The 43,403-nt window shown below is 60.8% G+C and carries 42 protein-coding genes; 19 read left to right on the top strand and 23 right to left on the bottom strand.

The features are described from left to right. Window positions 1-436: 436 nt before the first annotated feature. The 8 genes from H585_RS0116290 to H585_RS0116245 all read right to left on the bottom strand — a co-directional run bounded on the left by H585_RS0116290 (window position 437) and on the right by H585_RS0116245 (window position 11,770). A complete protein-coding gene (locus H585_RS0116290) occupies window positions 437-1,723 on the bottom strand; it encodes an alpha/beta hydrolase (RefSeq protein WP_027368608.1) in 1,287 nt (428 codons plus the stop codon). Between the two features lie 437 nt (window positions 1,724-2,160). Further along, a complete protein-coding gene (locus tag H585_RS0116280; RefSeq protein ID WP_014259258.1) occupies window positions 2,161-2,574 on the bottom strand; it encodes a Ros/MucR family transcriptional regulator in 414 nt (137 codons plus the stop codon). Between the two features lie 291 nt (window positions 2,575-2,865). Further along, on the bottom strand, window positions 2,866-3,945 hold the full coding sequence (locus tag H585_RS0116270) for a lipocalin-like domain-containing protein (protein WP_244432587.1): 1,080 nt from the start codon (window positions 3,943-3,945) through the stop codon (window positions 2,866-2,868). A gap of 220 nt (window positions 3,946-4,165) precedes the next feature. Then, entirely contained in the window at window positions 4,166-6,961 is a 2,796-nt protein-coding gene (locus H585_RS0116265; protein WP_034628312.1) for an FtsX-like permease family protein, read from the bottom strand. A gap of 77 nt (window positions 6,962-7,038) precedes the next feature. Further along, complete coding sequence (locus H585_RS0116260; protein ID WP_244432589.1) at window positions 7,039-7,758, bottom strand: ABC transporter ATP-binding protein; 720 nt, start codon at window positions 7,756-7,758, stop codon at window positions 7,039-7,041. A gap of 176 nt (window positions 7,759-7,934) precedes the next feature. Further along, a complete protein-coding gene (locus H585_RS0116255; protein WP_027368604.1) occupies window positions 7,935-9,599 on the bottom strand; it encodes a sensor domain-containing diguanylate cyclase in 1,665 nt (554 codons plus the stop codon). Window positions 9,600-9,737: 138 nt separating this feature from the next. Beyond that, a complete protein-coding gene (locus H585_RS0116250) occupies window positions 9,738-11,408 on the bottom strand; it encodes a diguanylate cyclase (RefSeq protein WP_027368603.1) in 1,671 nt (556 codons plus the stop codon). A gap of 149 nt (window positions 11,409-11,557) precedes the next feature. Beyond that, window positions 11,558-11,770, bottom strand: coding sequence for a hypothetical protein (locus H585_RS0116245; protein ID WP_027368602.1), 213 nt, complete (start codon window positions 11,768-11,770; stop codon window positions 11,558-11,560). Window positions 11,771-11,908: 138 nt separating this feature from the next. Here H585_RS0116245 and H585_RS0116240 point away from each other — a divergent pair, with 138 nt between their 5' ends. Continuing rightward, window positions 11,909-13,126 (top strand): bifunctional nucleoside/nucleotide kinase/histidine phosphatase family protein, encoded by a 1,218-nt coding sequence (locus tag H585_RS0116240; RefSeq protein WP_027368601.1) that lies wholly within the window; start codon window positions 11,909-11,911, stop codon window positions 13,124-13,126. A gap of 24 nt (window positions 13,127-13,150) precedes the next feature. On the opposite strand, the gene H585_RS0116235 is transcribed toward H585_RS0116240, so the two are convergent. Both H585_RS0116235 and H585_RS0116230 read right to left on the bottom strand, forming a co-directional pair. Then, on the bottom strand, window positions 13,151-13,384 hold the full coding sequence (locus H585_RS0116235; RefSeq protein WP_027368600.1) for a hypothetical protein: 234 nt from the start codon (window positions 13,382-13,384) through the stop codon (window positions 13,151-13,153). Window positions 13,385-13,516: 132 nt separating this feature from the next. Beyond that, window positions 13,517-14,503: a hypothetical protein gene (locus H585_RS0116230; RefSeq protein ID WP_027368599.1), complete on the bottom strand. Its 987-nt coding sequence runs from the start codon at window positions 14,501-14,503 to the stop codon at window positions 13,517-13,519. A 330-nt stretch (window positions 14,504-14,833) separates the two neighbouring features. Here H585_RS0116230 and H585_RS23140 point away from each other — a divergent pair, with 330 nt between their 5' ends. Further along, window positions 14,834-16,222, top strand: coding sequence for a choice-of-anchor Q domain-containing protein (locus H585_RS23140; protein WP_138708209.1), 1,389 nt, complete (start codon window positions 14,834-14,836; stop codon window positions 16,220-16,222). A 72-nt stretch (window positions 16,223-16,294) separates the two neighbouring features. Here the strand turns inward: H585_RS23140 and H585_RS0116225 are convergent, their stop codons facing one another. After that, a complete protein-coding gene (locus H585_RS0116225; RefSeq protein WP_027368598.1) occupies window positions 16,295-17,554 on the bottom strand; it encodes a M48 family metallopeptidase in 1,260 nt (419 codons plus the stop codon). A gap of 39 nt (window positions 17,555-17,593) precedes the next feature. On the opposite strand from H585_RS0116225, the gene H585_RS0116220 reads away from it, so the two are divergent. Both H585_RS0116220 and H585_RS0116215 read left to right on the top strand, forming a co-directional pair. After that, on the top strand, window positions 17,594-18,364 hold the full coding sequence (locus H585_RS0116220; RefSeq protein ID WP_027368597.1) for a Mut7-C RNAse domain-containing protein: 771 nt from the start codon (window positions 17,594-17,596) through the stop codon (window positions 18,362-18,364). A gap of 108 nt (window positions 18,365-18,472) precedes the next feature. Beyond that, window positions 18,473-18,889 carry a four-helix bundle copper-binding protein gene (locus H585_RS0116215; RefSeq protein WP_027368596.1) on the top strand — a complete coding sequence of 139 codons (417 nt, stop codon included), beginning with the start codon at window positions 18,473-18,475 and terminating at the stop codon, window positions 18,887-18,889. Between the two features lie 94 nt (window positions 18,890-18,983). Here the strand turns inward: H585_RS0116215 and H585_RS0116210 are convergent, their stop codons facing one another. Both H585_RS0116210 and H585_RS23855 read right to left on the bottom strand, forming a co-directional pair. Further along, window positions 18,984-19,706, bottom strand: coding sequence for a cache domain-containing protein (locus H585_RS0116210; protein WP_027368595.1), 723 nt, complete (start codon window positions 19,704-19,706; stop codon window positions 18,984-18,986). Window positions 19,707-19,713: 7 nt separating this feature from the next. Then, window positions 19,714-19,845: a hypothetical protein gene (locus H585_RS23855; RefSeq protein ID WP_274532711.1), complete on the bottom strand. Its 132-nt coding sequence runs from the start codon at window positions 19,843-19,845 to the stop codon at window positions 19,714-19,716. A gap of 500 nt (window positions 19,846-20,345) precedes the next feature. Here H585_RS23855 and H585_RS0116200 point away from each other — a divergent pair, with 500 nt between their 5' ends. Next, complete coding sequence (locus tag H585_RS0116200; protein ID WP_027368594.1) at window positions 20,346-21,320, top strand: TraB/GumN family protein; 975 nt, start codon at window positions 20,346-20,348, stop codon at window positions 21,318-21,320. A gap of 67 nt (window positions 21,321-21,387) precedes the next feature. On the opposite strand, the gene H585_RS23745 is transcribed toward H585_RS0116200, so the two are convergent. The 3 genes from H585_RS23745 to aroC all read right to left on the bottom strand — a co-directional run bounded on the left by H585_RS23745 (window position 21,388) and on the right by aroC (window position 23,498). Further along, on the bottom strand, window positions 21,388-21,927 hold the full coding sequence (locus H585_RS23745; RefSeq protein ID WP_244432586.1) for an IS630 family transposase: 540 nt from the start codon (window positions 21,925-21,927) through the stop codon (window positions 21,388-21,390). Between the two features lie 31 nt (window positions 21,928-21,958). Then, entirely contained in the window at window positions 21,959-22,318 is a 360-nt protein-coding gene (locus H585_RS23740; protein ID WP_244432583.1) for a helix-turn-helix domain-containing protein, read from the bottom strand. A 124-nt stretch (window positions 22,319-22,442) separates the two neighbouring features. Beyond that, on the bottom strand, window positions 22,443-23,498 hold the full coding sequence (gene aroC, locus H585_RS0116190) for a chorismate synthase (RefSeq protein ID WP_027368592.1): 1,056 nt from the start codon (window positions 23,496-23,498) through the stop codon (window positions 22,443-22,445). Between the two features lie 220 nt (window positions 23,499-23,718). Between aroC and H585_RS0116185 the strand changes: the two genes are divergently transcribed. From H585_RS0116185 to H585_RS0116170, 4 genes are all read left to right on the top strand, one after another. After that, the gene (locus H585_RS0116185) at window positions 23,719-24,159 is read left to right on the top strand and encodes a DUF2267 domain-containing protein (protein WP_027368591.1); all 441 of its coding nucleotides are present in this window, start codon (window positions 23,719-23,721) and stop codon (window positions 24,157-24,159) included. A 23-nt stretch (window positions 24,160-24,182) separates the two neighbouring features. Then, window positions 24,183-24,863 (top strand): BON domain-containing protein, encoded by a 681-nt coding sequence (locus H585_RS0116180; protein WP_027368590.1) that lies wholly within the window; start codon window positions 24,183-24,185, stop codon window positions 24,861-24,863. Window positions 24,864-25,168: 305 nt separating this feature from the next. Continuing rightward, window positions 25,169-25,588 (top strand): DUF2267 domain-containing protein, encoded by a 420-nt coding sequence (locus H585_RS0116175; RefSeq protein ID WP_027368589.1) that lies wholly within the window; start codon window positions 25,169-25,171, stop codon window positions 25,586-25,588. 364 nt (window positions 25,589-25,952) lie between these two features. Beyond that, window positions 25,953-28,187: a vitamin B12-dependent ribonucleotide reductase gene (locus tag H585_RS0116170; protein ID WP_027368588.1), complete on the top strand. Its 2,235-nt coding sequence runs from the start codon at window positions 25,953-25,955 to the stop codon at window positions 28,185-28,187. A gap of 276 nt (window positions 28,188-28,463) precedes the next feature. Here the strand turns inward: H585_RS0116170 and H585_RS0116160 are convergent, their stop codons facing one another. The 5 genes from H585_RS0116160 to queA form a co-directional block, all read right to left on the bottom strand. Next, window positions 28,464-29,006 (bottom strand): 2-oxoacid:acceptor oxidoreductase family protein, encoded by a 543-nt coding sequence (locus H585_RS0116160; protein WP_027368586.1) that lies wholly within the window; start codon window positions 29,004-29,006, stop codon window positions 28,464-28,466. Next, on the bottom strand, window positions 29,007-29,774 hold the full coding sequence (locus tag H585_RS0116155) for a thiamine pyrophosphate-dependent enzyme (RefSeq protein ID WP_005984240.1): 768 nt from the start codon (window positions 29,772-29,774) through the stop codon (window positions 29,007-29,009). Then, complete coding sequence (locus H585_RS0116150; RefSeq protein WP_027368585.1) at window positions 29,774-30,850, bottom strand: 3-methyl-2-oxobutanoate dehydrogenase subunit VorB; 1,077 nt, start codon at window positions 30,848-30,850, stop codon at window positions 29,774-29,776. The genes H585_RS0116155 and H585_RS0116150 overlap by 1 nt, the downstream gene beginning before the upstream one ends. Further along, on the bottom strand, window positions 30,847-31,095 hold the full coding sequence (locus H585_RS0116145; protein ID WP_027368584.1) for a 4Fe-4S dicluster domain-containing protein: 249 nt from the start codon (window positions 31,093-31,095) through the stop codon (window positions 30,847-30,849). The genes H585_RS0116150 and H585_RS0116145 overlap by 4 nt, the downstream gene beginning before the upstream one ends. A gap of 250 nt (window positions 31,096-31,345) precedes the next feature. Next, on the bottom strand, window positions 31,346-32,437 hold the full coding sequence (gene queA, locus H585_RS0116140) for a tRNA preQ1(34) S-adenosylmethionine ribosyltransferase-isomerase QueA (protein ID WP_027368583.1): 1,092 nt from the start codon (window positions 32,435-32,437) through the stop codon (window positions 31,346-31,348). 147 nt (window positions 32,438-32,584) lie between these two features. On the opposite strand from queA, the gene H585_RS0116135 reads away from it, so the two are divergent. The 7 genes from H585_RS0116135 (at window position 32,585) to H585_RS0116105 (ending at window position 39,303) form a co-directional block, all read left to right on the top strand. After that, a complete protein-coding gene (locus H585_RS0116135) occupies window positions 32,585-33,049 on the top strand; it encodes a hypothetical protein (protein WP_014259237.1) in 465 nt (154 codons plus the stop codon). Window positions 33,050-33,058: 9 nt separating this feature from the next. Further along, a complete protein-coding gene (coaBC, locus tag H585_RS0116130) occupies window positions 33,059-34,279 on the top strand; it encodes a bifunctional phosphopantothenoylcysteine decarboxylase/phosphopantothenate--cysteine ligase CoaBC (RefSeq protein ID WP_027368582.1) in 1,221 nt (406 codons plus the stop codon). Then, complete coding sequence (locus tag H585_RS0116125) at window positions 34,255-35,100, top strand: hypothetical protein (protein WP_027368581.1); 846 nt, start codon at window positions 34,255-34,257, stop codon at window positions 35,098-35,100. The genes coaBC and H585_RS0116125 overlap by 25 nt, the downstream gene beginning before the upstream one ends. Window positions 35,101-35,643: 543 nt before the next feature. Beyond that, window positions 35,644-36,906, top strand: a complete 1,263-nt coding sequence (locus H585_RS0116120) for an NfeD family protein (RefSeq protein ID WP_027368580.1) — start codon at window positions 35,644-35,646, stop codon at window positions 36,904-36,906. 149 nt (window positions 36,907-37,055) lie between these two features. Beyond that, on the top strand, window positions 37,056-37,811 hold the full coding sequence (locus H585_RS0116115; RefSeq protein ID WP_014259233.1) for a slipin family protein: 756 nt from the start codon (window positions 37,056-37,058) through the stop codon (window positions 37,809-37,811). 219 nt (window positions 37,812-38,030) lie between these two features. Continuing rightward, the gene (locus H585_RS0116110) at window positions 38,031-38,327 is read left to right on the top strand and encodes a GAK system XXXCH domain-containing protein (protein ID WP_014259232.1); all 297 of its coding nucleotides are present in this window, start codon (window positions 38,031-38,033) and stop codon (window positions 38,325-38,327) included. Window positions 38,328-38,526: 199 nt separating this feature from the next. Continuing rightward, window positions 38,527-39,303 (top strand): ParA family protein, encoded by a 777-nt coding sequence (locus tag H585_RS0116105; RefSeq protein ID WP_027368579.1) that lies wholly within the window; start codon window positions 38,527-38,529, stop codon window positions 39,301-39,303. Window positions 39,304-39,407: 104 nt separating this feature from the next. On the opposite strand, the gene H585_RS0116100 is transcribed toward H585_RS0116105, so the two are convergent. Then, the gene (locus tag H585_RS0116100; protein ID WP_027368578.1) at window positions 39,408-39,872 is read right to left on the bottom strand and encodes a hypothetical protein; all 465 of its coding nucleotides are present in this window, start codon (window positions 39,870-39,872) and stop codon (window positions 39,408-39,410) included. 115 nt (window positions 39,873-39,987) lie between these two features. Here H585_RS0116100 and H585_RS0116095 point away from each other — a divergent pair, with 115 nt between their 5' ends. The 3 genes from H585_RS0116095 to H585_RS0116085 all read left to right on the top strand — a co-directional run bounded on the left by H585_RS0116095 (window position 39,988) and on the right by H585_RS0116085 (window position 43,055). Further along, a complete protein-coding gene (locus H585_RS0116095) occupies window positions 39,988-40,905 on the top strand; it encodes a ParB/RepB/Spo0J family partition protein (protein WP_027368577.1) in 918 nt (305 codons plus the stop codon). Between the two features lie 255 nt (window positions 40,906-41,160). Next, a complete protein-coding gene (gene rfaE1 / locus H585_RS0116090; protein ID WP_102046964.1) occupies window positions 41,161-42,240 on the top strand; it encodes a D-glycero-beta-D-manno-heptose-7-phosphate kinase in 1,080 nt (359 codons plus the stop codon). Window positions 42,241-42,671: 431 nt separating this feature from the next. Continuing rightward, window positions 42,672-43,055 carry a DnaJ family domain-containing protein gene (locus H585_RS0116085; RefSeq protein ID WP_027368575.1) on the top strand — a complete coding sequence of 128 codons (384 nt, stop codon included), beginning with the start codon at window positions 42,672-42,674 and terminating at the stop codon, window positions 43,053-43,055. A gap of 28 nt (window positions 43,056-43,083) precedes the next feature. Here the strand turns inward: H585_RS0116085 and H585_RS0116080 are convergent. Further along, on the bottom strand, window positions 43,084-43,403 hold a 320-nt coding region (locus H585_RS0116080; protein ID WP_027368574.1), incomplete at its 5' end, for an IS5 family transposase.

The raw sequence follows: 43,403 nt of genomic DNA, 5'->3' as shown, positions 1-43,403 counted from the left end.
ATTCAGGGCATCCAGGGCCAGCCGTCTTTTTTCTTCCGATGCTATTGGCATGCAGACCAGCTAACAACGCTCACTAGAATTGCAAGTTGCTTTAAGACGCCAGCTCCGGCGTTGACGGCGCAAGGGAATTGCGCCTACGCCTACGCGGCGGCAAGCCATGCCGACGCATGGCTTGCAGAGCATTTTCAGCAAAATGCTCTATCTTGCTCCACACTTGTTCCTTGTCCTGGAGCCTGTCCACTGAATCTTCCTGCATGCTGCCTGCGCACGGGTCGGAAAGCTGGTAAGGCCGCGGCGAATTGCTTCGTGGCGGTGGCGGCGGCTGCCGGGATGTCAGCTCGGCGTATTAGAGCAATTTGCGTTTGAACTGAGAGAGGGCGCTGCTCTCTCTCAGACTCTCTCCCGGCAGGGAGCGGCGCTCCCTGCACCCCCTTTTTCATTTTATTTGCAAGGTGCTGTACTGGGATACGGAGAGTGCGCAACGAGCATCATTGCCGCCTTGCATGGCGTCTTTCTCGGCGGCCTTCAGCACCTGCGCCATGACCTCGGCTTGCCAGTCGAAATACGGATTGAACGTCAGGCGGGCGTGGATCTTTCCCGGCTCTCTGTAGCCCCAGGCCGAATACCAGACCTGCGCGCCCTCCATGCACTGGCGTAGTCCGTCTTCATCCTGGCCGTTCCAGCATAAGCGCAGGCCTTGCTCGCCGTACAGCGGATTGCGCGGCGAAAACAGCACGCCCATGTGTGAGAACTGGCTTATGCGCTGCTCCGGCAGGTAGTCGCTCCTGACCAGCACGCGCGGCGGAACGCTGGTTCCCTCGGGCAGGCTGCCGTACCAGACCAGGCGACTGGACGGGTGAGTGAAGCGTTTAGTGAAGGTTTCCAGCGTGTGGCGCACGTCGAGGACGGAATCGTGGCGCACGGTCACGAGTAGCGCGGGCTTGTCGTAGGTTTTACGCGCCAACCCGGAGCGGACGGCCGCACTGCTACGGTAGAATTGGGCGAACCCGTTGGTTGGCGTGTTCAGGTAGCGCACCGGAGTCTGTTGCGGCCGATTTGCGTCCGGTATGCGCAGCCAGGGCCGGGCCCAGGCGATCCAGGGCGTGACCCAGTCGTAGGCGCTGTCCGATTTGAAGGCCGGAGAAAACAGCAGCAGCCCCGCAACCTCCGGGTTGTCCAGCGCATAGTCCACGACCAGATTGGCCCCGGTGGAGAACCCGCCCAGATAGACCTGTGCCACTTCCCGCGCCAGGATCGCGGCCTGCTCCCGCACCACCTGTCGCCAATCCGCTAGGCTTGGGTGCATCAGGTCGGCCGGCTGCGTGCCGTGGCCGGGCAGTAGCACGCTGCGGACCAGAAAGCCCTGTCTGGCCAGCTCCGGCCCCAGATCGCAGAACGACCAGGGCGAATCGCCCAGGCCGTGTACCAACAGGACGCCCTTGGAGGGAACGCCGGCCGGTCGCCACTCCTGCGGCATATTCCAGTCCAACTCGGCCGCTTTATCCGGGCCCTGGAAGTGCCGGTGCTCTTCCAGCCACTGGCGCGTTTCGGCCTGGTACAGCGCGAAGCTTGCTTGCCCCAGCGGGGCGACGAAGGTTTGCGTGGACGAGCAGGCCGCCAGGGCCGCCAGCAGGCAAGCCAGCCAAACGCGAACCGGGACGGCGATAAGGGGCTGAAGCAGGACCTTCTGTTTCCGGATTCCCGCCAAGGGCAGTGTGTGCATGTGGCGAGGCCTTCGATGGGACGTGGCCGAGACGGCCGGGTTGTGGGCTGATTCCGCCCGCTTGGCCTTAATGATGGCAAACCCGGCTTGGCCTGTAAACCTTGCCTGGCGTTCCCGCCTGCTTTGGCTCCTTGCGGTCCCCGAAGCGCTCGGCCCGATTGTACGGGATACCTGTGCTCCTGCGGACGTCGAGGCTGCCCGCTATACACTTTTCAACGCTTCACGTGGAACATGGCTCTCGTGGCCTTGGCGCGCACGAAGGGCAGGCCGAAAATTTCGCGGCCCCGCAGCTTGTCTCCGCTCTCGGCCATGCTGCGCGGCAGCCAGGGCATTTAACGCAGGAACCTGGGGCCGTGCGGGCTTCCCGCGTGAGGAGCTTGAGGAGGAACGAGCCCTGTGGGCAGGCAGCCCCTCCTCAAGAACCTTGGATTGAACCGTTAAGCCGTGGGGCTTGTTGCACCGCGGCTGCCGCGCTTCTCCCATAACTTCAGCTCGCCCATCTTCTTGCGGCGATCGCGGGCCAAGCCCTTGGCGATGAGCGATGTGCCCTTCTTGTAGCCCCACTTGGCCTTGTATTCCTTGGGACTCAAGCCGTGCTGGGACAGATGCTTCCTGGTGAGCACCTTGAACTTCTTGCCGCATTCGAGACACTGGACGCTGCGCTCCCGGATGGCCTTGTCCGGCGAGAGTGCGCACTCTTCCTCTTCGCCCTGTGCCTGCGAACCCTCCGGGACAGCCTCCTTCAACCCCTGGCAAATTTTCTTGGTCATGGAAATCATCTCTTCCGGCGTCATCTGCCGGACACCTGCCTGGGCTTTCACGATCTTCAGGGCTTCCTCAAGGTATTCCATCCATCGACCTCCTGGTGCAGCTTGCGGGTCTTACACATGCTCCCCCCATGATTCCGGTCACACTACTCCAGTCGAGCCCTTTCTCAATTAGATTTACGCGCGATACGAACGTAATCCGGATATTAATAAGCAGTGCATGGCCACGCGGCATGACATTCATGACAAGGAGAGGAGTCGGTTTCGTGAGCTGTTCGCGATGTACGACGCGGACTTGCAGCCGCAATGCGAGGGAAGGGTTATGGATTGAAGATGATGCTGGCGCCGAACGAAGCCCGCTTCACGCGCCAGCGTCTACAGAGGCGTGTCGAACGATCCGGCGTAGCCGGTCATCTCCACATAGCCGCGGCCGTGGACCGGGCGGCCGCGCACCGTGCCTTCGGCCCGTACGCTGCCTTCCCAGTAGATGACGCCGGTGGTTTTGCCGGTGCGCATTTCCTGGTCGGCCATGGCCGGGCGGATGGTCACGTCCAGGACCAGCCCCGGTATCTCCAGCCGCCAGCCGGAGGGATAGCGCGCGCCGGTGTGCGGGCTGGTCCAATAGTCCAGCACGGTCAACAGCATGTCGTCCTGACCCAGTTGGATGGGCGAGGCGTCGGGCTGGACGAAGCTGCCGCTGGAAGCATGGCTGCCGGCCTCGAGGCCGTCGCGCAGGAAGAAGGCCATGAGCTCGGTCTGGTCGTCGAACTGCAGGCTCAGCCAATCCCAGCCCACCAGATCCGCTTCCAGCAGTTCCGAGGAGTACTCATGGTCCATCCAGGCCAGTCCCGATACATCCATAGTTCTGCCATTCATCTCGATGCTCCCTTCCGCCCTCAGTCGGGTGAAGGAGTAGTAGCAGCTCGCGCTTTCGGGGCGTCTGCCTTTTTTGCTGTAGCCGTCTTGGCCGTGGGCCACGGGCGGCTTCTCGGGACTAAGACCAAGATGCAGGGCGAAGTCGCCGGTGCGCACGCGCAGCTCCTGGCGATCCGCCCCGATGCTCGCCGACCAGCCTTTGAGAAAGATCCGCACGGCCTCGTCGTCGGTTCCGACAGGAGCCGTTTCATGCGCTACACCGGCCAGCCCGGCGGCTCCACGGGCCATGTCCTGGGCTGTTAGATGCTCTTTCGGCCCCAGGGCGCTCAGGGCGGCATGAGCCATGTAGAGCTGGCTGGCGCGCCAGGTTGAGGAAGGCTCCGGCCATTGTCGGTCGGCCGTGGGTGGAGCCAGCCGCCTGCGGAAGAAGGTCAGCTGGAAGCCGTAGGAGTTCCCTTGCCGGTCTTCAAGGTTGCCAGTCCAGTACCACCACTCGGTGCGGTGGTCGGGATGACTGCCGTGGTCCGCTGGAAACGCGAATCCACACGGCCCGGTGATGCGAGCGTAGCCTTGCGCCACGCCGGACCTCCCAGATCCGTCACTCCCGTTTTCATGCTCAGCAAATGCCATTCCACATATCCCCAGCAGGCAAATAATAGCGGCAATCAATAGACGCGACATGCTTCAATCCTCGCGGCAACAAGCTCCAGACAATGCACATGCTGAGAGATGCTGAACACTATTCGCGTAACGCAAATAAATTCAGCTTTATACAGTGATGATGAACATCCACTAATCATTACCGCTCCCGCAGCACGGCCGCCGGCGGACCGGACGCGGCGATGCGCAACGCGGGCAAGCCCGCGGCCAGGCAGGCCAGGAAGATCAGCGGTAAGCCTAGAGCAAGGGCAAGCCAGTCCACGGAATAGAGAAAGGTCCACCCGAAGGAGACGCGGTTCACCACATAAATCAGGATGGCCGAGAGCAGAAAGCCGCAGGCCGTTCCCGCGGCCAGACCGGCCGTGACCAGCAGGCAGGCTTCCCATAGGATCATTGCTCGCACCTGACCACGGCTTCCGCCCAGGGCCAGCATGGTGCGCACCTCGCGCGAGCGCTCCAGGACCATGACCGTGAGCGCGCCGGCGATGCCCAGAGCGGCTACGGCCAGAGCCACGAGCAGGAGCACGGTGGTCACGGCGAAGGTCTGGTCGAAGATTCGCGCGATCTCCCGGCGCAGTTCGCCGCCTACGCTGGCTTCCAGGCCAAATCCAACAGGGCTGGACAGAATGGCCTGTCGGAAGGCCCTTGCCCGCGCCTCGGGATCGGGGACGGGGAACCACATGCGCACGCCGTTCGGCGCGAACTCGCCGCCCAGCTCTCGCCAGCGGCTGTCCGTGAGGTAGACCACGCCGCCGCGCGTCCGATAGCAGCGAATGATGCCCACGATCTCCTCGTCCAGGCTTACGCCGGCCACCGTGTCGCGATAGCGTTCGCCCAAGCCCAGTCCCGTGCGATTGGCCAGGACCTCGCTCACCAGCACGCCCCGGCCCTGGCCGGTCAGCTCCAAGGCCCGGCGCGGATCGCCACGCAGGAAGAGGAAGCTTCCCAGACCGCGCTGGACAAGGACTTCGAGGTCCATGATCTCCAGTTGATAGGGCGCACCGTCCAGGGACACGGCGATGCGCAGGTAAGGCAGGTTCGCTGCCTCGGCCTTGTGCGCCTCGATCCAGGCCAACGCATCCGGCGGCAGCGGTGTGCGGTAGTCGTTAGCGTCCGAGAGCGCGGGCCGCACGAACAGATCTCCGCTCACGGTCTGCTCCAGCCAGAGAGTGAAGGTGGAGCGGAAGCTCTGCACCATGATCGACAAGGCCAGGAACAGGGCCGTGGCCGTGACCAGCGCGCCCACGGACAAAGCCGTGCGCGCATCGGCCTGACTTACGGCCCTACCGGCCAGCAGGCCAGGCGCGCCGCCCAGGCGGGACACGAACGGCAGGGCCAGGCTGGACACGATGCGCACGAGCCAGGGGCAGAGCAGCGTGAAGCCCGCAAAGAGCAGGAAGATGGCCGCGTAACCCGGCAATGGAAAGGCCTCGGGGCTGGGCAGCAGGCTTATGGGCCAAGCCAGGGCGATCAGCAGCAGCCCTATCAGGGCAGGCCCGTGTACCGGGGCCGCTCTGCCATGAATGCCGGCCATGGTCAGGGCCTCGCGCGGCGGAACAGCGCGGGCCTCACGGGCTGGCTGGAGCGCCGCTGCCACGGATACTCCCACGGTCACGGTCAGGGACAGCAGGGCTTCGGTCGGGCTCACAGACAGAGAGTCCACGTTCACGCGCGTGAACAGGGTGGAGATGGTCGCGTTCACCGCTCTCAGCAGTCTGGGCATGAGCACGAAACTCATGGGCAGCGAGGCCAGCCAGCCGAGCAGGCCCAGGAGCCCGCCCTCGGCCAAAAAGAGCAGCATCAGCACCCTACGCGATGCGCCCAGGGAACGCAGGATGGCCAACTCCCGACGGCGCGAGGCAGCAGCCACCGCCACCAGGCTATAGACCAGGAACATGCCCACGAAGAGCGAAACGAAGCCGAGCACGGTCAGGTTCAGGCGGTAAGCCCCGATCATGGCTTGGCCGCTCTCACGCTCGGCAGATGGCGGTCCCAGGACAGCGCCGGGTGGGAGCAGGGCGCGCACGTCGGCCTCGGTCGCTCCGTGCGTCAGGCGCAGGTCGATGCGGTCCACCAGACCCAGGAGTCCCGTGAGTTCCTGTACCGTGGCCAGATCGGCCAGGGCTATCAGGCCGCCGTCAGCCATGGCCAGACCCTCGTCCGACAGCAAGGCCACGACTTTCATGCGCGCCGTGCGGCCGGCATAGGTCAGCTCCAAGCCGTCACCCTCACGCAGGCCCAGGCGCTCGGCCAACCTTGAGCTTAGGGCCAGACTCCAGGGTTCGACCATGAGCCTGCGCCAGACGCGCACGTCCATGGTCAGTCCGCCGCCGCCATCGTCGCCACTATCGTCACCGCCGCCACGCGAGCCGCCGACCGCCTCGGGCTCGGCCTCGCCCAGGTCGCGCAGAGATGCGTCCAACAGCGGGTCCAGGCCCACGAGGCGGAATGTTTCGCCCGGAGTGGGCTGCGTAAGAGCTGGGGAGGGCTTTGCCTGCCAGAGCGGCTCGCTCCTCCCCAGACCCCACCCACCAGGGCCATTCTCCGGATAAGGCGCGCCCCTGGACCCGCGTTGTTCATTTGTGGGCTGTTCTGTGTCGTCGATTGTGTCCGGGGTGGCAGTGATTTTCGTGGCGTTTACCCAGGCCGTGAGCACCGGCGCGACGATGATGCCGTGCTCGGTGGCCAGGCGCGCCACCAGATCGTCGTCCAGTCTGCCGCCGGGCATGGACACGGACAGTTCGGCCTGACCGGCCAGCAGGTCCATGCTGCGCGTGAAGGACTCCAGGGATGCGTCCACGGCCAAGCGCACGCTGGTGAAGACCGCTGCGCCCAGGCCGATGCCCAGCACCACCGCCAGGGTCCGCCAGAAGCTTCGGCGCAGGTGCCTTAGCCCGAAGCGAGCCTGAAGCGTGAAGAAACCCCGCAGGGTCATGGCGCCATGCGTCGGCCCTTTTATAGAGGGCTGGAGGAGCAAGGGCTTTCGCGGCTCTTGGGCAGGCGGCTTCGGCATCAGTCCGCCACTGGCTGCGTCAGCCTTCCATCGGTCAGAAGCAGGCGCAGGGTTGCGTAGGGATCTGCCAGGTTGGCGTGGGTGGCCACGATGACCGTGCGGCCCATGATGCGGTTGAGCTCGGCCAGCAGGGCCACAACGGCATGGCTGCTCTCGCTGTCCAGGTTGCCAGTGGGCTCGTCGGCCAGGATGATTGCCGGGTCGTTGATAAGCGCGCGGGCGATGGCCGTACGCTGCATCTCGCCGCCCGAGAGTTGGGCCGGGGAGTGGCCCACGCGCGGGGCCATGCCCAGCCAATCCAGCAGCTCCATGGCCCGGCCGCGAGACGCACGCTCGTCCCGACCGGCCAAAAGCGCTGGCAGCAGCACGTTCTCCAGCACGTTCATGGTGGGCATGAGATTGAAGGATTGGAAAACCATGCCCACGATGCGTCGACGGAAATCGGTCAGCTCGGCCTCGCCAGCATTGACCAGGTCCACGCCGGCTACCCGCAGAGAGCCGGACGTTGGCCGGTCCAGCCCGGCCAACAGAGCCAGCAAAGTGCTTTTGCCCGAGCCGCTGGCGCCCTTGAGCACGACCATGGCCCCGGCCGGCACGCGCAGGTCCACCCCGCGCAGCCCGGCCACGCCGGACTCGCCTATGGGGTAGACGCGCGTGAGGCTGTTCGCGCTGATGATGCTGTCAGCCGGGGACAGGGTGGAATGGTTCACGTGAAACATTTCCATGCCACACACGTAGCGGAAAAGCAGGCCGGGAGGAAGCCATGCCCGGACATCCATGAGTGGCCATGGCTGCTTGCAGATGAAATTCGCGGGTCCAGTGCGTCGTTACGCCCTGGTGGGATGGGTCCGGGAAGGAGCGAGCCGCTCTGGCAGGCAAAGCCCTTACCAGTTCTTCACTCTTTGTCGGCCGAGGCGAGCACCACGCGGTTGCGGCCAAGCCGCTTGCCCTCGTACAGGGCACGATCCGCGGCGTCGGCCAGGGTGTGGGCATCGGGGAACTCGGGGAAGGTGGCTATGCCGCAGCTGAAGGTCACTCGGAACGTGGCTCCGTCCGCACTCTGGTCCATGTCGGCGAACGCCGCGCGGATCCTGTCCAGCAGTTCGGCCGCGTGGTCCCGGTCGTCGATGTCCAGCAGGATGACCGCGAATTCCTCGCCGCCGTAGCGGCCTACCACGTCCGACACGCGCAGCCGCTGCTTGAGGACCTTGGCCAGGATCTTGAGCACCTTGTCGCCGACGAGGTGACCGTATGTGTCGTTGACGTTCTTGAAGTGGTCCAGGTCGATCATGGCGAAGGCCAGGCGCGCGCCGATGCGCCGAGCGCGGCTGCATTCGGATTCAAGGCGGATCTTGAGGCTCGTGTGGTTGAGCAGGTTGGTCAGGCTGTCGCGGGTGAGCATGGAGCGCAATACGCGATAGCGCCGCACCCGGCTCTGGATGGCCGCCACCAGGTGGTCCGGGCGCATGGTCTTGGACAGGAAATCGTCCGCCCCCAGGCTGACGGCCGAGAGCTGCTTGGAGACGTCCTCCTCCATGGACAGGTAGACGATGGGGATGGACACGTATTTTTCGAACTGGCGCAGGACCGCCGCCATTTCCGTGCCGTCGACCCCGGGCATGTACAGGTCCATGAGGATGATGTCCGGGTTGAAGTCGGTCAGAGGCTCCAGGAGCTGCATGGGATCGTTGACCACATAGGTCACCCAGCCCTTCTCTTGGAAAACCAGTTCGTAGACCCTGGACAAGGTGCGGTCGTCGTCCACGATCATGATGCGGTAGGGTTCGGACATGGCCGAGGACAGCAGCGTGTCGAGCTTGTCCACCAAGGCCGCCACGTTGACCGGTCTGGTGAAATAGGCCGTGGCGCCGGCCCTTGCCGCGGCCAGCCGCTCGTTCAATTCATCGGGGCCCGTGACCACGAGCAGCGGAGCGCCATGGTATTCATCGCCCTGGGCTTGCGGGGTGGAGACCAGGTCCAGGCAGCTTTCCAGCATGGCGCAGTCAAGCACCAGGGCAGCAGGCCTAATGGTGGCGATCAGCGCGGCGGCATCCTTGACCGTGGCGGCGTGTCGCGCGGGGTAACCGAAGCTGGCCACTTGGCTGGCCAGCCAACTGGCGTGGCGGGCGTCTTCGGAAACCACCAGAACCTCTTCCACGCGCTGCTTGAGCGGCCTGGGCTCGATTTTGGCCAGGGGCCGTATGATGAACGAAGGGCCGGCCCGCTGCTGGGACTCGATGGTGTGCTCCAGGCTGGCCAGCAGGTGGCGGAAGGAGCGGTATTCGTCCTCGCCGGGCATGCCGCCGCGTCCCAGACAGGCCGCGAGCTTGAGTTCCAAGGTCATGGCCACGGCGCTCACGTCGGCAAAGCCCAGGCTGGCGCTGGACGCGGCCAGTTCGGTCACCCTTCCCAGAATGGCCTCCAGGGATTCCTGTTGGGGCTCATTCAGGAATATATCGAAGGCGCGCCGGATTTCCCGGAAGGATCGCTTGAGATCCTGGGCGTACTGACCCCTGGGCTTATCCAACTCTTGGGAGCATTCTTTGCTGATCGGAGACATCCATTCCTCATCCGTGGCAAAAATCGCGGCGGAACCACCACTATTGCTGGTTCTATCCCATTCGCATGGGTCTGCCAACGAGAGGAGGGAAAAGAAGATAAAGTTACGACCCCGGCATGAGATATCCGAGGGCTACGACTAACCGGCGACAAAGATCCGGTTGCGTCCCAGCTCCTTGGCCTTGTACATGGCCCGGTCCGCTGCTTGGCATAGCTCTTCGGCACTGTGACCGCCCGAGGACAGAGCCAGGCCGCAGCTGAAGGTCACACTGAACTCGCGATCGCCGCCGCGATGGCGGATGCGGGCGAAACCCTTGCGGATCGAGTCCATGATGGCCAGGGCTTCGCGCTCGCCCTGCACGTCCACGAGGATGACCGCGAACTCCTCGCCGCCGTAGCGGCCGACGATGTCGACCTTGCGCAGGCGTCGTTTGAGGGTCTTGGCCAGGGATTTGAGCACCAGGTCGCCGGTGAGATGGCCGTAGGTGTCGTTGACGCTCTTGAAGCGATCCAGGTCTATCATGGCCAGGGCCAGCGTGGCGCGCTGGCGCTGCGTGCGGGACAGTTCGGAAGCCAGGCGGAGCTTGATGTTCGTGTGGTTCACGAGCCCGGTCAGGCTGTCGCGATCCATGAGCCTGCGCATATCCCGCGAGCGTCCAAGCCGCCCTTCCAACGCCCTGACCAGCATTATCGGGTCCATGTCCTTGGGCAGGATGTCGTCGCCGCCGCGGATCATGGCCGCCATGCGCGTGGCCATGTCGCCGCAGGACGAAAGAAAGACGATGGGCAGGCCTATGTGTTCGTCCTTCTGGCGGATGACCTCGGCCAACTCCATGCCGCTGCACTCGGGCATGTACAGGTCCATGAGAATCAAATCGGGCCGGAATTCGGTCATGCGCTCCAGGGCCTGCAAGGGATTACCCATGATAAGCGGCTGCCAACCGCGATTGGACAAGGCTTGAGCCGTGCGTTCCGCGGCCTGTCGGTCGTCATCCACCACCAGGATGCGGTAGGGCTCGCGGCCTGGTCCGGCTATGAGCGCGTCCAGCTTGTCCACTAACGCGGCCGGGTTGACGGGCTTGGTAAGGAAGGCCGACGCGCCGCAACGCACGGCCAGCAGCCGGAGCAGAAGATCGTCGCGGCCCGAGACTACCAGCACCGGCACGCAGCTCTCCACCAGGCTGGTTTCGCCGATGACACATATGAGCTCGTGCATGCGCCCCTCGCGCACCGGGCTGTCCAGGATGACTGCCGCGGGCAGGACCTCCATGACCATATCCTGCAGGGCCAGCATGTCCGGGAAGATGCGCAGGCTGTAGCCGAAGCCTTCGAGTTGGCCGGCCAATTCCTTGGCTGCCCGGGAGTCCGAGTCGTAGACGTAGATGTCGTTCGTGCGCGCCATGGGGCAGAATTCGCCGGCCGCAATCTCGCTGAGCCGGGTAGGATGCTCCGACCGCGGCAGGCCGAGTTCACGGGCGAGCTCTTCAAGCAACGCGTCGACCTTCTGGGCAATATCGGCCGCCGGAGACAGGGTCGTGTCCAGGTACGTGGCCAGTTTGTCCGCTGCGCGGAGAGCAAGGTTCGCTGCGTTTTCGCGACCCGTGAGCGCGGTCAGGCCGGTCAGCAGGCGCAGCCAGCCGTGGGTGCTGCGCAGGAGCTGTGCGTCCGGCCGCTCCCCGTAGGCATCCCAGACGTTGCGAAGCTCGCCAAGCTTGCCGCGCAGGTCGGCGGCGTAGCGCTTCTGGCGCTTCTCGCGCTCCATCTCGCGTCTGCACGGCGTGACTTGCTGGCTTGGGAATTGCGCCGTCATGGATTACCCTTGGTTGGGGCTGGGCTGCCGACGGAATCCGGCTTCCGGCAAGTCGGTCCATCAGCGTCCGGTCACGGACACGACTGAAGCATACCCTTGTTTTTCCAGGGAGGCAAAGCAGTTGCGCACGAATGGACGCAGGGGCACAATCAGCGGAGGCTCTGGAAGGGGTGGCCGGAAGGCGCCAGGTAGGGGGGCGGGCTCGCGCCGTTGTCCTGGCGATAGGCGAGTCTCCAGCACTGTTGGTAGCCCTTGGGCGCCAGGCAGTAGGTGTCCACGATCATGCGCAGCCCATCGCGAGGCTCGGCGCCGAACAGGCGGTAGAAGGCGCAATCGTTCTTGAAAGGGCATTCAGGAATCATGCGTGATCCTTTATTGGTCCTGTAGAACGTTCGCGGCGATATATATACCTTTTCCTGTTCATGGCAAGAGATTTTGAACTTTATTGCATCGCCTATGCGGTTCGCAAAACGATATCGAACCGCACGCAGGGAGATGATATGAACGCTGACACGGGTAAACTGTACATCATAATGGTCGGCCTGCCGGCCATGGGCAAATCCACGGTGGCCTCCAAGCTCAAGGAGAACTTCCTGGGCGAAGGAGTGGCCGTTGAGATCTTCAACAACGGCGACTTGCGCCGCGCAATGCTCAAGGAGAACACCTCCAGGCCCGACTTCTACGACCCGGACAATCAGGAGGGCGCTTCAAAGCGCGAGCACATCGCGCTCATCAACATAGGAAGAGCCAAGGATTATCTGGCCAGCCACGGCCAAGTGGCCATCCTGGACGCCACCAACGTGAGCCGCAAGCGGCGGCGGACCATCGAGGCCATTCTGAAGGACCACCCCCTGCTGTTCATCGAGTGCGTCAACGACGATCCCGAAATGCTGTCAGCAAGCATCACGCGCAAGACCAAGCTGTCGGAGTTCGCCCACCTCTCGCCGGCCGAGGCTTACAAGAGCTTCGAGAGGCGTATCTCCTACTACAAGCACATCCATGCGCCGCTTGGGGAGGAGGAGAACTACTTCGTCCTGGACAGCCTGAACAACCGCATCCTGCGCGAGCGCGTCTGCGGCCGCATGCCCTACTTCGTCAAGGTGCGCGACCTGCTCGTGTCCGATTGGGTCAAGAATCTCTTCCTGCTGCGCCATGGCGAGACGTTCTTTAATCTGGAGAACCGCATCGGCGGCGATTCGAAGCTGACCGACACGGGCATGGCTCAGGCCAAGGCCCTGGCCCGCCATTTCCGCACCCTGCACTTGCCCTACGTGTTCACGAGCACCAAGCGCCGCACTCTGGAAACGGCCCGGCCCATCGCCAACATGCAGGACCGCTGCGAGATCATCACCCTTCCGGAGTTCGACGAAATCGACGCCGGCCAATGCGACGGCATGCGCTATGAAGATATCCGCGAGAACATGCCCGAGGTGTCCAAAGCCCGCGCCGCGGACAAATACAACTACGTCTACCCGGCGGGCGAGGGCTACGCGACCCTCAAGGAACGCGTGGACCGCGGCATCAAGAAAGCACTGTACCTGTCGGGCAACTCGGACAACATCATAATCGTAGGCCATCAGGCCGTGAACCGCATGATCCTGTCGCACTTCCTCTACCGCCGCACGGAGGACGTGCCCTACATCTACATCCCCCAGGACAGGTATTTCCATATTATCTCGACGCAGAACAAGAAGCTCTTCGAGCTGAGGAGGTACTGATCCTCGCGGATGCCTGCGAGGTCTTCAGCCTCCGCGCCGCTCCAGCGGGCCGCCGCATTCCTGGCAGGATTGGCCCAGCGGGTAGAGCAGCAGGAGCACAGCCAATACCGGCCAGATGAAGATGAGCGGCCAGAAGAAGAATGAGAAAAGGATAAGCACGACGGCCAGAGTCCACAGAATGATGCCCGCCGGGCCGAGCCGCGCCTTGGTGTTCGTGCCGCAGACCCTGCAGTAGTGCTCGCGTCGAAGAAGTACCATGAGTCCTCCTTGCTCCTTGGCCCCGTCTTTCGCCGGTGGTAGCCGCGAGCATACGCGAGAGCCTCGGCGCATGCAGCTATGCAGGGTCGCCTAGTCTCTAACGAGTAGGAGGTCTTACCAGAGTAGGATGCTTTACCAGCGCCGCGAGAGCAGCCGCCTGGAAGCCAGGGGGATATGCTGCACGAGTTGATCGCCCAGGCGGTTGAGCGGCACGATGTGGCCGTCGATGACCACGGCTCGCGGATAGAAGCTGAGCCCTCGGTAGGCCCGGGGAATCTGGAAGCCGTTCTTGCGCGACAGGATGGCCGAGACTTTGCGGCAGGGGGCGTAGATGATGAGCGCCTCGGGAAAGAAGCCCGCGCGCATGATGCCGGAGCCGTAGACCGAGAGCAGCGTCTGGTTGATGAGCGTGAAATCCTCGCGGCCCAGGCGTTCGTGCATGGCGGCCACGGTCTCGTTGCTGACGAAGGTCGGCGTCTTGGGCATGATCCGGTAGACTTCACGCTCCTTGGCGTTGCCCAAAACCACCTCTCCCACACCCAGGTCGCGGAAGAACTGGCCGGTCCGAGCACCCACTTTTTCGTCGATCTCGATGCCCACTGCATGGATGTTTTTGCAGCCGTTGCGCCAGGCTTGAACCACTTCGGCCAGCAATAGGATGCCCGAGCCGGTGCCGATGTCCAAGCCCCGATACTCTGAGTCCCAGGGCAGGGGCGTGGATGCGATGGAACGAAAGATGTGCGCTGTCTTGGGCACGTCGACCAGCATGCGCAAGGCGAAGCTCCAGTCCCGCAGCCTGGCCATGAGCTCTGCGTCGGACTGCGCGTCTTCATCCCTATGCCGCGCGAAAAGCTCGAACAGGCCGGTGATCTCCCCCAGATCCAGAGCATGCTTGTGCGATCCGGGATGCACGTAAGCATGGAAATATTTGACCACCAGGTTGAGCACGGTCGCATCGCTCACGTCCACGTTGGGATCACACAGCAGCGCGATGTCGCGTATGAGCGGCGTGCGCCGGTAGATCTCGGGCCGCAGAATATCCCGTGACGGCAATGGCTGCCGCAGCAGCTCAAGAGCGGCGGAGCGATGATACAAGTCCGGCGCCGGAGGAGGAACCATGCCGAATCACTCCTTCTTGTGATGCGTTCTCGCCTGACGGTTCAGGTGGGAAAACTTTTCCCCTGTCGGGTGTAATCGCAAGAAGAGTGCCTGGCGGAAGATAGCCATTCGCCAGACATGGCACAGGAGCCTGAGCCTTGGATCAACAATCAAAGCTTGCTGATAAAGCTGCCAGAAGTGATGTTGTCGATTAGGCTGTAGGTGGGTTGCCTTGCCTTCTCATAACACCAAAATCTATAGAAGTGTCTATTAAGAATAATGTGCATATTCACCAGGTGCTTTATAAAGAAAATGGTGTAAATCCATTATTCTTTCAGGGAGGTGGCTGTTATGCGCAGAGGCTCTCAGGTCTGCCTGTGGCTTCAACTCGTTGGGCTTGCCTTTCTTTCAGCACTAGATTTATCCAGCGCCCCTTCTGCAGGGGCGGCAACGTGGTATGTTAGCACTGTCGATAACGGGATATTCACTGGCGATTCTTGGAGCAGTTCATTCATATCAATTCAAGATGCCCTGGATGCAGCTCAAGATGGAGATTTTATATGGATACGCTCTGGAATATATATTATTGAATCACCAATTCTAGTTGATAAGCATGTCGCCATCATTGGCGGGTTCGAAGGCATTGAAAATCATCCGAGCGAAAGGCCATCTGGTTTTTATTCCACTGTGGATGTAAATGGCGAAGGTGCTGGCATGAGGATAACCAAAGATGCAAAACTCGAGAGACTTATTATACAAAATGCCAATACCGAAACATTGGATCTTACCTGGGATCCTGACATAGCAAAGTATTTGCTAGGCGCAGCCATTTACGCGGAGAACTGTTCACTGGAAATACATGACTGCATCATTCAGGACTGCATTGCCGATGAAGATGGAAGCGGTTCCATCCGAGCCAATAATTGCGACTTGGATATAAGCGATTGTCAGATATTAAGATGTCGCGGGGGCGGGATGTGGGGGGAAGCGCTAGGGCTCTATTTTGAAAATTGCACGGGCAACGTGGTGAATCTTCTGGTTGATGACTGCTTCGGAGGTGCGCGCGTTGAACTAGGGGCCGTAGCTTTCAATCGGTGCACATTTAGAAAAATACAAGGAACGCGCGTTTACGGGCCTTTGTTTACTTTCGATGGTGATCACACGGTCAGCGAGTCTAAATTCATGGGTTTAGTCAAGGGGTATTGTGAGTTAATAGGATCAACCATTGAACGTTCACTTTTCGATGACTTTACAACTGTGCAGGCAGAAAGCTCTTCCATTTACAATTGCGCGTTTACCAGTTCCTTGCGTATCACTAATTCAAGGTTGGTAAACTGTACGCATGTCCTGAGGGTTCTTTCCGAACCGATTTATTCGTTCTCTGCTGCCGGGAGTTCTACAATTGCAAACAGCATAATCTGGCCTGCAAACTTTCAGGATGAAGCAAACATGCAGATAGATTCTGGAACTGTCGTTACTCATTCATTGATATATGGCGGGTTCGAAGGTGAAGGCAACTTGGATGCAGACCCGCTGTTCGTTGATCCATCCAGTTCTAATTACAGTTTGCAGCGAGAGTCGCCTTGCATAGACGCTGGAACTGAAGATATCGACGATCTCCCCAAGACGGATATGAATGGAGTTCGAAGAGTCATTGGATCGGCCCCTGATATGGGCGCATATGAGTACTCCAGGCTTCCTCTTGGCTCATTGTGCCCGCTTATTCTCTCCGGCTCATGAATGCCGCTGGTGATCGGGAGCGCTGTCCCAGACTGCCGGGCAGCGCTTCTTTCGGTTCCAACGCGCATTGGTTTAGCTGCTCGTTTGGCCGGGCTTAATTCGGAAACTCTTCAGTCTGCGCACCCGCTCCAGCACCGGCGGATGGCTGTAGTGCAGGAATACGTGCAGCGGGTGCGGCGTGAGGTTGCTCAGGTTGTCCACGCTGAGCTTCTTGAGGGCGCGGGCCATGGCCTCGGGCTTGCCGGTGGTGGCGGCGGCGAAGGCGTCGGCTTGGCGTTCATGGCGGCGGCTGAGCAGTCCCGAGAGAACCGACAAAACCAGCGACACGGGCGTGTAGAGGATAAGGAAAAAGACCAGCCCGGCGTGGACGCTCATGCGTTCCATGCCAAAGGCAGCGAACAAACCGGGGCTGGCGATGAACACTTGCATGAGCCCGAAGAGCAGGCCGGTCTTGAGCACGGACGCCGCAAGCATGCGCTTGATGTGGCCGAGCCTGGAATGCCCTATCTCGTGGGCCAGCACGGCCAGGATCTCGTCGTTGTCGTGGCGCGAGAGCAATGTGTCGAACAAGGCGATGCGCTTGCGCTTGCCAAGGCCGGTGAAGAAGGCGTTGGACTTGCTGGAGCGGCGCGAGCCATCCATGACGAAAATGCCCGTGAGGTCGAAACCCTGCCTGTGCGCGAAGTCCTCGATGCGCTCGCGCAGGGGACCGGGCTCTAGCGGCGTGAACTTGTTGAACAGGGGCAGGATGAGCGTGGGGCCGATGGCCGCGAGGAGGAGCGAAACAGCAGCGGTTAAACCCCAGGCCGCCAGCCAGGCCCAGTCGCCGAGGGTCTGAAAGAACCACAGCAGCGCGGCCAGCAACGGCGCGCCGATGAGCATGGATAGGGCCAGGCCCTTGAGCCTGTCCTTGACGAACAGGGCTGGTGTGGTTCTGTTGAATCCGAAACGTTCCTCGATGACAAAGGTATTGTATACCTGGAATGGTAGCGACAGTATCCCGCTGACCAGGGCCAGGACTCCCATGAAGAGCAGGCCCGTGGCGATCTCGGGCAGACCCAGGGAAAGCAGCCACTGATCCAGGACATTGAACCAGCCCAGGACGATGGCGGCTATAAGCAGTGGGCTCTCCAGCCAGTCCGACAGGGCGGAGAGCTTCTGGTTAGCCCGAGTGTAATGCTGGGAACGGCGGTACTCGTCCGGGTCGTACACGCCCTGGAATTCGGACGGCAGCTCGGGCGACAGATTGCGGGCGTTGAGCAGGCGCGAGAGGTTCTCCAGCGCGAAGGCGGCCAGTATGGCTGCAAGGATGACAACAAAGTATATGTTCATGGTGAGCTGGGTTTGCAGGGACATGCTAGGGAGCCGCCGGTGAGCGCGGCCATCCGCTTCCACGGCGAGCTGGCCGGACTCATGGGCCCGGCTGCGCGCGCCAAGGGGTTAGCATATCCTGTGGATCGGCGCGCGTCCATCAAGGACGTCATCGAGGCCCTCGGCGTGCCGCACAGCGAGGTCTATGCCATAGAGGTGAAAGACCGGGCCGTGGACTTCGGCTACCTGCTGGAGGACGGCGCGCAGGTTGACGTGCACCCGGCCAAGCCGCCCGTGGACGTGACCAAGCCCACGCTACTGCGTCCAGAGCCACTGCCTTGGACGCGTTTCGTGGTGGACGTGAACGTGGGCCGGCTGGCCAACCTGTTGCGCATCCTTGGCCTGGATGCCGCCTTCGATAACGGCTGGGATGACGAGGCCATTGCGGACATCGCCGTGACCGAAGGCCGTATCGTGCTTTCGCGCGACCGCGACCTGCTCAAGCGCGCCAAGGTCGTCCATGGCCGGCTCATGCGCGCCGAGCATCCCGAGGAGCAATTGCGCGAGGTCCTGCATTTGTTCGGCATCCAAGGGCCCTTTGCGCTCTTCTCGCGCTGTCTGCGCTGTAATACGCCGCTCGAGCCCGTGGACAAGCAGGCCATCCTGCACCGGCTGCTGCCCAAGACGATTAAGTACTACGACGTTTTTTCCATGTGCCCGTCCTGCGGGCGCATCTACTGGGCCGGCTCGCACTACGAAAAGGTCAGTGAGCGGCTGCGCGGCCTGGGCCTGGGGCCGGAGGGGAGCATGACGGACGAGGAGCGGAGCTAAGCTTTTCCGCGCCTTGTCGGTCATTATCCCACCCCTTGTCGGCTGTCGCACCGATAGTCTGTTCCAGCGCCTCCTGTAAGAACTGGATGCAATCCCAAGGAGGTTCCCATGTTCAGAGCCCGCGATATGCTTGAGCACCACAAGGCTGCCGGCCGCATGGACCGCGAGAGTCTGGTTCGCTGCATCGAGTCCTGCTACGAGTGCGCCCAGACCTGCGCCATGTGCGCCGACGCCTGCCTAGCCGAGGACGAGGTCAAACGCCTGGCCCGCTGCATCCGTCTTGATTTGGATTGCATGGACATCTGCGTGGCCACGGGCAACGCCCTGTCGCGCCAGGTCGGCTTGGAGCCAACGATCCAGCGTGCACAAGTCGAGGCCTGCATGGAGGCCTGCCGCGTGTGCGCCGACGAGTGCGACAAGCACGCCAAGATGCACGAGCACTGCCGCATCTGCTCCGAGATGTGCGACACATGCAAAAACGCCTGCAAGGTCCTGCTGGGCAACCTCGAGGCCAAGGCCGCTTGATGCGCGCGGCCGCCCTGCAAGCGCGAAGGCGGCCTTGGCCGTGTCAACGTGCCTGCAGGGCTGGCTTTCAGTCTTCAGACGGGCGAGTCAGGCCTTAAAAGCGTTCGAACTCAAGGTCCGACGCGTCGTCCAGACTCAAGGTTACCTTTTTATGCCTTGTCTTGCCCGCATTGAGACGTGCGGGTAGTTTCGCCTTTGGGGCCGCCAGGGTTGCCGTCAGTCTTGCTGGACATGCGGCGCGCGCCGAACGCTCGGCGCCGATCTTGAAAAAAGTCATGGTCTGCTGGAGTTGCTCGGCCTGGCTGGAGAGCTCCTCGCTCGTGGAGGACATCTCCTCGGAAGCAGCCGCGTTCTGCTGCACGACCTTGTCGAGCTCCTGGATGGTCGCCTTTTGGCTCTCCACGTTGTCGATGTACACGCCGGTGCCGATCCACATGTCGGTGCCGGGGATCATTTCCGAGTAGGCCAGCTTGGGCTGGTCACCCATGCCCGGCTTGGCGAAGATATAAGTAACGAAACCGCCCCCGGCCTCGGCTTGGCGATGCATTTCGTGCACGTACCTGATGCCGTTGGTGTCCTTGTTCTGGCCGAGGTCCTTGCCCTGTAATTCTTTTTTGGGCGGGAGGGCCACGTTCATGGTTCCTCTGTAAACGAAATAGTAGCCGGACTTATCCTCCTCGAAACGGATGGGATCCACGAGCCAGCGGATGATTTCGATCTGCGCTTCAGGGGTGTCGGCATCGCGCAGGGTTTGGCCGATGGCCAGGGCCATGGAGTGCGTTGCCACCTGCAACCTGTCCTTGTGGCCCTGGATCATGACCTCTTCAACCGCAGTCAGGCCAAGATTCTTCGTTTTCAGTGATATGCAGAAAGGCTAGAATGGCTGCAGATATGAAAATGGTCATTATAAGCAGCAAAAGATAAATTCTTTTGCCAATAGTAACACGTTTGAACATGCCATCTCCTCACGCAGCTTTTATGCCAACCAATTTGTAAGCGTATTCTTGTCGGGTGGTGGCATCTTGCCACCAAGATTTAATGAGGTGCAAGCAGTACTTTGCCGACAAAATCTTAATACACGACTCAACTGGAATACACCATTCGATACCCTATTATTCTGTTTTATCTTCATTTTATTTGATCTTGTTTAATTTTTGTATTGTATACAGCTTCACAAACAAGTGCCTATGCATAATTTTTAATTCGCAGATGAACGACGCCATCAATAACGGATCACTGTTACAGCAAGTCCCCAGGCTTTCCGTCAGCACGGATTCTGTACTTGTGTTTGGATTTCAAACATTATCGATTGCTTGCCGCAATCATGTTTGTCTCACACGTTTGCATGATTGGAAAAGCCGGACCGGTTCATTACAATAACCCACCGACGGGACGCTATTGGAGGCAAGATCTTCCACCCAAATTGTCCATCCCGTCCACGAGGAGGCGCACGCTCATGTCTACCATCCACCATTGCCGAATTCGGCTTGCCAGCCTCCCGCTTTTCCTGCTCGTTCTGCTGCTCTTGTGCCCGCCTGCCTGGGCCGGGCCTGGAATCGGCTTCCTGTGGCAGGTGAAGGGAGAAAAGCCTTTGTATCTCCTTGGCTCAATTCACTTGGCCGAACCGGGCCTGTATCCCCTTGACCCTGCATTGCAACGTGTTTTCGAGGCTTCGGATGTCCTGGTGGTGGAGGCTGACGTGACCGGTCCGGCCGAGGAGCGGGCGGCCCGGCTGTTCATGGAGCGCGGCATGCTTCCGGCCGGCGAGAGCCTGGAGCAACGCCTGCCAGCCAAGACGCTGGAGCGCCTCAAGGCGCGCGGGGTGGACCTGGGGAATCTCGGCTTCATGCGGCCATGGGCCCTGGCCTTGGTGCTCCAGAGCAACGAACTGGCCCGGCTTGGTTATGATCCGGATTTAGGCGTGGACGTGCATTTTCTGCGCTTGGCGCATACGCGAGGCATGAAGGTGGAGGAACTGGAGGGATTGGAAGCCCAGTACGATCTTTTCGCCGACATGGACCCGCCTGAAGAGGAAGCTTTTCTGGCCCAGACCCTGGACGAGCTGGACACCGTCGGCAGTCTTGGCAAAGAGATACTGGCTGCCTGGCGTGCTGGAGACGCTAGAGCTCTTGAGCAGGTCATCTTTTCCGGGCTGGGTGACGACCCGCTGGCCAAGCGCATCCACGAGCATATTTTCTTTGAGCGCAACCGGACCATGGCCGCCAAGATAGAGCGTTATCTTAAGAACGGCCGTGCCGCCTTCGTGATCGTTGGCGCCGGGCATGTAGTGGGCGAGCAGGGGCTGGTGGCTTTGCTGAAACAAAGGGGCCATGTGCTGACGAAGGTCGAATCCGGCGTTCCTGAAATCATTACCCAGCCATCCCGTCAAGCCGCGCAGGCATCGCGTGCCGGGCAGGTCCCCGCCCGTTAAGCCCTGTCCTGAAACCTTACCGGGAATGCGGGTCGCCTTAAGGCGATACACACATTAGAGCAGTTCTCTATTGAGCTGGCCAATACCCGCAGGCCCTGAACCACCCCAGTGCATCTTCGGGAGTGATGCTGTTCAGGGCCTGCGCCAGCGCCTCGTTCAGAGCCTCTTGCGTGCGAGCCTTGAGTCCTCGCAAGACGGCTTTCACTTTGCTCCACATCTGTTCAATCGGATTTAGGTCGGGAGAGTATGGGGGCAGCGGCCAATATCTGGCTCCGGCTTGCCTGACCAGCTCTCTTGCCTGCGCGTCCCTGTGTGCCGACAGATTGTCCGCAACGACAATGTCTCCTGGCCTAAGCGCTTTGGTCAGGACTTCACGTACATACTCCCGAAACACAACGCCGCTCGTCGACCCCTTGATGGCCATGCACTCGGTTGTGCCATCCAGACGGATGGAGGAGATCATGGTCGTGGTATTCCAGTGCCCGCCAGGGGCTCGGTCGTGGCACCTTCGTCCGCCTTTGGCCCGTCCTCTGAGTCTGGTCATGTTCGTAGCCGCGCCCGATTCATCCAAAAAGACAAAGCGGTGCGGATCAATGCCTCTTTGCATGATCCGCCAGATGCGGCGAGCGAACTTGATGTCAGCTCTGTCCTGCTCGTCGGCTCGCAGTGTTTTTTTTACATCTGTATCCAAGCCGCCGCAGGGCCCTGTGAACAGTCGAGATATGAATATCACGGGAAAGAGCCGCTTTAAGCTCTTCCAAGGTCATATCTGGCCTTTGTTTCACCAGGTCATCGAGCCGGGCCATCTCTTCTTCACTTAAGGCGAGCGGGCGGTGCCCACGGGGTTTTGGCGCAGTCTGCCCCAATTTGCTCAGGAAAACCCAACGGCGAACGGATCTCTCACCAACTCCAAGCACTTTGGCTATGGTCTTGGGGTGCTCGCCAGCCCTGCGCGCAGCCAAGGCGCGCTGCCTGATTTCTGCTGATGCGATTGCCATGCTGATCAGCTAATCACGGTCCACACATTTGCAAGCTGCTTTAAATGCGGGGTCCAGGGGGCCTCGCTCCCTGGTGGGTGGGGTTCGGGGAGGGCAACGCCCTTCCCGGCTCTTACGCCTCGTTTCAGTATCTTCGCGCTGCCTGCAGCATCCACATGTCCGCCAGGGTGAGCAGCACCATAGCCTTGAGCACCGGCACGATGCGCGGAATGGCCGAGATGTCGTGGCGGCCGCCAATGGTAATGGTGGTGGCCTGACCGTCGCGGGTGATGGTCTGCTGCTCCTGGGAGATGGACGGGATGGGCTTCACGGCGCAGCGCACAATGATGGGCTGGCCGCTGGAGATGCCGCCCAGGATGCCGCCGGCATTGTTGCTGGCGAAGCCGCTGGGCCTGATCGGGTCGTTGTTGTGGCTGCCGGTCATGCGCGCGGACTGCACGCCAGCGCCGATCTCCACGGCCTTGACCGCGCCCACGGACATGCAGGCGTAGGCCAGCCGTGCGTCCAGCTTGTCGAAGACCGGTTCTCCCAAGCCTGCCGGCACACCCAGAGCCTGAATCTCCACCACGCCGCCCAGGCTATCGCCCTGGCCCTTGACCTCCTTGATGCGCTCGGTCCAGGCCGCCACTGCCTGCGGGTCCGGGCTGAAGAAGGCGCGGTCCTGGGCTCCTTCGGGGTCCAGCCGGCTGGCCGGGATGCCTCCCAGCTCCAGGGTGTAGGCGCGCACGCGCACACCCCTGGCGGCCAGGAAGGCCTGGGCAACGGCTCCGCCTGCCACGCGGCAGGCTGTCTCGCGTCCCGAGGCCCGGCCGCCGCCACGGTAGTCGCGCCGGCCGTACTTGGCGTCGTAGGTCAGGTCCGCATGGCCGGGGCGATAGACATCCTTGACCTGCGAGTAGTCGCGCGAGCGCTGGTCCTCGTTGGCGATGGAGAAGCCGATGGCCGTGCCCGTGGTGACTCCCTCGAACACGCCGGACAGCAGACTGATGCGGTCCGATTCCTTGCGCGCCGTGGAGGCGATGCCCGCGCCGGGCTTGCGGCGGTCCAGCTCCTGCTGGATGGTCTCTTCGCTCAGGGGGATGCCTGGCGGGCAGCCGTCGATAACGCCGCCGATGGCCGGGCCGTGGGATTCGCCGAAAGTGGTCAGTCGAAACATCTGGCCGAAGCTGCTGCCTGACACGCGCGTGCTCCTGGGACAAGGTCATTAAGGGGCGAAAGACGTGGCCGATGGGATGGTTCCTACCTCTTTGCGCTTCCGGCGTCATCCCTTGGGAGCGCTTTCAATCTGGCAGGGTGTCGGTTGATCTTGGACATGACCATGAGCATTCATCCGATTGCCTCAGCCCCGCTCCTGCCTATGCTGGCCCATCACCATGAAAAGGCAAGCGCGAGGAGGCATCATGACCACGCAGATACCGGCTTTCGATAACAGCATCATCAAGACCAAGGAATGGCTTAAGGACATCCGTGAGGACTTGCACCTGGACGACGACCAGCAGGCCTATGTCGTCTTGCGGGCAGTGCTGCACGTGCTGCGCGACAGATTGGTCCCGGACGAGGCCTGCGACATGGCCGCGCAGTTCCCCATGCTCGTACGCGGATTCTTTTTCGAAGGTTGGAAGCCTACGGGCCGGCCGATGAAAATCGATACCGAGGAGGAGTTCCTGGGTCGGGTACAGCACGAACTGCACCGTCAGAACACGCCCAAGCTGACCGACCCCCGACGCATAACGATCGGGGTGCTGCACTCCCTGGAAAAACACGTGAGCGGTGGTGAATTGAACAAGGTGATCCAGTCCTTGCCCAAGCAGTTGCGCAACCTGTGGCAGCAAGCGGCCTAGCCTGGCCGGGCGGGAGACGGGACATGGCCAGGTCGGCAAGATCGGACGAGGAGATCAAGCGGGACGTGGTGGATCAGCTGTACTGGGACGCTCGGGTGGATGCCAGCAAGGTCGAGGTGCGCGTGGACGGCGGTCGGGTGCGCCTGACCGGAGCCCTGCCCAGCCTGCTGGCCAGGCGGGCGGTGGTGATGGACACTTGGGACGTGGCGGGAGTGGAGCACGTCGAGGACGCCATGAACGTGATCTATCCCGGTGGTCGCGATGAGCTGACAGACGACCTGCTGCGTGAGAACGTGCTTACAGCCCTTGGCTGGAGCCCTGACTTGGAGTCCGAGACCCTGGACGCGCAGGTGCAGGGCGGCCGTGTCACCATCATGGGCATGGTCAACGCCTTCTGGAAGAAGGCTCTGGCCGAGGAGATCGTAAAGGGCTTACGTGGCGTGTTGGATGTGGCCAACCACTTGGCCGTGGTGCCGCTGCATGACATGCTGGACCGCACCATCGCCGAATCCGTGGAGGCTGCCCTGGAGCGCAATGCGCTGCTGGACCCATCCGGCGTTACCGTGGAGGTACACGACGGCGTCGTCACGTTGTCGGGCTTGGCGGATTCACCGGCAGCGGCCCGCTTGGCTTATCTGGCCGCTACATATACGCCGGGAGTGGTCAATGTGCATAATCAACTTGTAGTGCGCCATTATCGCTGAAGATTCTCCATGGCGGCGGGCCCTACGCGCGAACTCGATAGTTTCGGCGCTTGCTCGGATCTGATTGATCCGATAGATTTGAGGCACAGCGATTACGGCACCAGGTTGTCCAAGGCGGTTGGTCGAGGCTTCTTTTGCGCAGCCGGAATGGCTGTCATTCGCCACCCGACTTCGGCTGACTTTGGCTGGCCCTGGCGGCACCGTTCGTCAGGCCATGGTTTCCATGGTCTGCATGCACGAATAGCCGCATCTTCGGTCATGTGGACAGCTTGTATCACTTCAGACCCGGCAGTGAGCACATCGAGATGAGCAAAATATCCCCATTCGAGCAGGCGCTGATCAATTCCATGGATTGGATGCGCGAGGTGCAAGAAGAACTCGATCTGGACGAGCAAAATACCTACGAGTGTCTGCGCGCAGTGCTGCAGGCCTTGCGTGATCGACTGCCGGTTGCCGAGGCGGCGACTCTGGGCGGCAAGCTGCCAATGGTCGTGCGCGGCATCTTCTATGGAGGCTGGACTCCGTCTCGTAGCGTGGACGTTTCTGGTGAAGACTTCCTGGGCGATGTGGCCAACACGCTTCAAAACGCCGACGGCCTAGAGGCCGATCCGGAGCAGGTTGCCCGTAGCGTGCTGCGCGTGTTGGGCAGGCGTTTACCCAAACCCGACCTCGACCTGATCGCGGAAGCCTCGCCTGCCATGATCCGGGAATTGCTGGCGGCTTAATGGCGCTGGCGCTTTCATGTCGATGGCTTGGCTTTTCAAGATCCGGCCGGGCTTGGCGGTGATCCTTAACGCCTGATCTCCTGGGTGTTGACGCTGATTCGCCGACTGCGGAAATGGTGCCTTCGTTTCCATAGGATTTGGGGTTTGTCCTGTTTGGTGCATTTTTTCACGACTGAATGATCGTCGCATCGGTATAAAATCATGCCTTGCCTGCTCGGCAGGGCTCGTGTAGTCACTGCCTCCCGCATCGTGGGTATGGATTTCCTTTCCTCCTTGGCGTACATTACGGACTTGCTCGGCATTGCGAGCCGCGCATTTGTTTGAACCTCACTCACATCATTCCAGTTTGAATGCAGAGGACTCCATGAACATGCCTGTCGTGCCTACCGATATCGAAAAGCCTTCCATCAATCCCAACGCCGAGATCGTTCTGCGCAAGCGCTACCTGCGCAAGGGACCCGACGGCAATCCGGTGGAGGACGTGCAGGGCATGTTCTGGCGCGTGGCCTCGGCCATCGCATCCGAGGAAGCCAAGTACGCCAAGTCATCTTTCGACGTGGACCGCCTGGCACGCGAGTTCTACTCGCTCATGACCAGCTTCCGTTTCCTGCCCAACTCGCCGACGCTCATGAACGCCGGCACCGAACTGGGACAACTGGCGGCCTGCTTCGTGCTGCCGGTGGGCGACTCCATGGAGGACATCTTCGCCTCCGTGCGCGACGCAGCGCTCATCCACAAGTCCGGCGGCGGCACGGGCTTCTCCTTCTCGCGCCTACGGCGCGAAGGAGCGCGCGTGGGCTCCACGGGCGGCGTGGCCTCCGGTCCCGTCTCATTCATGAAGATCTTCAATACCGCCACGGAGCAGGTCAAGCAGGGCGGCACGCGCCGCGGCGCAAACATGGGCATCCTGCGCGTCGACCACCCCGACATTCTCAAGTTCATCAGCTGCAAGGAACGTGAAGGCGAGCTGAATAACTTCAATATTTCCGTAGCGCTAACTGAAAGATTCATGCAGGCCGTGGAGGCGGACGAAGAATACTCGCTCATCGCGCCCCAGAACGGGCAGGAGGACGGCCGCCTGCGCGCCCGCGAGGTCTTCGCCCTGCTGGTGCGCAAGGCCTGGGAGTCCGGCGATCCCGGTATAGTCTTTCTGGACCGCATCAACCGCGACAACCCCACGCCCAAACAGGGTGAGATCGAGTCCACGAATCCTTGCGGTGAGCAGCCGCTGCTGCCCTACGAGGCTTGCAACCTGGGCTCCATCAACCTGGCTACGATCTATGACCCCAACTCCGATGATGGCATAGATTGGGACGAGTTCAAGCGCATCACGCACCTGGCCGTACGCTTCCTGGATAACGTCATCGACGCCTCGCGTTATCCCCTGGACAAGATCACCGAAACCGTCGGCCGGAACCGCAAGATCGGCCTGGGCCTCATGGGCTGGGCCGACCTGCTCTTCCAGTTGCGCGTGCCCTACAACAGCCAGGAAGCGCTGATTGTGGGCGAAAAGGTCATGAAGTTCCTGCAGGCCGAGTCCAAGGCGGCTTCCAAAATCCTGGCCGAGGAACGCGGGGCCTTTGCGGCCTATGACGAGTCGACTTATGCCGACAAGAAGGTCGGGCCCTACCGCAACGCCACCACCACGACCATCGCGCCCACGGGCACCTTGTCCATCATCGCCGGCTGCTCCTCTGGCATTGAGCCGCTGTTCGCCCTGTCCTTCACGCGCAACGTCATGGACGGCGAGAAGCTCGTCGAGGCGAACCCTTATTTCGAGCAGGCCCTGCGCGAGACCGAAAGCTATTCCAAGGCGCTCATGGAAGATGTGGCCAAGAAGGGCAGCATCGCACACATGGAGCTGCTTCCCGACGATATCCGCCGCGTGTTTGTCACGGCTCATGATGTGGAGCCGACCTATCATCTCAAGATGCAGGCGGCCTTCCAGAAGTTCACTGACAATGCCGTGTCCAAAACCGTGAATCTGCCCAGCTCTGCCAGCGAGGAGGACATCCGCGAGATTTACTGGATGGCCTACGAGATGGGCTGCAAGGGCGTGACCGTGTACCGTGACGGCTGCAAAGCCTCCCAGGTCCTGTGCACCGGCGAGGCCGAAGCCAAGAAGGCCCCCACGGCCAACGGGCTTGTCGCTCGTCCGCGGCCCGACGTGGTCTACGGCTTCACCCAAAAGGTCAAGACCGGCTTCGGGGACATGTACGTCACGGTCAACGAAGTTGACGGCAAACCCTTCGAGGTCTTCGCCACCCTTGGCAAATCCGGCCAGTCTGCCATGGCCAAGGCCGAGGCCATCGGACGCCTGGTGTCCCTGGCCCTGCGCTCCGGCATCGCCGTGCGGGCCATCGTGAACCAGCTGGAAGGCATCGGCGGCGAGCACACGGTTTTCGAAAAGAAGCGGCTGCTCAAGTCCATTCCCGACGCAGTGGCCTGGATTCTGCGCACCCGCTACATGCAGGGCGAGAAGCTCAAGCCCAGCGGCAACGGCATGGGCCAGCCCACCTGCGTAGAGTGCGGCGAGGTCCTGGTCTTCGAGGAAGGCTGCTATATCTGCAAGGGCTGCGGCTTCACCAAGTGCGGCTAGCTTAGATTACGTAGGAATCGGGGAGGGCGTTGCCCTCCCCGAACCCCACCCACCAGGGAGCGAGGCCCCCTGGACCCCATATACAGAGTCGGTTTGATTCAGGCGGTTCCTCCGCCTGAATCAAACCGACTCTGTGTTTTTCGGGCAGTATCGTATCCTCTTGCCCCAAACGTTTGAGCGGAATCAGCGCCGCTTCGGCGCTGATTCCGCTCACAAAAGTCCGGGGTGCCTGGGGGGAATGATTCCCCCCAGCCGCCGGAGGCATATTCTTTTCTGCTACTTTCCCACGTGATCCGCTCCGGCCTGCAATGCCTCGGCGTTCTGGGGAATGAGCTTGGCGTAGTGGCTGGAGATGACGCTGCCCAGGCTGTCCTTGACCGCCTGCAGCGGCAGGACGCCCGTAGCCTGGATGTATGCGCCCAGGGCGACCATGTTGGCCATGCGCGAGTTGCCGACTTTGTCGGCGATCTCGTTGGCCGGCACGAGCACCGTGCGCACGCGCTCCTGCTCGGTCAGACTGGCGTCGATCAGCGAGGAATTGATGATCTGGATACCGCCGTCCTGCAGCCTGGACTGGAACTTGTCCAGCGAAGGACGGTTCATGACAATGAGGCTTTTCGGGCGGTGGATGATGGGCGAACCGATATCGTCATCGGACACGACCACGGTGCAGTTGGCCGTTCCGCCGCGCATCTCCGGCCCGTAGACCGGGATGTAGGTCACGTTGAGGCCTTGGGTCATGCCTGCATAGGCCAGTAGGTTGCCAATGAGCATGACGCCCTGGCCGCCGAAGCCCGCGATGATGGCGTCCATGTACATCTACTTGCCCTCCTCGCCGGCCGTGGCGTCCTTGTATACTCCCAGCGGGAAGTAGGGGATCAGCTCGTTGGCGATGCGCTCGTTGGCCTGCACCGGGGTCATGCGCCAGTTGGTCGGGCAGGTGGACAGCAGCTCCACGAAGCCGAAGCCCAATCCCTTGGTCTGGCACTCGAAGACCTTGCGGATGGCCTTCTTGGCTGTGCGCAGGTGCTTGACCGAGTCAACCGCCACGCGCGCGGAGTAGGCCACGGCGTCCAGCGTGCCGATCATCTCGGCCATCTTGAGCGGCATGCCTTCGCGCTCGGCGCAGCGGCCGCCGGGGCAGGTGGTGGTTTTCTGGCCTGCCATGGTGGTGGGCGCCATCTGGCCGCCGGTCATGCCGTAAACCGTGTTGTTGACGAAAATGATGGACATCTTCTCGCCGCGGTTGGCCGCGTGCACGATCTCGGCCAGGCCAATGGAGGCCAGGTCGCCGTCACCCTGGTAGGCGAACACGAAGTTGTCCGGCCTGGCGCGCTTGACGCCCGTGGCCACGGCCGGAGCACGGCCGTGCGGGGCCTCGACGGCGTCCACGTTCAGGTAGTTGTACAGGAACACGGAGCAACCGATGGACGCGACCAGGATGGACTGCTCGCGCAAACCCATTTCGTCCAGGACCTCGCCCACGAGGCGGTGGATGGTGCCGTGGTGGCAGCCGGGACAATAGTGCGTGGCCCGGTCGATGACGCTCTCGGGCCTGGTGAAGACAAGCTTTTCTTCCTGGTACATTAGCAGGCCTCCAGGCTCTCGCCGGCCAGGGTCTTGAGGATGGGTCCCTCGAAATCGTCGGGAACGGGCAGGTTGCCGGGCATGACGCCGAAGAACTCGCTGTCGGCATGTCTGCGCACGGCCAGGCGCACATCGTCCACCATCTGGCCCAGGTTGTGCTCGACGGTCAGGAAACGCTTGCCCTCGGCCGCAAGCGCCGCCAGAGCTGCGGAAGGGAAGGGGTAGAGCGTGATGGGCCGCAGCAGGCCGATCTTGTGCCCGGCCTTACGCAGAGAGCGCACGGCGCTCTTGGCGATGCGGCCGATGGAGCCATAGGCAACCACCACCAGTTCGGCGTCGGCAGTCTGGAACTCTTCGAAACGCACCTCGGCTTCCATGGATTTGTACTTGGCCTGAAGCCTGCGGTTGTGGCCGGCCAGCGCGCCTTCATCCAGATAGAGCGACTTGAGCAGCCGCTTTTCGCGGCCCTTGGCGCCGGTGAGGCACCAGTCCGCCGCCTCGTCCGCCGCCACGGGCTCGGGCTGCCAGGTGGCCACGGGCTCCTTCATTTGGCCCAGGATGGCGTCGCCCAGAATGAGCACGGGATTGCGGTACTTGTAGGCAAGGTCGAAGGCCAGGACGGTCATGTCATAGCCCTCCTGGCAGGTGGCGGGCGCGAGCACCAGGGTGCGGTAGTCGCCATGGCCGCCACCACGCGTGGCTTGGTAGTAGTCGCCCTGGGCCGGGCCAATGTCGCCCAGGCCTGGGCCGCCACGGTTCATGTTCACGATGACCGCAGGCAACTCACTGCCGGCCATGTAGGAGATGGCCTCCTGCTTGAGGGACATGCCCGGGCTGGAGGAGGAGGTCATGGCGCGCACGCCGGCAGCGGCAGCGCCAAGGAGCATGTTGGCCGCCGCCACCTCGCTCTCTGCCTGCACGAACTGGCCGCCGACCTCGAAGATGGCCGAGGACATGAACTCCGGGATCTCGTTCTGCGGAGTGATGGGGTAACCGAAGTAGCACTTGCAGCCGGCTGCTAGCGCGCCCCTGGCTACGGCTTCGTTACCCTTGATGAAGATGCGCTCCTGGCTCATTCCTGCACCTCCTCGGCTTCGGCCTTGGCCTTTACCGTCTTCCAGACCTCGATGGCGTAATCCGGGCAGATCATGGCGCACGAGGCGCAGCCCGTGCACTTGTCCATGTTGCCCTCGCGGACCTCGGCCACTTTGTAGCCGAAGCGGTTGATGCGCTCGGACTGAACGATGATCTTCTTGGGGCACACGAGCGTGCACAAGAGGCAGCCTTTACAGCGCTCCTCCTGAATCGCAATACGTGACATGCCGACTCCTTGCTGCGTAGCTGATATGATCGGGGACTATCGTCCCCGCGCCCCTGCCCGGTGGAGCAACGGCTCCCCCGGACCCCCGTTTTTTCCGCATGAAAAAATGCGGGTCCAGGGGGTGCTTCCCCCTGGCGGGAGTGGGTTCGGGAGAGGAGCGAGCCGCTCTAGCAGTTAAAACCCTCTCCCGATTCAATGCCAAAACTCATTCACAAGCAGATATCTTCAAAAATGTCCACAGCCTGCCCGGCTAGAGCACTAGCATGGCATCGCCATAGGAAAAGAAGCGCATGCGCTCCTGCACGGCATGCCGATAAGCATCCTGGACCGCTTCCCGACCCGCCAAGGCTGACACGAGCATGATGAGCGACGAGCCGGGCAGATGGAAATTGGTCAGCAACCGCTCCACGACATTGAACTCGTAACCGGGACGCATGAAAATGTCGGTCCAGCCTGTAAAGGCCGCCACGCAACCGGTCTGGGCGAAGGCGCCTTCCAGGGCACGGGCGCTCGTGGTGCCCACGGCCACCACGGGGCGGCCCCGGGATTTGGCTTCGCGGATGGCAACGGCAGTCGCCTCCGGAATCTCGATATACTCGCGGTGCATCGTGTGCTCGCGAATGTCGCGCACGCGCACGGGGCTGAAGGTGCCGTAGCCCACATAAAGCGTCAACTCGGCCCAGGCGAAACCGGCCTCTGCAAGTTCGGCTTTGAGCTTTGTAGAGAAGTGCAACCCGGCCGTTGGTGCGGCCGCCGAGCCGAGTTTGTCCTTGCGGCTGTAGACCGTCTGGTAGCGCTCGCGGTCGGAATCGGTGTCGGGTCTGCGGATATAGGGCGGCAGCGGCAGATGGCCCTGGCGCATGAAATGGGCGGCCAGATCGTCTCGCCAATGCAGCGTGACTTGTGATTTGCCGAAATCACCGCGTGCTTCTACGACAAGGTGGAAGTCGTCGCTGAACTCGATGCGCTCGCCTGGTTTCGGCTTTTTGGCCGAACGCAGCAGGCCCTCGGCCTGTGCACTGCTGAATCCGTCGGCATCAGGTTCTTTGGCGGCCAGCAGAGGCAGGGGGGTGAGCAACAGGAATTCCACGCGGCCGCCCGTAGGCTTGTGGCCGAACATGCGCGCCGGCAGCACGCGGGAATTGTTGGCCACGAGCAGCGCGCCAGGCGGCAGGAATGCCCCGATATCGGCAAAAGGCACTATGCGTCTGTGGCCAGAGGCTCGATCCAGGACCATGAGCCGAGAAGCCTCACGGCTTTGGCCTGGCTGCTGGGCGATGAGCTCCTCTGGCAGCTCGAAGCAGTAGCTCTGCAGATCGCAGGATTCAGGAATATGCGACATGGGTTTACAGAAGACGGCGCATGGCACACTGGCATTACAGCGCCGGAAATTGCGGTTTGCCCGAAGCTGGGCTACAAGTCACTGGCTAGTCCTCGACCGGCAAGAGATTCATGCTTTAGGTCCTAAAGTCAAGTCACGGAGTTTCCCATGTCCCATTTTCGTCTTCTTTCTTGCCTCATGGGTTTAATGCTTCTGGCCACTTCCTGCGCCGGCATGCGGAGCTCCGGCAGCACCGGCAGCAACGAGATGCCGCCGCCCGAGCAGAGCCCGGACACGTACCAATCCACCCATCATTACTATGACTTCGACGATGTGCTCGTGCCCAAGGATCTCAAGTTGGACGTTGACGGCTCTTTTGTTTTCGAGACCCCGCAGTTCAAGACCGGCAATCTGACCTTCAACGGGCGGGTCGATAGCTTTTCGGTGGTAGACTTCTTCAACAGCAACCTGACCAAGGACGGCTGGAGAAAGCACAGCTCGTACAAGGGCAAAAAGTCCATCCTTGTCTACGAGAAGCCCGGCAAGAGCTGCTACATCAGCGTGCTGGACGAAAGCTTCTCCAACACCAAGGTGGAAGTGCTCGTTATCGAGATGAAGAACGAACTCAAGTAGGGGATTGCCTTGGACCTTGCCCCGCATTTGCGCTTCTCGAGCTACCTGGGCAGACGTGCCCACCTGGGGGTATGCGGCAGTGTCGCCGCGTACAAGACTCTGGATATTCTGCGTGGTCTGCTCAAGTGCAACGCGAGCGTTTCGGCCACCCTTACCGCCTCCGCGCAACAGTTCGTTACGCCGCTGACCTTCGAGGCCTTGGGCGCTGCTCCGGTCTATGCGGGCATGTTTCCTGCCGGCATCGACACCTTCGGCCATCTTGAGCCGGCTCAGAACGCGGACGCCCTGCTGGTGGCGCCCGCCTCGGCCAATACATTGGCCAAGCTGGCCAACGGCTTGGCCGACGACATGCTTTCCTGCCAGGCACTGGCCTTTCAGGGGCCGGTGGTGCTCGCGCCGGCCATGAATACGCGCATGTGGCAGGCTCCGGCGACGCAAGAAAATTGGGCCCGGCTCTTGGGCAGGGGCTGCATCGGAGTGCTTCCCGGCAGCGGGGCCATGGCTTGCGGCGAGGAGGGACAAGGCAGGCTGGCCGAGCCCCTGGATATCCTCTTTGCCACCCTGCGTGCCATGACCAAGCAGGACATGGCTGGCAAAAAAGTGCTCGTGAACCTTGGCCCCACACGTGAACCCTGGGATGCCGTGCGCTACCTGAGCAACGCCTCCAGCGGCACCATGGGTGGTGCCGTGGCTGTGGCAGCCTGGCTGCGTGGCGCCGAGGTAACAGTTGTGACTGGCCCGGTCAGCCTGTGGCTGCCTGCGGCCATTTCTCGCCAGTGCGTTACCACGGCCCAGGAGATGTTCACTGCCTGCACCGACCTATGGCCAGGCATGGACATGGCCTGTTTGACGGCTGCTGTGGCTGATTATCGGCCCAAGCCATACGGCGAGCGCAAGTTCAAGAAGGCCTCCGCCGAGGCAGGACTGAACATCGAGCTTTTGCCCAATCCCGATATTCTCAAGGCCCTGGGCGCGAGCAAGCTCGCCGGGCAGACACTCGTGGGCTTCGCGGCCGAGAGCCATGATCTGGAAACGCACGCGCGCGCCAAACTCAAGACCAAGAACCTGGACCTCATCGTGGCCAACAGCATCGTCGGCGAAGGTGGTGCTTTCGATTCGCCGGTCAATGCCGTGACAGTCATCGGCAGCGATGGCCGTCTGGAAACCTGGCCCTCACTGCCCAAACCCGAAGTAGCCTGGCGCATATGGGACATCGTTTCGAATCCCTAAGCCTGCCGGCGCATCTGGTCGCCTGGCATGAAGCCGGCTTGGAGCTGGTCCGCGCGGACTTGCTGGCCGAGACGCTCGACACGCACGGCAATTCCTCCACTGCTAGCCCCTCGGCCGTTGATAGCAACGTGGATGCATCCCATGCGCAACGGACTCCGGCTAGGTGCGATTCCCAGGCCGAGTCCAGGCCGTTCTCTCCGCATAGACCGGCTGTCTCGGCGTCAGCCCAGCCTGATTCTGCAGGCCAAGCCGTTCACCGCACACAGTCTGTATCCATCAATGCCCGAGCTTCCGGCCGAGCGGGCGAGTCCTCGACGATCTCTCCCGGCAACGCCAGCAGGTGCATAGGTGCTAACCAGCCGACTAGCACGCCGGAGCCCTGCGCATGGAGCGGCCCATTCCTGTATGCCCTGGAACGTTTGAAGCCGCCTGTTCGCGCCATGTGGACCTACTGGGAGTTGGCCCAGGATTTCGGCGGCGAGCCCGACAGCAACCGGCGTCAACTCTGGGCTAATATCATCAAGAGTTTGCCCTATAAGCAGCGGGTCGGCTTCTGGCCCGTATCCGAGTTTCGGGGCGGCACCATGCTGGCCAAGCCAGCGCTGTTCTGGCAGGGCGTGCGTGAATTCGGCGCAACGCACGTGCTTTGCTTCGGCCGCCGAGCCTGTATGACGCTTTTCCCTGACCGGCCTTTTTCTCCGGGCGTTTTCCAGCACGGGGACCTTACGGCTGTCATCCTGCCCGGGCCGGATGACATGCTTCCCGACAACCGGCAGCTAAAAGCCGTGACTTGGAATCTGCTCAAGGATCTGCGCATCTGATATTTCCTGTTGTAACTGCCGCCTTTGCTTGCCTGTCCATATTATCCGACAGCCATCCTGCTGATTTTGAATCGCCGTGGCAGCCTTTTGCAAGCGCAGCCCTCGCCCTTATCCACTACGCAAAGCCTTTGAGAGTTCGATCGCTGCAGTTCCACACCCACTTCGATTAGAGCAGATTGCTTTTAAGACACCCGCTCCGGCGTTGACGGCGCAAGTGAATTGCGCCTACGCCTGCGCGGCGGCAAGCCATGTCGACGCATGGCTTGCAGAGCATTTTCAAAAGCAAAATGCTCTAGGCAAAACTAGCTAGCACTCCTGGCTGCTGCACATAAGGCAGATCTGTCTGGATCCTTTCGCTTGCTTCTCAGCCAGGCCGTAATCAAGCATTGAGGTTTGCTTGACCCCTTTTCGCTGTGCTCGTATGTAATGATTATGAAGAGGATATTCATCCTAAGGCCTGGTTCGACTTTTCTCCTTGGTTTGCTGCTGTGCATTTTGCCTGTGTTTCAGGTTGCGATACAGGCTATGTCCCAGGCTGCGACTATGCCTTCTGAAACCAAGTTCCGCGTCTTGGCCCTGGAGATGGAGGCGGCCATTAGCCCGGCCGAAGCTGAACTAATGGCCCAGGCTATAGCGGCGGCGGCGGAAGACGACTACGACCTGCTTCTCGTGCGCCTGGATACTCCTGGCGGCACAGTGGAAGCCATGCGCGGAATCCTCAAGGCCATCCTTAACTCTACTGTGCCCGTGGCTGTCTGGGTGGGGCCTGCCGGCGCCAGGGCTGCTTCGGCTGGCGTGTTCATAGTCGCTGCAGGGCATATTGCAGCAATGGCGCCGCAAACCACTATCGGGGCTGCCACCCCAGTTGGAATGGGCGGCGAGGACGTACCCGAGACCATGGCCCGCAAAGCCATCAACGACATCAAGAGCATGGTGCGCGGCATGGCACAGGCCCACGGCCGCAATGTGGACTGGTACATGCGCGCAGTGGAGGAGAGTGATTCCATTACCGCCCAGGAGGCCCTGCAACTCAAGGTTGTCGATATCCTCGCGTCCACACCCGAACAACTCATTGAGGCAATCGGTTCTAGGCAGAAGACATTGCCTGGCTGGGAGTCCGGATTCAGCGCCGAAGAGTATGCCATCGAGGAGTTCGCTCCAGGTTGGCGTTATCGTCTGCTTGCATGGCTGCTCAATCCACAAGTCGCATATTTCCTTCTACTTGGCGGAATGGCCGGATTGTTCTTCGAGTTCGTCTCGCCAGGAGCTTTCTTTCCTGGGGTTGTCGGTGGCATCTGCCTGCTGCTGGCCTTGTACGCCCTGTCCATCCTGTCCACGAATGTCGCCGGCATCCTGCTACTGCTGCTGGGGCTTGTTTTCTTTTTCCTTGAACTGGCCTTTATCAGCCACGGGCTGTTGAGCGTCGCCGGTATTCTGGCTCTGTTCATTGGCTCGGCCATACTGTTCCCAGCAGGTCCCGGAGAACCGGGCCTGCCTTTTGCCACCATCGTGGTCACGGTGGGCGGGGTGGCGACCATCCTGGGCTTTGGAGTTTATCTGGCGGCCAAGGCTCAAGTCGCCAAGCCGGCCAGCGGACGTGAAGGGCTGGAGGGAAGCATTGCCACGGTGCGGCATTGGCGAGGCAAACGAGGCCAGGTTTTTGCCCATGGCGAGCTTTGGTCAGCGCGCACGGCAGACGGCTCTGCTCTGAATGTGGGCGATACCGTGCGCATACAACGAGTGGATGGTTTGATGCTCACTGTGGAGCGCGTCGAGTCGAGCGCAGGGGTAGATCGGCTTGATTAACCTATCCGCAAGCGGACGCTCCGCATGCGTGCATAAGACCGCAGCAATCATTCGCCCTAAACATCGGGTCGGCGGCAATTATGTTTTTAGCAGGGCTGGCCTTGACGCTTTGGCGGAGCTCAGACCCTGCATTCAATGGAGGTCGCAGCATGCTCTTCAATTTGCTCCCCTTGGTCATCATTGTGATCCTGCTCCTTGTAGCCATGGTAAAAGTGCTCGCGGAATACGAGCGGGCTGTGGTTTTCCGCCTGGGTCGAATTATAGGCGCCAAGGGGCCAGGGTTGATCATTATAATCCCGGTTATTGACCGTTTCGTTCGCGTTCCCCTCAGGCTCGTGACCTTGGACGTACCTTCCCAGGATGTCATCACCAAGGACAACGTAAGCGTCAAGGTCAACGCGGTCATCTACTTCCGGGTTCTCGACTCCGTGAAGGCCATCATAGAAGTGGAGGACTATCTCTTCGCGACATCCCAACTCGCCCAGACCACTCTGCGTAGCGTGTGCGGCAGCGTAGAGTTGGACGACCTGCTTACGCATCGCGACGAGGTCAACAGCCGTATCCAGGCCATACTCGACGAACAGACCGATCCTTGGGGCATCAAGGTTTCCAATGTCGAGGTAAAGCACATTGACTTACCCCAGGAGATGCAGCGGGCCATGGCCCAACAGGCCGAAGCCGAGCGTGAACGCAGGGCCAAGGTCATCCGGGCTGAAGCCGAGTTTCAGGCTGCCGATCGTCTGGCCCAGGCAGCCGAAATTATCGGCAGGCATCCGTCTGCTTTGCAACTGCGGTATCTGCAAACCCTCAGCGAACTATCTGGGGAGGGCAAGACCGCGACGATCATTCCCCTGCCACTGGGAGACATCATGGGTCTGTTCGGCAAGAGTAAGACGGGCGGATAAGTGCAGGTCTTCAGTGACGCCTCTGGCAATGCAAAGCTAATGGTTTCATAGATGTTCGTGCGTTAGCGCAGCACGCCGGCAAAGATAAGTGCTTCTTTTTATGTTGCGCATGATACATGCTTTGGGAGACTTGACACCTCTTTATCACCTCCTTTATGGGATGGTGAACCACCATCCCTTATATGACCTTACACCTACACCGCATGTGGACAAGCCAACATGAACTTCCGGTCACTTAAGCAAAGCCTTTCCGAAGTCTTTGAGAGGATCAAGACCGCCGTTGCGGATGGCGATTTGCCGAACAAGCATGACGTCGAGCAGTTCGTCCGTTTGTCACGACTGTTTCATGCGCAAGCGCAGGACGAGTGGGCGGGGGAGGTTGAAGACTTCTGCCTTTTGGCGGATCAACTTAACCAGGCCGCAAGGCGGAAGCATCTCGAAGAAGTCATCATGCTCGTAGATTCTCTTAACGATGCGCAGAACTATTGCCACCGTTCTTTCCGGAGTCGGCCATAGCCGACTCCGCGCCAGCTTGATGGATTCGTTTTCCCGCCCAACGCCTTTTCTTGCAAACTTCCACTTCTCTTTCCGCTGCTGGTCGAGTATGGAGCAAATCATTGAGTCGAACGAAGCGGTTTATGTTTCACGTGAAACATAAACCGTACTCTTCACGGGAATGCCCAGTAGCCGTACAGCAAATTGAAGAGAGGTGGATGTGGCGCGACAGATCGTTATCGCGAACCAGAAGGGCGGCGTTGGCAAGACAACAACCGCAGTGAATTTGGCTGCATGTCTGGCCGTCATGGAACGGCAGGTCTTGCTGGTGGATTGCGATCCTCAGGCCAATGCCTCTAGTGGGCTCGGCTATTACCAGGATCGTGAGGGTCCAAGTCTCTACCATGTCTTTTTTGAGCCCGCAGAGGCCGAGAAGGCAATATATAAGACCGAATTGCCCTACCTCTCTCTCATGCCCGCCAGTACGGATATGGTAGGCCTAGAGATCGAGCTCATTGAGAAGCTTGGTCGGGAGTACTATCTCAGCGAGGTGCTGGCGGGGCTTCGGGACAAGTATGACTACATCATCATGGATTGCCCCCCCTCATTGGGGCTAACCACGGTCAATGCCCTATGCGCGGCGAAGGAACTGCTTATCCCACTGCAGTGCGAGTACTATGCACTAGAGGGCATAGCTCAGCTCATGCGCACGTACAACATCGTCAAGAAACGTCTGAATCCCGACCTTGAGGTCTCAGGTGTGGTTTTGACCATGTATGACAAGCGGAACCGGCTTTCCGGTCAGGTCAAGAACGAAGTCCGTCGATCTTTTCCCGACAAGATGTTCGAGACAATCGTGCCGCGCAATGTGCGCCTGTCCGAGGCGCCAAGTTTTGGCAAGCCGATCATCTCCTACGACATCAAATCCGTGGGTGCGCAGGCGTATTTGTCCCTGGCGCAGGAGTTGGTGGATAAAGAAGTGGAATCGATCGCTTGAGTCGGCTGGCCAGGTGGAATGTCACTCGTCTTTCCGCGTGCCGCGGTCATTGAAGAGGGTACGGCGGGGAGGGACCTCCCTCCCCGGACGGAAGAACGGCTGCCCTATTTGCGAGTCGAGCCGCTTCCATAGACGGCATTGAGAAGAGGATCTTTTTCTTGCTCCGGCTTGGCCTCGAACTTGATCTTGTCCTTGTATAGCCGCTTGGTAATCATGGCTTGGCAGTTCAGGCAACGATAGCGGAGCAAGCCACCCAGATTGCAGGCCCGGAGCCAGAACTTGCGAGGCTCGTCCTTGATCCAGTCCTCGGTGCTGCTGGCGCACACGTCACAGTGTACTTCGGTATTGACGGGGTACTTGAAGTCCCAGTACTCGACCAGTGTTTGCCAGTCGGTCATGGGCTCCGGCGGCAGGGACTCTTCTTCAGGCTCGGCCGATTTGCCCAGAGCTTCTCGAACCAGTGGCATGACCTTGGCTTCGATCTGGGTCCAGACCTGAATCGGTAGCTGTACGGACAAGACTTCGCCCTGTGCGTTGCAGAGATAGAGAATGTCGGACTTGGTATCCATCTGTCTCCTCCGGGGGGTGGACGGTAAGGTAGCTGCCGCGTGCGTGCTTGCTGCGCGTTGGGTCAACCTAGGCAGCTGATAGAGTAAGTCAAGGATATGAATGAGGAGAAGTGTCATGGCAGGACCTGCGCGTGGACTTGGAAGAGGGTTGGATGCTTTGCTGGGGGGCGGAAAGACGGACCTGAATAGTCCGGAAGTCAGAATGCTCCAGCTCGATGTCATCCGACCCAATCCAGACCAGCCCCGCACTGTGTTTTCGGATTCGGGGCTCGATGAGCTCACGGAATCCATCAAGAGTCAGGGAGTGCTCCAGCCTATCCTCGTGCGTCCAATCCGCGGTGACGTGGAGATGCGATATGAAATCGTGGCTGGCGAGCGCCGCTGGCGCGCTTCGAGGAAAGCTGGACTGACTCAGATACCGGCGCTCATCAAGGAGCTATCCCAGGAAGAAAGTCTGGCCATAGCCCTCATCGAGAATCTTCAGCGCGAAGATCTGAATCCCATGGAAGAGGCTCGCGGCCTGCGCGAACTTCAGGAGCGACTGTCCTGCAGTCAGGAAGATTTGGCAAAAAAAATCGGCAAGAGCCGCTCGGCGGTGACCAATACGCTGAGGCTTTTGCAGCTCCCGGACAACGTGCAGGTGGACTTGGGCAACGGAGTGCTCACTGCGGGGCATGGTCGGGCCATCATGGCCGTGACTGAACCCGAAGCCCAGGAAGAGATGCGCAGACGCATCGTCGAAGGGCAACTTTCGGTGCGCCAAGCCGAGGCCATGGCCTCCTGGTGGAAGAAGAACGGCTCCTTGCCCGAACTTGAGGCAGGTCAAACGCTGGGCGTGAAGCCGCGGGCTGGCCAGCGAAAGAAAGGTGAGCCCATGGATTCGACGCTTGTCGATATCCAGAAGCTGCTGTGTAATTCGTACGGCGTTAAGGTGAACATTTCAGGTAGTCAGGGCCAGGGCCGCATCAGCTTCCGCTACAGTTCGCAGGATGAGCTTCAGCGGCTGATCGAGCGGTTCGGCAGCATGCAATAGGTTTATGTCTTGGTGGCCGTTCTCCTATCTGGCGGAATTGGGCCGCAAATTGCCCAGGAGCCTTGTCGAAAACGGCGCCTTGAGGAATGCGCGCGACTCAGTCGACGTGCAACGCTGGTTCAGCCAGCACGCAAAAGAAATTTGAAAAACTCTGTACATACTAGGCCCTGATCGCAGGGCCTTTTCCAGTTAAGGTAGACCTCTGGACTAGGATTGGTTCAGTGTGTGCTGCCATAAAGGACGAGGAAATTACTCTTGCATATGGGAACACAGACTGAGTCCGGGATGGAAGAATTGGCCAGGTCGGGTAAGCTGGCTGAAAAGCTGCTCAAGAAGCTTGATGCGCTGGCCGGCGGCAAAGTGCTCATCATAGGCGATTGCATGCTCGACAAGTATGTGGCCGGCAGTGTGGAGCGCATTTCGCCCGAAGCGCCCGTGCCGGTGCTCAAGGTTGAGCGTGAGTGGCATCTGCTCGGCGGTGCGGGCAACGTGGCCCGCAACGTGGCGGACCTTGGCGGCAAACCCTATCTGCTTACGGTCACGGGCGAGGATGGAGCCGGGGAGATGCTGGCGGGACTGTTGCGTGATTGTCGCGTGGAACTGGGCCTCGTGCGCACAAGAGAGAGGCCAACCACGGTCAAGACGCGAATCATCGCGGCCAACCAGCAGGTCTGCCGGGTGGACCACGAGGACGACCGGCCGCTGGACGGCGTGACCCTTGAACGGCTCGGCGCGCTGCTGGCCGAGCGGATGGCGGAATTCCCGGTGGTCATTGTCTCGGACTACGGCAAGGGAGTGGTCACGGCCAGACTCATGGAGATGCTGCGCGCAGCATCAAAATCCATGGCCAACCCGCCCATGATAATGGTCGATCCAAAGACGCGCAACTATGATCTGTACACTGGTGTGGACATCATTACGCCGAATACCAAGGAAGCGGGCGAAGGCGCGGGCATGAAGCCGGTTGGACGCGAAGGAATTCTTGCGGCCGCCGAGGCCTTGTTCCGACGCCTGCAGCTCAGGCATCTGCTCATCACTCTTGGACCCGAAGGCATGGCATTATTCGAGCGCCAGGATCATGCCCTGCACATCCCGACCTTCGCCCAAAAGGTGTATGACGTGACCGGCGCCGGCGATACGGTCATCGCTACCCTGGGCCTCGGCGTGGCCTCGGGCTTGAGTCTCATCGAGTCATGCGTGCTGGCCAACTATGCCGCGGGTATCGTCGTGGGACAGGTGGGCACGGCCACTGCAAATCTGGAGCAGCTTCGCGAAGCCATCAACTCCTTGCCCAAGCCCGAAGCGCGACTTTGGCTCAATCATGGCGCGGGGTAAGGTTGCGGTGTTGCTTGCGTGGCCTTATTCTCACCATGATCGATCTTGCTCCGCCGCAAAGGTCGAAGCAAGGTCGGCGGTAGTAACAACTTTGGTCTGTTTGGCTAGAGCAGAGGCCTGATAAGGCCGGCAATCTGTAAAGGAGCGGAAGCGCGAATTCCATAAGGGCCGGGACAACCCCAGGCCGGATACATGGCTGCATTCGATCCGTACGCACTGAAGAGGTCTCTTGCCATCGGGGCCGGGTCCATACATGCTCTAAGGAGAATCTGGGCGGCTTGTCCTCCGGGCGATTGGCGAGCCGCCGGAGCAGGTGTTGAGACGTGTCGTCGAGTGAATCTTGATATATTGTGGGCCTGAATTCGGCCGTGAATATTGGGTTGGCTGCGCCACAGCCGCCAGCCCGCAACCGGAGGATAAGCTGGATTGCCATGTTTTGGGCTCTGCACATCTTAGCCGAAGAGCGTATCCAGGAAGCCGTGCGCGAGGGTGAGTTCAACAATCTGCCGGGTGCCGGCAAGCCCCTGAAACTGGAGGATGAATCACACATCCCACAGGAACTGCGCATGTCATACAAGATTCTCAAAAACTCCGGCTGCCTGCCTCCCGAGCTTGAAGAGCGCAAGGAAATCCAGCAGGCCAAGGATTTGTTGGCGAGCTTGACGGAAGAGCAGGAGCGCTACCGCCAGATGGAGAAGCTCAACCTACTCATCATGAAGGCCAACATGAGACGTAAGCGGCCGATTGCGCTCGAGGAGCAGCAAGTTTACTTCGAGAAAGCCGTAAGCAAGGTCAGCGTGGTGAAGAAAAGCTAATAATACAAGTTTCTAGGGCCTGTTAACGCTATCTGAGCGCCTCTACAATTAGTGCCAAGGTGAGAAAGCCAAGGTACATGACATCGAGCTTGTCGTAGCGGGTAAAAATGCGCCTGTAACCTTTGAGTCGTCTGAATAGACGCTCTATCTCATTGCGCTTTTTGTACAGCTCCTTGTCATATTCCCAGGGTTCCAAGCGATTGGGGTTTGGAGGAACCACGGGAACAAAACCCAAATCCCGGCTCAGAGTTCTTGTTTCATTGCCCTCATAGGCTCCATCCATGAGCAAGGGGCATGAGTCAGTCGGCGGGCCGCCCAGCATTGTCAGCAGACGCCGGCCTTGCGGGG

It is taken from the genome of Desulfocurvibacter africanus subsp. africanus DSM 2603 (genome assembly GCF_000422545.1).
GTDB lineage: Bacteria > Desulfobacterota > Desulfovibrionia > Desulfovibrionales > Desulfovibrionaceae > Desulfocurvibacter > Desulfocurvibacter africanus.
The sequence above is the reverse complement of the archived record's forward strand: the minus strand, read 5'-3'. Positions and strand labels throughout refer to the sequence as shown.

Coding starts and splice junctions, on each gene's coding strand:
- H585_RS0116250 (WP_027368603.1), bottom strand. CDS start 11,408: ATGACGGCGCAATTCCCAAGCCAGCAAGTCACGCCGTGCAGACGCGAG.
- H585_RS0116115 (WP_014259233.1), top strand. CDS start 37,056: ATGCTCTTCAATTTGCTCCCCTTGGTCATCATTGTGATCCTGCTCCTT.
- H585_RS23855 (WP_274532711.1), bottom strand. CDS start 19,845: ATGTTCAAACGTGTTACTATTGGCAAAAGAATTTATCTTTTGCTGCTT.
- H585_RS0116170 (WP_027368588.1), top strand. CDS start 25,953: ATGAACATGCCTGTCGTGCCTACCGATATCGAAAAGCCTTCCATCAAT.
- H585_RS0116150 (WP_027368585.1), bottom strand. CDS start 30,850: ATGAGCCAGGAGCGCATCTTCATCAAGGGTAACGAAGCCGTAGCCAGG.
- H585_RS0116085 (WP_027368575.1), top strand. CDS start 42,672: ATGTTTTGGGCTCTGCACATCTTAGCCGAAGAGCGTATCCAGGAAGCC.
- H585_RS0116235 (WP_027368600.1), bottom strand. CDS start 13,384: ATGGTACTTCTTCGACGCGAGCACTACTGCAGGGTCTGCGGCACGAAC.
- H585_RS0116110 (WP_014259232.1), top strand. CDS start 38,031: ATGAACTTCCGGTCACTTAAGCAAAGCCTTTCCGAAGTCTTTGAGAGG.
- H585_RS0116125 (WP_027368581.1), top strand. CDS start 34,255: ATGGGACATCGTTTCGAATCCCTAAGCCTGCCGGCGCATCTGGTCGCC.
- H585_RS0116100 (WP_027368578.1), bottom strand. CDS start 39,872: ATGGATACCAAGTCCGACATTCTCTATCTCTGCAACGCACAGGGCGAA.
- H585_RS0116120 (WP_027368580.1), top strand. CDS start 35,644: ATGCCTTCTGAAACCAAGTTCCGCGTCTTGGCCCTGGAGATGGAGGCG.
- H585_RS0116225 (WP_027368598.1), bottom strand. CDS start 17,554: ATGAACATATACTTTGTTGTCATCCTTGCAGCCATACTGGCCGCCTTC.
- H585_RS0116260 (WP_244432589.1), bottom strand. CDS start 7,758: ATGTTTCACGTGAACCATTCCACCCTGTCCCCGGCTGACAGCATCATC.
- H585_RS0116230 (WP_027368599.1), bottom strand. CDS start 14,503: ATGGTTCCTCCTCCGGCGCCGGACTTGTATCATCGCTCCGCCGCTCTT.
- H585_RS0116290 (WP_027368608.1), bottom strand. CDS start 1,723: ATGCACACACTGCCCTTGGCGGGAATCCGGAAACAGAAGGTCCTGCTT.
- queA (WP_027368583.1), bottom strand. CDS start 32,437: ATGTCGCATATTCCTGAATCCTGCGATCTGCAGAGCTACTGCTTCGAG.
- H585_RS0116160 (WP_027368586.1), bottom strand. CDS start 29,006: ATGTACATGGACGCCATCATCGCGGGCTTCGGCGGCCAGGGCGTCATG.
- H585_RS23740 (WP_244432583.1), bottom strand. CDS start 22,318: ATGGCAATCGCATCAGCAGAAATCAGGCAGCGCGCCTTGGCTGCGCGC.
- H585_RS23140 (WP_138708209.1), top strand. CDS start 14,834: ATGCGCAGAGGCTCTCAGGTCTGCCTGTGGCTTCAACTCGTTGGGCTT.
- H585_RS0116255 (WP_027368604.1), bottom strand. CDS start 9,599: ATGTCTCCGATCAGCAAAGAATGCTCCCAAGAGTTGGATAAGCCCAGG.
- H585_RS0116245 (WP_027368602.1), bottom strand. CDS start 11,770: ATGATTCCTGAATGCCCTTTCAAGAACGATTGCGCCTTCTACCGCCTG.
- H585_RS0116210 (WP_027368595.1), bottom strand. CDS start 19,706: ATGATCCAGGGCCACAAGGACAGGTTGCAGGTGGCAACGCACTCCATG.
- H585_RS0116180 (WP_027368590.1), top strand. CDS start 24,183: ATGGCCAGGTCGGCAAGATCGGACGAGGAGATCAAGCGGGACGTGGTG.
- H585_RS0116155 (WP_005984240.1), bottom strand. CDS start 29,774: ATGTACCAGGAAGAAAAGCTTGTCTTCACCAGGCCCGAGAGCGTCATC.
- H585_RS0116095 (WP_027368577.1), top strand. CDS start 39,988: ATGGCAGGACCTGCGCGTGGACTTGGAAGAGGGTTGGATGCTTTGCTG.
- H585_RS0116175 (WP_027368589.1), top strand. CDS start 25,169: ATGAGCAAAATATCCCCATTCGAGCAGGCGCTGATCAATTCCATGGAT.
- H585_RS0116145 (WP_027368584.1), bottom strand. CDS start 31,095: ATGTCACGTATTGCGATTCAGGAGGAGCGCTGTAAAGGCTGCCTCTTG.
- H585_RS0116200 (WP_027368594.1), top strand. CDS start 20,346: ATGTCTACCATCCACCATTGCCGAATTCGGCTTGCCAGCCTCCCGCTT.
- H585_RS0116240 (WP_027368601.1), top strand. CDS start 11,909: ATGAACGCTGACACGGGTAAACTGTACATCATAATGGTCGGCCTGCCG.
- H585_RS23745 (WP_244432586.1), bottom strand. CDS start 21,927: ATGCAAAGAGGCATTGATCCGCACCGCTTTGTCTTTTTGGATGAATCG.
- H585_RS0116280 (WP_014259258.1), bottom strand. CDS start 2,574: ATGGAATACCTTGAGGAAGCCCTGAAGATCGTGAAAGCCCAGGCAGGT.
- H585_RS0116135 (WP_014259237.1), top strand. CDS start 32,585: ATGTCCCATTTTCGTCTTCTTTCTTGCCTCATGGGTTTAATGCTTCTG.
- H585_RS0116265 (WP_034628312.1), bottom strand. CDS start 6,961: ATGACCCTGCGGGGTTTCTTCACGCTTCAGGCTCGCTTCGGGCTAAGG.
- H585_RS0116185 (WP_027368591.1), top strand. CDS start 23,719: ATGACCACGCAGATACCGGCTTTCGATAACAGCATCATCAAGACCAAG.
- H585_RS0116215 (WP_027368596.1), top strand. CDS start 18,473: ATGTTCAGAGCCCGCGATATGCTTGAGCACCACAAGGCTGCCGGCCGC.